A 55939-nucleotide genomic window follows, 5' to 3' on the forward strand; every position below is an offset into this window, starting at 1 on the left:
GCAAAGAAAGTAGGTGCCGCCCCGCACAGGGGCAACCCTGGCACACCACCACGAACACAAGGAAAGGCCAAAGCAACAAGAACCGCAAATCAACCGCCTGCCTACAGGCAACTCCGTATTTTCCCGAGGTCGGCGATACATTGCCGATCTGTGCTGACGATCACGCCTCGGGGCACTTAGAGTGAGCAGGAACACGGACTTCAGCGCCGAAACGCGCTTGCAGAAAACACGATGCACATCGACGAAACAGCGACTTACTACACGGCTACCAAAAAGTACGACCTGAGCTTCCCGTCGCTGGAAGCGGATCTCGAAGCCGACGTGGTGATTATCGGCGGCGGATTTTCCGGCATCCACACGGCGCTCGAACTGGCCGAAAACGGCGTGACCAACACGGTGGTGCTGGAGGCGCGCTATCTGGGCTTTGGCGGTACCGGGCGCAATGGCGGGCAGGTGATGGCGGGGATCGGCCACGACCTCGACGCGATCAAGCACGACGTGGGCGAAGAAGGGCTGCGCACGATCTTCGCGCTGAGCGATCTCGGTCCGCAGATCATGCGCGAGCGCATCGAGCGATACAACATCGACGCGGATTTCTGCAGCGGCTACGGCTACCTCGCCTATAACGCGCGCCAGGCAAAGACGCTGCGGAACTGGGAAAAGGAATTCAAGTCGCTCGGCAGTCCGCATGAAATCCGCTACGTCGAAGGCTCCGACGTCAAGCAGATCATCGGTTCGGACGTCTATCACGCCGGCCTGCTGCATATGGGCGGCGGTCACGTGCATTCGCTGAATCTGCTGCTTGGCGAGGCCAAAGCGGTTTCGGAAATCTACGGCGTGCGCATCTTCGAATACAGCCCGGCGCTTCAGATCCATTACGGTAATACGGTGCAGGTGCGCACCGCGAAGGGCAGCGTCAAGGCAAAGAAGATCGTCTGGGCCTGCGACGGCTTCATCAACGGCCTCGAACCGGAACTGCACAGAAGCACGATCAACGTCTATGCGTTCAACTCCATGACCGAGCCGTTGAGCGACGAGCTCATCGAGCGCATCAGTCCGATTCGCGGCGCGTATAGCGACATCCGGCCCGTTATCAACTACTACCGCGTGACGAACGAGAACCGGTTGCTGTTCGGCTCGTCCACGTCGCTCGTCGAGCATATTCCGTGCGACCTGAAGGAATGGAACCGGCGCCTGATGCTGGAGGTGTTCCCCTACCTCAAGGACGTCCAGATCGATCTGGCGTGGGGCGGTCCGATGGCCACGACGCTGAACCTGTTTCCGCAGATCGGCACGCTGCCGGACCGGCCGAATGCGTTTTTCGTGCAGGGCTATTCGGGCTTCGGCGTCACACCCAGCCAGATCATCTGCAAGATTCTCTCCGAGGGCATTCTGGGCGGCTCGGAACGTTACCGCCTCGTGAGCGCGATTCCGCGAGCGACGATCCGCGGCAAGGACCAATATCGCGCGTTGCTGGTCACGCTCGGCAAGGTCATGCACCAGACTTCGGGCTACTGGCACGGCCGGCGCTGAGCGCGGCCAGATCTTTTCATTGAAGAGGAATACTAAAACATGAGTCTTACCACGATCCAGCGCGGCATCAAGATGGCGGAACTCGAACCGTGGGGCAAGCTGAGCGACCTCGGGGCGCAGATCCTCGAAGGCGACGAGGTGGCCGTGTTCGGCAAGATGACCTACGGCGCGCCGACCGACCCCGTTTCGGCGGGCTACTTCGGGACGACGCGGGGCAAGTTCCGGCTCGTGTACCCGTTCTCCGAACAGGCGACCGTGGTCGAGGGCGAACTGCGCATTACCGACGAATCGACGGGTGAAACCCGCACCTTCAAGGCCGGCGATTCGTGGTTTGTGACGAAGGGCACGTCGACCGTCTGGGAAGTGATCTCGGACGGCTTCGTGAAGCACTACCTGGCCGTCGCCTGAACCGAAACCCGGGCCCAGACCCACATGATGCGAGCACTGACATGACGAGCAACGCCACGGAAGCGGCCCGTGCGGCCATCGAGCGATTCCTTGACCGGGACTTCGGTCTTTTCATCAACGGCAGTTCGCAGCCGGCACAGTCGGGCCGCTGGATCGACGTATTCAATCCGGCGACCGGCGAGGCGATCGCGCGCGTGCCCGACGCGGACGGCGCAGACGTCGACCGCGCGGTCGCCAGCGCCCACGAGGCCTTTGTCGAACGCCGCTGGAGCGGTCTGCGCCCGGCCGACCGGGAACGCATTCTTCTGCGCCTCGCCGACGTGATCGAGGCGCACGGCGAGGAACTCGCGCAGCTCGAGACCCTGAATCAGGGCAAATCGATCAACATCGCGAGAGCGATCGAAGTCGGGGCGACGGTCGAATACGTGCGCTACATGGCGGGCTGGGCCACCAAGATTCACGGCGAGACGCTGGACGTGTCGATTCCGTTTCCGCCGGGCGCGCAATACACGGCATTCACGCGCAAGGAGCCGGTGGGCGTGGTGGCGGGCATCGTGCCGTGGAATTTTCCGCTGATGATCGCGGTATGGAAGCTCGTGCCGGCGCTCGCCGCGGGTTGCACGGTCGTCATCAAGCCGTCGCCCGAAACCCCGCTTACGGCCTTGCGCCTCGCCGAGCTGGCCATCGAGGCCGGCATTCCCGCCGGCGTGTTCAACGTGGTCACGGGCGGGCGCGAGAGCGGCGCGGCGCTGGCGTCGCATCCCGGCGTCGCGAAGATCTCGTTCACGGGCTCGACGCCCACCGGCAAGCTCGTTGGCGCGGCCGCGCTGCAGAACCTCACGCGCTTCTCGCTCGAACTGGGCGGCAAGAATCCGGCCATCATGCTGGCCGACGTCGACGTCGATACGGCTGTGCAGGGTATGCTGGCCGGCGGCTTTCTGAACCAGGGGCAGGTTTGCGCGGCGGCCTCGCGCATTTACGTGCACCGCAGCCAGTACCGCACGATTGCCGAAGCGCTCGCCGACGTGGCCCGGTCGATGAAGATCGGCCCGGGGATCGATCCCGAGGCGCAGATCAATCCGCTCGTTTCGGCGGGGCATCGCGAACGTGTCGAGCGTCATATCGCCGTCGCCAAAGAGGCCGGGCTCAAGTTCATGGCCGGCGGCGCGACCGTGGAGGGTCCGGGCTACTACGTGCGGCCGGCCGTGATCGCCGATGTCCCGCCGGATGCGGCAATCATTCGCGACGAGGTGTTCGGACCCGTACTCGCGCTCGTGCCGTTCGACGAGCCCGAGGAAGCGCTGCGGCTCGCCAACGACTCCCAGTACGGTCTCGCGGCAAGCCTGTGGACGAACGATCTGCGGGCCGCCATGAAACTGGTGCGCGAGATCGATGCGGGTACGGTGTGGGTGAACTCCCATGTGCCGCTCGACCCGAGCATGCCGTTCGGCGGCATGAAGCAGTCGGGCATCGGACGCGAATTCGGCAAGGGCGCGGTGGAAAGCTTCACCGAGACGAAATCCGTCTGCATTGCGCACTGAGCCGTGCACCAGCTTGCGTGCGGAACCGCACGCGGCTGATCAGGACAGCGAATAACGCGACCAGGTTTCAATGGGAAGCAGCGCCTGGCTCGCCGCGGCGCTGCCCTGCGCCGCGCCGCGTAGATGCTCCACCGCGGTGCCGATCAGAAGGCGCAAGTCCTGCGAGAGCAGATAGTCGATCACGTCCGCGCGCAGCAGGGGCTCGGTCACGCGATTGACCTCGTGCGTCACGTAGAGCGTCTTGCCCGCGAGCGAGCGCTCCCGCAACGCCTGAGCGAGCCCTTCGTTGCCCCCCGCGACGTTGTAGATGCCGTCCAGCGCGCCATGCATTTCCATGCAGCGGCGCGTGGCTTCATAGGTCGCCGCGCCCGAATCCGCGCCCTTGATGACCTCGACCACGTTAACGCCCGGAAAGCGCTGGCGCAACAGCGAACGAAAGCCGATCTCGCGGTCTTCGTGACAGGTATACGAGAACGTTGCCACCACCACGGCCACCGAAGGCGAGGGCCGTGTTTCCAGATGCCGGCCGATCAGAAAGGCCGCCGCCTGTCCCGCCGCGCGATTGTTGACACCCACGTAGATGTGGCGCGCATCGGCATCCACATCCGTGATCATCGTCACCACTCCTTTACCCGCCGCCATGCACTCGCGCAGCGCCGCCGTGATCGTCGGCGTGTTCGTGCAGATGACGCCGATGCCGTCGGCCTCGCTTGCCGCCTCGCGCACGCGTTGCGCGACGGTTTCGTCGGACGCGCCCACGCAGTCGACGATATCGAGCATCACGCCGCTTTGCGCGAGTACGGGGGCGAGGTCATCGGCGGTGCGCATGAGTTCCGCCGTGAAGGCATCGCCTGCCTGGAGCACGAAGCGCGCGCGATAGGGCGTTTGCGCACCGGCCAGGGGCGCCTTGCCTGGCGCGGCCAACGCCGTGCCCGTTTCCAGCCCCCGCAGAGCGGCCTCCACGGCGCTGCGCGTGCGCGGATGCACGCCGGGACGCTCGTTGAGCACGCGGTCGATGGTCGCCCGGCTGAGCTGGGTGACTTCCATGAGCTGCTTGAGGGTGGGGCGGCCTTTCATTGCGATTCCTGATCGAGCGCGTTTCCCGCCATTTTGCCTCAATTTGAGACTAATGCGCCGATTTCGGCATGCGTTTCGTGATTTCACTGGGCTTAGAGCCAGGTATTTACCCTTTATAGCTCTAAATGAGGCATTTAGTCTTTTGACGATTGCTCATTTAGAGACTTTAATATGCCTCAAAGGCGAGGCCGAACGCCGCAGGCCGGCCCTCCCGAACATGCACTCAAGCCCTTGCACCGGAGACGCTCCCATGTCTGTCACTTCCGCCCAGCCGGGTCGCTCGCAACCGATCACGATGGACGACTGGTACAAATGCCGGCTCGAGCGCAAGACGCTCAAGGAGCTCACGCGCCGCAACGACCACGTTGCGCTCGCGTACTTCGGCGGGTTTATGGCGCTCGTCGCCATCACGGGGGGGCTCGGCTGGTTCGCGCTCGGCACGCTCTGGTGCCTCCCGGCGCTCCTGCTCTACGGCACGATCTTCGCGTTCGCCGAAGCGATGGAGCACGAGTTGCGCCATCGCACGCCGTTTCGCAGCGAGTGGCTCAACGAGTCGGTGCACTGGATCATCTGCTTCATGACGTGGCGCGAGCAGATCTACAGCCGCTGGTCGCACGCGCAGCATCACACCTATACCCACCTCACGGCCACCGTGCCGGCCGACGCGGAAATCGCGGTCAAGCGTCCGCCGAACTATCTGAAGCTCGCTACCGACTTTCTGCGCCTCTCTCACGGCATCCATCATGTGGGCAACATCGTGCTGCACAGCCTCGGCATCGTTTCGAAGAGCGCCAAGGCCGTCGTGCCGCCAGTCGAATACCGCGCAATGTGCCGTAATTCACGCGTGATGCTGGTGCTTTACGTGGGCGTGGGGGCTTCGGCCATCGCCGCGCAAAGCTGGCTGCCGGTCGTGTTTCTTCTGCTGCCGCGCTCGTACGGTGCATGGCTGCACGAACTGCTGGCCATCACGCAGCACACGGGGCTGCGCGAGAACGAACTCGATCACCGCGTTTCCACGCGCACGATCCGTCTCAATCCGGTGCTGCAGTTCCTGTACTGGAACATGAACTATCACGTGGAGCACCACATGTTCCCCAACGTGCCGTTCCACGCGTTGCCGAAGCTGCGCCGCGCAATCGAGAACGACCTGCCGCCGGCTTATGACGGGCTCGCCAGCGCCTGGAGCGAAATCCTGCACGTGTTCCGCATGCAACGCCGCGACCCCGACTACATGGTCACGCCGCAGGTGCCGGGCAAGACGGCGCCCGTTGCACAAAGCCCGTCCGAGGCTGCCGGATTTGCGGCCGAAGTGCGCTGATACCCCGAAGGAGACACCCACCATGAACATCCTGCAATGGCACGAGGTCTGCGCGAGCGACGACCTCGAAGAAGAAGACGTGATCGAGTTCGACCGCGACGGCGAACTCTATGCGGTCTATCACACGCCCACGGGCTTCTACGCGACGGCCGGCGTGTGCACGCACGAAACGGCGCGCCTCGCCGAAGGCCTTGTTTTCGGCGAAATCATCGAGTGTCCCATGCATATGGGACGTTTTCATATCCCTACCGGCGCCGCGAAGGGTGCGCCCGTCTGCGTCAATCTCGCGACGCATCCGGTGAAGGTGGAGGACGGCAGGATCTTCATCGGCCTGGCAACCGATTAATTCCACCCGAAGACGATAACGACATACCCAAGGAGACAATCATGAGTTTCACGTTCAGCAGAATGTTGCGCGTGGTGCCGTTCGCGGCGGCCGTCCTCGCGTTGGGCCTGAGCCCGGGCGCGCGCGCAGAGCCCGTCGCGCACTTCGATTTCATCTCGCACGCGCCCGATTCGGACGCGTGGTGGAATACGGTGAAGAACGGCATCAAGCAGGCCGACGAGGACTTCAACGTGCAGACCGACTATCGCAATCCGCCTAATGGCGACATTGCGGACATGGTGCAGCTCGTGAACCAGGCGGCTGCGAGAAACTATGACGGCGTGGTCACGACCATCGCCGACTACGATCTTCTCAAGGGTTCGCTCGGGCGCCTGAAGGCGAAGAACATCCCGTTCATCACCGCCAATACGGGCACGGAGCAACAAAGCGAAGAGCTGGGCGCGCTGATGCACGTGGGACAGCCCGAATATCTCGCGGGCAAGGCGGCGGGCCTGCGCGCGAAGGCCGACGGCGTGAAGACCTTCCTGTGCGTGAACCACTACGCGACGAATCCGCTCTCGTTCGAGCGCTGCCGCGGTTTCGCCGACGCCATCGGCGCCGACATGAAGACCTCCGTGCTCGATTCCGGTACCGACCCCACGGGCATCGAGTCGAAGGTGAGCGCGTATCTGCGCAATCATCCGGACACGCAGGCCGTGCTCACGCTCGGCCCCACCTCGGCCGACCCCACCATTCGCGCGGTGAAGAGCCTCGGGCTCGCCGGCAAGATCTGGTTTGCCACCTTCGATATCGACCCCGACGTGGCCGCAGCCATCAAGGATGGCACGATCAAGTTCTGTACCGATCAGCAGCCCTATCTGCAGGGCTACATTCCGATAGCGATACTCGCGATCATGCATCGGAACAAGAACACCAATGTGGAAGCGGCGCGCGCGGAGCTAGAAAAGGATCCGAAGTTCCAGCAACGGCTCAAGGACTATGGCCTCAAGCCCGTTTATGAGGCGCGCAATATCGCTTCGGGTCCGGGTTTCATCACGCCGCAGAACATCCAGCAGGTGTCGGCGCTTGCCGGGCAATACCGCTGAGCGCAAGCGGCAGAGCATGAAGTACGCGCCGGCGACTCCACCCGCCGGTGTTTGCCACCGCGGCTTTGGTGGGCGATATGGGCCGGCGGCCCATATCGTATTTTTGCGGTTTTTCGCGTTATGCGAAGGCGGCGGCCGCCAGTCCATGCCTGCGCGACTGCCGGCTACGGAAGTCGACGCTCACTGGCCGGAAGGTGCTTCGCACTGCGAACGGGGCCAGCACATCTTGCCCGTGCGAAGGCGGGCGCCGGACTGACCGCTCGTATCGGGCACGCCGCCATACGACATGTCGGTGCCGGACTGGGCCGAAGCGTCCGCGTCGTTGAGCATGCTTTGATGCGCCTGCTGCTGCGCGGGGGTGGGGGGCCTGGCATGCACGGTGCCGGGCATGCCGCCGGTCGCGGCCGCGACGCAGGCGGCCATCAACGCCAATCGGGTCTTCATTTCAACACTCCTTCTTTCACGCACCCGCTCAAAGGGGCGCGTCGCGCGCTTGCGGCGATGCCGGACGGCGCACGCGGGACACACGCCACGGTGCCTCGCGCATTCGAAAGAAAAGTCGGGATGCCGGCCGGCCGGCGCGGCTGCCGAACGTGTTAGCCAACAGCTTCAAGGGCCTGCGCGCCCGCGCAAAGGGGGCGCCACGATGCGGCGCGTCGCAAGGAGAGGGGAAAGCGGGGCGCGCAGAGAACATCCGCATCGTCCTTCCGTTATAGCTCGCGCGCGCCGGAGTGCAACAGGGGAAGGCCCCATTTATTACAGAATGGAAATAAAAAGAAAGGAAAAGGAAATTAAACGGTCGCCGTGTAGTCACGTTGCAGTGGTGTAATGCGCTCGCTCTGATGTCTGGCGCACTCACAAATACTGGCTGGCGCGATGGATGGGACTTACGCGTTTTCGTCGCGTAGTACAGGACTCTAAGAAAGCAATTCGAACAATCGATGGAGCCCGTTAATATGAAACACCGTGCTTTACTGGCTGTGCCGTGCGTTGGCCTTCTGGCCACGCTCTTCGCTTGCGGCAGCAGCTCGAACTCCAGCAGCCCCTCAACGGCCGTGTCGGCGCAGGACGCCTTGGCGACCGCTACCCCGATCAAGCATCTCGTCGTGATCTACAACGAGAACGTCTCGTTCGATCACTACTTCGCCACGTACCCGACCGCCACGAATCCGTCAGGCGAGCCGGCATTCACGTCCGCAGCGGGCACGCCGACCCCCAACGGTCTTTCGGGCTCGCTGCTCACGTCGAACCCGAACTTCACGAACGCCGCCAACGCGCCGGGCCAGGCCAATCCGTTCCGCCTCGACCGCACGCAGGCGGCCACGTCGGACCAGAACCACGCCTATACGCCCGAGCAGCAGGCCTATAACAACGGCGCCATGGACCTGTTCCCGAAGTACACGGGTAGCGGCACGGCAGGCGGCGCGGGCGCGTTCGGCACGACGGGCCAGGTGATGGGCTACTTCGACGGCAACACCGTCACGGCGCTCTGGAACTACGCGCAGCACTTCGCGATGAGCGACAACGCATGGACGGCCGCCTACGGTCCGTCGACGCCGGGCGCCCTCGAAGTGGTCTCGGGCCAGACCAACGGCATGCAGATCGTCAAGACGACGGCGCAGCCTTCGACGCTCGCGAAGTCCTCGTACTACATCGAGGACGGCGCAGGCGGCCTGACCGAGATTGGCGACGCGGATCCGGGCTACGACATGTGCTCGAGCACGACCGACCAGATCATGATCAACGCCAAGAACGTCGGCGACCTGCTCAACGCGAAGAGCGTCACGTGGGGCGGCTTCATGGGCGGGTTCAACCTGCAGACCGTGAACAGCAATGGCACGACGGGCTGCAAGCGCAGCACGATCGCCACGGCGGTCAACGCCGCGACGGCCGACTACGTGCCGCACCACAACTGGTTCCAGTACTTCCAGTCGACCTCGAATCCGCAGCATACGCGCCCGAGTTCGATGGCCGCGATCGGCTCCAGCCTCGAGAGCGACGGCAAGACGCCGGAGCCGGCGAACCACCAGTACGACACGGACGACTTCTTCGCGGCCGTGCAGGCGGGCAACTACCCGTCGGTCAGCTTCCTGAAGGCGCCGGCAGCCCAGGACGCGCACGCGGGCTACTCGGACCCGCTCGACGAGCAGCTCTTCGTGACGAAGGTCGTGAACTTCCTGATGCAGCAGCCCGACTGGAAAAACACGGCGGTCGTCGTGACCTATGACGATTCGGACGGCTGGTACGACCACCAGTTCGTGACGCCCGTCACGTCGTCGATGAACGCAGTCGACCAGCTCAACGGCAACGGCGTGTGCGGTACCGGCACGCCGCCGACGGGCGTCTCCGGTTCGCCGGTCAACGGCCGCTGCGGCCCGGGCACGCGCATCCCGTTCCTCGTGATCTCGCCGTGGGCAAAGCCTAATTACGTGGATCACACGCTCATCAACCAGGCTTCGGTAACGCGCTTCATCGAAGACAACTGGCTGGGCAGCGCGCGTCTTGGCGGCGGTTCGTTCGACGCCACGGCAGGCGACATGCGCGCGCTGTTCAATTTCAACAGCACCGGCCTCAACCCGGTGTTGTACATCGACCCGAATCAGGGCACCCAGGTCGCCACGCCGCCGTCGTCCACCTGACCGGCACCGCCGTCCGCGCGCGTCGACGCCGCGCCGCGGACGGCGGGTACGGACCGGCTCAGTGCCGGAACCCATGCCGTGCGCCAGCCGCACGGCTTTTTGCATCTATCACCTGGCACCCGAAGATTGCACCATGACTGAGCTTTCCGCGTCGTCTTCTCCCGCTTCCTCAGCCGCGCCGTCGGGCGCGCGCATCGCCTTGCGGCTGGCCATTGCCGTCGTCGTCGCCGCGCTCGGCTTCGGCGCGTTCGCGCTGGCCCGTCCGGCCGACGTGCCCGACTCCGTCGGCCAGATCGTCGAAAATCTCACCGGCGCGAATGCGCATCCGGTCGTGCTGCAGCGTCCGCCCGTGGCGCCGCTTTCGGCCATGGCGCTGCTGGGCAAGCAGCTCTTCTACGACAAGTCGCTCTCGGCCTCGGGCCAGCAGTCGTGTGCTTCGTGCCACAGCCCCGAGCACTCGTACGGGCCGCCGAACGGCCTCGACGTGCAGGAGGGCGGTCTCGCGATGAAGCAGGAGGGCTATCGCCCGCCGCCGTCGCTCATGTATCTGTATCGTCAGCCCAATTTCAGCATCGGCCCGGATGCCGGCGAAAACGACGACGCCCCCACGGTCGCGCAGGTCGCCGCCTCGTCGGCCGACGTGGTCAAGTCGCAGAAGACGGCAGGCGGTCCTTCGACCTCCGTCGAGATGGTGCCCCAGGGCGGCCTGTTCTGGGACGGCCGCGTCGACACGCTGCAGCAGCAGGCGTATGGCCCGCTGCTCAATCCCGTGGAGATGGCGAACCCGAACGTGGACACCGTGGCCGCCAAGCTCGAGCAGTTGCCGTACGCGAAGCGCTTCACCGAGCTCTTCGGTCCGCGCATCTTCAGCGACAAGCGGCTGGCCGTGTCCGAGGCGATGTTCGCGATTTCGCGCTACCAGGTGGAAGACCCGTCGTTCCACCCGTACAACAGCAAGTACGATCGCTGGCTCGAAGGCCACGCGCGCCTGACCCAGGCCGAACTGCGCGGGCTGCGCCTCTTCAACGATCCGAACAAGGCCAACTGCGCGGGCTGCCACCTCTCCAAACCGGGCAAGGACGGCCTGCCGCCGATGTTCACGGACTACCAGTACGAAGCGCTCGGCGTGCCGCGCAACCGCAAGCTTGCGCAGAACCAGGACCCGAAGTTCTTCGATCTCGGCGTGTGCGGGCCGTTCCGCCAGGATCTGAAGGACCAGACCCAGTACTGCGGAATGTTCCTCACGCCGACGCTGCGCAATTCGGCCACGCGAACGGTGTTCTTCCATAACGGCGTCTATCACGACCTCGATCACGTGATGGCGTTCTACAACGAGCGCAACACGGACCCGGGCAAGTTCTATCCGCGCGGCGCCGACGGCAAGGTCGAGCAGTACGACGATATCCCGCTGGCGCTGCAGAAGAACGTGGACGTGACCGACGCGCCGTTCGACCGCAAGTTCGGCGACACGCCGGCCATGACGAGCGACGATATCCGCGACATCATCGCGTTCCTCAAGACGCTCAACGACGATCCGGTAACGACGAAGTAAGCCGGCAGGGTGGCGCGCACCGCGCCACCCGCGCGTCACGGGCGCCTGCGCGCCCGCCGCTGCCCGCGTCGCAGCGGCTCTCCCGCGCCATACGGTAGACTGCAGCAGCCCCGTTTTTGCTCTGCCCGACTGCCACCACGCGCCATGGATCGAATCGACGCGATGAAGGTTTTCATCGCCGCCCTCGACGAAAACAGCCTCGCGGGCGCGGGACGCCGGCTCGGCCGTTCGCCCGCCGCGGTGAGCCGCGCCATTGCGTTCCTCGAAGCCCATACCGGCACGCCCTTGCTGTACCGCACCACGCGCACGCTCAAGCTGAGCGAGGCAGGGGAGCGCTACGCGCTGGCCTGCCGGCGCATTCTCGCGGACCTCGAAGAAGCCGACATGCTGGTTGCCGACGAACGCTCGGCGCCGCGCGGACTGCTCACGCTGACGGGGCCGGTCGCCGCCGGCGAGGACGTGCTGCGCCCGCTGCTGGACGAGTTCATCGACCGTCACCCCGAGGTATCGGCGCGTCTGCAACTGCTCGACCGTCCGGTCAGCCTGATCGACGAGGGCGTCGACGTGGCGCTGCGTTTCGCGCATCTCGCCGACTCGACGCTCGTGGCGGTCCCCATCGGCGAGGTGCGGCGCGTGGTGGTGGCTTCGCCGGACTATCTGGCGGCGCATCCCGCCATCCGGGATCCCGCCGATCTCGCCGGGCACCCCATCATCTCCATGACGCACTTCGGGCTCGACTCGTGGAGTTTTCCCACCGCCGGCAAAGCCGCCATCCCGCAGGTGGTCCAGTTCGCGCCGCGCCTGACCGTCAATACGATTCGTGGCGCGGTAGCGTCGGCGCTGGCCGGTCACGGCCTCACGCGGGTCTTTTCCTACCACGTGGCCGAGCATGTCAGGTCCGGCGCGCTGAAGATCGTGTTGCGCGACGCCGAGCACGCGCCGCTGCCGATCCATCTGCTGACCCCGCAGGGGCGGCTCTCGGTGCCGAAGGTGCGCGCGTTCGTCGATTTCGCGACGCCGCGCCTGCGCGCGCACTTCGCCCGGCTGCAACGCATCACGGACCGCGATTGAATCGAGCTACGGAAGAATGACTTCCGTACGTCGGTGATTCTCTCTATTGGCGCATCAATCTAGACTCGCTTTCATCGACGACGAGCGCCCTCGCGGTGCTTTTTGCATGGAAAGGCGAGATGCAGTCCACAGCACCGAATTCCCCCGCATCCCCCGCTCAAGACCGGCACGGCACGGGGAGCGCGCGATGAATCAGCTTGCTTCCTCCACGCCGGGCGCGGCTTCGGCTTCCACTGCCGTTTCCGCTGCCGTCTCCAGTTATGTCGAGCGCAACGCGAATTACTGGCGCCGCAATCTGGCCGTTTGCGTATTCGGCTCGTTTACCACATTGGTCAGCCTCAGCATGCTGCTGCCGTTCCTGCCGCTGTACGTGAGGCAGCTTGGCGTGAGCTCGCAGTCGGCGGTGATCCAGTGGTCGGGCGTCGCGTTCAGCGCGACCTTTCTCGGCACGGCCGTCACGGCGCCGGTCTGGGGGCGCCTCGCGGACCGCTTCGGCCGCAAGCCCATGCTCGTGCGCGCGGCCATCGGCATGGCGATCGTGATGTCGCTAATCGGACTCGCGCACAACGTGTACGAACTCGTCGGCCTGCGGCTCGTCGCCGGGCTCGTGGGCGGCTACGCCTCCGCCTCGACCGTCATGATCGGCACCCAGGCGCCGCGCGAGCGCGCCGGCTGGGCGCTCGGCATCCTCTCGACAGGAGCGCTCGCGGGCAATCTCGTCGGGCCGCTCATCGGCGGTTTGTTGCCGGGGTGGATCGGCATACGTGGAACGTTCTTTGCGGGCGGCGCCGTGATCGCCCTGGCCGCGCTGCTGACGATGGCCGTGGTGCGCGAGGACTTTCATCCGGGCCGCGACGGACGGGCCCGCGCGGGCGGGGCGAGCGCCGGGTCGCAGCACGCCGCGCATCGCGCCACGCGCCGCGCCGCCGTGGCCGCGATCCTCGTGACCGCCATGATGGTACTGCTCGCCAATATGTCGATCGAGCCGATCATCACGGTCTATATCGGCGGCCTTGGCGTGAACGCCGGGCATCTGGCGCGCACCGCCGGGCTCGTCATGGCGTGCTCGGCGCTCGGGAGCATGCTGACGGCGTCGCGGCTCGGGGCGCTGGCCGACCGCATCGGTAGCTGGAATGTCATCATCGGGTGCCTGCTGGCGACCGCGCTCGCCATGGTGCCTCAGGCCTGGGTCACGCACTGGTGGCAACTGGCCGCGCTGCGCGTGGCGATGGGCATGTCGCTCGCCGGTCTGCTGCCTTCCATCGGCAAGCTCGCGCGGCAGTCGGTGGACGAACGCGCGACCGGGCAGATGCTCGGCTATCTGCAGTCCGCGCAATTCAGCGGCCAGGTGTTCGGGCCGCTGGTGGGCGGCGTGATAGGCGTGCACCTCGGGCTGCACTCGGTGTTTTACGTAACGGCGGCGCTGCTGGCCACCTGCGCCGCACTCGCGCACTGGGCGCGCGGACGTTGAATGAATCGGGCCTTTTGTTTTGCGGAGAGAGGAAATGAGTCATGTATCCGGCAACGGCACGTTGCTGAACATACTGGGCATCGCGAAACCGATCATCCAGGCGCCGATGGCGGGCGTGACCACGCCCGAACTGGCTGCCGCCGTCTCCAACGCGGGCGGTCTCGGCTCGCTCGGTGTCGGCGCGATGAACGCCGAAAGCGCGCGCAAGACCATTCGCGCCACGCGCGCGCTCACGGACAAGCCGTTCAACATCAATGTGTTCTGCCATGAGCCGGCGCACGCCGACGCGGCGGTCGAGCAGGCATGGCGCGAGTGGCTCGCGCCCGCGTTCGCGCAGTTCGGCGCAACCCCGCCGGCTGCGCTCGGCGAAATCTACACGAGCTTCCTCGTGGACCGCGACATGCAGGCCATGCTCGTGGAAGAGCGGCCGGCTGTCGTCAGTTTCCACTTCGGGCTCCCGGCGGCGGAGACGATCGCGGAACTCCGGCGCGCCGGCATCAAACTGTTCGCCGCCGCGACGAATCTGGACGAAGCGCGCCAGGCCGAGGCTGCCGGCGTGGATGCGGTCGTGGCGCAAGGCATCGAAGCGGGCGGCCACCGCGGCGTATTCGATCCGGACGCCGCGGACGACCGCCTCGGCACCTTCGCGCTCACGCGCCTGCTGGTTCGCGCTCTGCGCGTGCCCGTGATCGCGGCCGGCGGCATCATGGACGGCGCGGGCATCGTCGCGGCGCTCGCACTGGGCGCGCAAGCCGCGCAACTCGGGACCGCGTTCGTCGCGTCGACCGAAACCTCGATCGACGAAGGCTACCGCCGCACGCTGCTCAGCGCGGCCGCGCAACGCACGACGTTCACGAAGGCCATCTCGGGACGCGTCGCGCGCAGCATGGTGAACCGCTTCACGGAACTCGGCGACGATCCGCGCGCGCCGAACTCGCCCGCCTATCCCATCGCCTACGACGCCGGCAAGGCGCTCCATGCGGCCGCGAAGGCCAGGGGAGAGTACGGCTATGGCGCACAATGGGCGGGACAGGCAGCCGCGCTGGCGCGTGCGCTGCCGGCGGCGGAACTCTTTGCGCAACTGGAGCACGAGATGCGCGCGTGTTTGAAGCAGATGCGGGATGTTCACGTCTGACGCGTCGCAACGGCAACCGCTTCCGCGCTCACCATTCATTCGATACACACGCTGGCGGCCACCGCGGCGAGCGTCACGCCCGCCGCGGTGAGCCGGTCGGTGGCGCGGCCCGAAGAGCGTCTTGGCGTGCGGCTCTTCGTGCGAATGCCGGTTCGCCTCCCCGCCGGATACACCGGGTGCTTACTGCTGAACCAGCGCGAGCACCCGCAGCGGGCTGCCCGAGCCCGCCTGAATCTTCAACGGCGCCGAAACGATAACGGTCCCCGTCGGCGGCAGTTGATCGAGATTCTTCAAGCACTGCAAACCATAACGGTTCGAACCGTGCATCAGCGTGTGGCACGGATACGGCGTCGGCCATGCATACGACTGTCCCGCATCGGTATTGATGGTCTCCACGCCGAAACCATGCACCTTGCGCTCGTGGATCAGCCATTCCACGGCTTCCTGCGTGGGGCCGGGCGTGTGTGCGCCATCTTCGTGCAGGTTGAGGAATTCGGCGGGGTCGGTGCGCTTCGACCAGTCCGAACGCAGGAGCACCCACGCGCCGGCCGGGATACGGCCGTGCTTCGCTTCCCATGCCTCGAGAAACGCGACGGTCAGCAGCCAGTCGGGATTCGCGGCGACTTCGGCGCTCGCGTCGAGCACGATCGCGGGCGCGATGAAGTTCTTCGCGTCGATCGTATCGACCGAGTTCTGCGCGTGGTCTTTGCCGGTGACCCAGTGCACGGGTGCGTCGAAGTGCGTACCGGTGTGCTCGCCGCACGAGAAGTTATTCCAGTACCAGCCAGGTCCCTGTTCGTCGTACTGGCTGATTGTTTCCATCCTGAACGCCCAGACCTGGCCGAATTGCGGCGGCAGTTGCAGCGCGGGAAATTCGGGCGAAAGCGTTTGCGTCAGGTCGACGACGCGCACACGGCCGCTCGCCAGATCGAAGGTTAGCTGTTCCAGACTGCTCGTCATGTTGCACTCCTTTTCACCGTCATGTCGACGCGATCGAACGCGCCACGTGGCCACAAAACGCGCCCCGCTTCCGGGGCATCGCTGAATTATCTTTAGGGTTAAAATAATCCATAATCATGGTTAACCCGTCTCGCTTGCCGCCCTGCTTACCTATGAGTCAGTCTCTTCAAGCCAGCTTTGTCGACGATTACACCCCGGCGCTCCTCGCGCAGGTCAGCCAGCTCATTTCCGGCGAATTCCACGTCATCGTGCAGGCCAGCGGATTCGAAGTCTCCGACTGGCGCGTGCTTTGCACCCTGGCCGATGGCGAGGCGATCAGCATCGGTCGCCTCGCGCAGATTTCGGTGACGAAGCAACCGACCGTGACGCGGCTGCTCGACCGCATGGAGGGGCAGGGCTACGTCAAACGCATCCCGCACGACACCGATCGGCGTGTGACGCTCGTACGCATCACGCCGCGCGGCCAACAGCTCGTTGCCTCGCTGATGGAGCAGGCCAAGGCGCACGAGGAACAGGTGCTGGCGCCGCTCGGCAAGAAGAAGGCCGAGGAACTGAAGGCGACGCTGCGGCTGCTCATCGAACTGCATCGGCCGCCGGCCTGAGCGGCAACGCAGCGGCAACCGCCTTGCACTGAACGTTCACACCGCGCGCGCGGCCACGACGGCACGCTCGATCGCCTCGCGCAGATCGTCCGGCACTGGAATCGCCTGATGGGTATCGAGCGAGGTCGTCACGATGGTCTGCCTTGCCGACATGCGCACCACGCCATCCACGCCCCGGCATTCCCACGCAAGCACAAGCGATTTGTTGCCGATGCGCTCGACTTCGAGCGAGAGCCACATTTCATCCCCCATCCTGCTGACGGCCTTGAAATCGACGTCCAGGTGTACGGTCGGCATGCCGACACTGCGCACGCCGATCACACCGTGATAACCCTCCGGCATCAACTCGTCGATCCACGATTCGATCAGGTCGTTGAAGAGTACGAAGTACTGTGGATAGAACACAATCCCGGCCGGGTCGCATTCGGAAAAATGGATCTTGTGCTTGCGGCGAAACGTTGGGGTTTCCATGCTCATGCTGTCCTTGCCCGCCGCTCAGGCCAGCGCGTGGCGGGTAAGCGCCGCGCGCAGCTTGTGGCCGTGCTCGTCGGCGAGGGCGGCGTCGCGCAACTCGCGCAAGGTCGCGGGCGCGAGCCGTGCGCCGGCCTTCGTGACGGCAGTCATGACGGTCTGATAGTTCTTCAGGCCGCGCGCGTGCGTATCGCTGTAGCCCTTCACGAGCCGCTGGCATTGTGCGACTTCGGTGGCAAGCGCCGGATTGTGCTGCGCGGATTCGACGATCTGCGCGAGCCACGCTTCGATACGCCTGTTTTCCAGTTCGTAGCGCAGCGTGCGGCGACGCATGCCTCGCAGGCTCGCGACGAAGGACAGCAGCAAATAGCCACGCAGCGAACTCGTCTGCACCACGCGCCCCGAATGCGTAAAGCGGCGCACGAGGCGATGCATCCAGTGCGGCTTTTCGAGCCAGCGGCCGAGACCCGCGGGCAGCGTCTCGCAGATCTCCTCGATGCGCGGATGCATGAAGTCGTTGATGGCCAGCAGTTGATCCGCCTGCGTATGCACCTCGCTACGCACGCGCTCGAAGCGCGAGCCGCGCGTCTTCAGGTCGGCCACGCGGATCGTGTCCTCGTACGACATCCACAGCGCGAGATGGCGCGCCGTTTCGCGCAGCAACGCGACGCCCGCCTCAGGCAGCGCGCGCCGCAGACCCGCCAGGCGGTCCAGATAGAACGCCGCATAGGCGGGGTCCTGATAATCGATCAGGCGGCGTACGCCTTCGATCGCAATCGGCTGGACTTCGGCGGGCAGTTCCTGCCGCACGCGTTCGAGAAGGCGCGCGACCGCGGGATCGCGCGGCGCTGGTGCGGCTTGTTCCGGCGCAGGTGCGTCGTGCCCCGCGTTCGCGTCGTCCCCGTTCACGCGGCCGTGGCCCAGATCGAAGGCGCGCAGGCTCGGCTTCACGCCCACGCCACCCCGTTCGATGGTCTCTTCGAACTGGCGGCGGCTGAACGGCAGGACGCCCGTGCCCGCCAGCGCGCCGAACAGCACCGCACTGATCACGCTGCCCGAAGCCTGCGCGGCTTCTGCCATGTCGAAGCGCACGAACCGCTTCGCGGCCTGTTCCGCATGGGCGATCAACGCTTCGCTGTCGACACGGCCGTCGCCCATCGCGGCCTTTTCCGCAATCGAATAGACACGGTGCGTGGAAGCGACGAGCGTGGTGCGCCCGGATGTCACGAGCCCGCGCTGCACGGCGCGGCCCGCTTCCATCAGCTCCGAGGCCATGACGACATCGACGTCACCCGGCGTGGGCATCAATGCAAGTATCGGCGTGCGGCTTTCCCCCGCCTCGCGCGCAAAGAGCTCGACGTAGTAGATCGTGGCGCCCGTACGTTGCGCCACGCCCGGTACGGACGTGGTCTGCGCGTAATAGCCGTTATGCTCGCCGAGATCGACGATCCAGTCGGCCAGCACGCCGCCGCCTTCGCCGCCCATGGCGAGGATCGCGATCTTGATGGGTTGAGCCTTCATTTCGGTTTCCTTCCGGTTCAGAACGCGTAGCGCGCGCGGCGCTGCGCGGCACGGCGTTGCAGCCAGCCGATCACGGCGTGGCGCATGCGCTGGCGAAGCTTGTCCATTCGTGTCGGATTGGACACGATTTGCGCGCGATAGAACGACGGGCACAACACCGCCGCATGCGAAACCTCGCCGCACAGCCCGCAGCCGACACAACTGTCGAGCACGCTCGCGACCGGGTCGGTGCGCAGCGGGTCGGGGTTCGGCTTGATCGAGAGGGAAGGGCAGCCGGATAGCCGGATACACGAGTGATCGCCCGTGCAGGTATCGGGGTCGACGCCGAAGCGCTCGCGCACCACGCGCTCGCCTGATTCGATGGCCTTGCGCTGCCTGGGCTTTTCGCGCCGCTGTTTATTCAGCATGCACTCGCTTTGCGCGATCAGCACTTTCGGGCCTTGCGTCGCCGTGGTCAACGCCTCCTTGAGCGTGGCCATCATCGTCTTCAGGTCGTAAGTTCTCCGCACTGTCCTGACCCAGTCCACGCCGACGCCGCGCACGGCCTGCTCGATCGCATGACCCGTGCTGCGCGCAGGATTGAGCGCCGTGGACGAGAGGATGTCCTGGCCGCCCGTGGCCGACGTATAGCTGTTGTCGACGACGATGGTCAGGTTGTCGCTCTTGTTGAACACGGCGTTTGCGATGCCGCTCGTGAGGCCGTTGTGCCAGAAGCCGCCGTCGCCCATCACCGAGATGGCGCGTTTTTCCGCCCTGGCATTGAGCGCCGCCGCGCTCGCGCTGCCGAGCCCATAGCCCATCGTCGTCGCACCGAGGTTGAACGGCGGCAGGATCGAGAAAAGATGGCAGCCGATGTCGGCACTCACGTGGTGAGGCCCGAGTTCGCGCTCGACGAGCTTCATGGCCGTGAAGATCGGCCGCTCGGGACAGCCCGTACAGAAGCCGGGCGGACGGGCGTGGACGGTCTCGTCGAGCGAAGCGGGAGGCGCCGCCGTATCGGCATCGGCCGGAACGGCCTTCACCGGAATGATCTTGCGTGGCGCGGGTTGCGGTTCGAGCACGCCATAGCGTTCGAAGAACGCGCGCAGGCCCTTCATGACCGTTGCGGCGTTGTACTCGCCGGCAAGCGGCAGCACGTCCTTGCCGTGCAGCGCCGCCTCCACGCCGCGCTGGCGCAGAATCGCGCTTGCGTTCTGCTCGACGAAGTTCGGCTGTCCTTCCTCGATCACCAGCACCGCGCGCTTGCCCGCGCAGAAGCGCTCCCATTCGGAATCGACGAGCGGGTAGGCCACGTTCATCACGTAGAGCGGAATCTGCGATTCGCCATAGACGTCGGCAAGCCCGAGCCGTTCGAGCGCGCGCAGCACGGTGTTGTAGCTGCCGCCCTGCACGGCGATGCCGATATCGCTCGCATCCGCAGAGAAGAATTCGTTGAGCCCACGCGCTTCGATGAATTGCACGGCCGCCGGCCAGCGCTCCTCGATCTTTTCGCGCTCGTGCAGAAAGCTGGCCGGCGGCAGCACGATGCGGTTGACGTCGCGGCTCGGATTTTCGAGCGCGTCCTGGATCGTGAACGTCGAGCGCCGGTTGTCCGACGCCACGAACTGGCCGTGCACGTGGCAGGCACGAATGCGCAGTTGCAACATCACGGGCGTGTGGCTCGCTTCGGAAAGCTCGAAGCCGTCCTTCACAGCCTGCACGATGGCGGGCAGGTTCGGACGCGGATCGAGCAGCCAGATCTGCGACTTCATCGCAAACGCATGGCTGCGCTCCTGCATGATCGAGGAGCCTTCGCCGTAGTCCTCGCCGACGATGATGAGCGCGCCGCCGGTCACGCCGCCCGAGGCGAGATTCGCCAGCGCGTCCGAGGCGACGTTCGTGCCGACCGTCGCCTTGAACGTCACGGCGCCGCGCAGCGGATAGTTGACGGACGCGGCCAGCGAGGCAGCCGCCGTCGCTTCGCTCGCGCTGTTCTCGAAGCGGATGCCGTGGTCGCCAAGGATGTCGCGGGCGTCGGCGAGCACGTCCATCAGATGCGAGATCGGCGCGCCCTGGTAGCCGGCCACATAGGCCACGCCCGATTCGAGCAACGCCTTCGTGACAGCGAGGATGCCCTCGCCGCTGAATACCTCGCCAGCGCCGAGGCGCAGCTTCTTCACTTCCTCGACAAACGACCGCTCAGCCATGTTCGTCCTTTCTCGTGAGACACGCGGGGCGCACGACGGCGCCTCGTCAGGGGTGAGGCCAGTATAGTTTAAATATAAACATTTCCAAAATCATAGTTATCCCTGAAGTTGTCCCTGAAGTTGTCCCGGAAACCGGCTTGCTGGCGTGGGTCGACCGGTCACTCTGCCGCCGCGAGCGCCGTGTACTGACCCCGCCAGTACACGAGCGGATGCGGCACGGCGTCGTCGCGCACCACGCCGCATACGCGGCCGATGACGAGAAGGTGGCCATGACGCGCGATCAGCTCCTCGACCTCGCAGTCCAGCGCCGCGGCGCTGCTCGACAGCAGCGGTGCGCCGCCGTGCGTCATCTGGATCCACTCGTCGTCGCCGTAGCGCGCTGCGCCCTGTTCGCCGCGAAAGCCCGTAAAGCGCTCGGCGATCGCACGTTGTTCCGCACGCAGCAGATTCACGCCGAAGCGACGGGTGCGTTCGAGCAGTTGCGCCGAAGAGCTCGTCGCTTTCATCGACGCCACCACCATCGGCGGCTCGGCCGAGAACGACGAGACGGACGTGGCCGTGAAGCCGCTGCGCTCGTTTCCGTCGGCAACGGTCACGACACAGACCGCGCCGGCGAAACCGCGCATTGCCTGCACGAAGCGGTTGCTGAGCGTTGCACTGCGATCAGGCTGCACGGCGTGCTTCACGCGGGCTGCGCAGCCCGTGTGCCTCCAGGATAGGCAACACCGTGTCGCGGAAGTACGGGAACTCCTTCACATAGTCGACGAACGAGAGCGTCGTGCCCTTGAAACCGGCCTCGGCCAGCGAAATCAGGCCGGCCGCGACCTGCTGCGGCGTACCGACGAGAGGGAAGCCGCCGTGCCCGGCCGCCATGCGGTCGCGGATCAACGCGAGCAGGTCGTGCGGGAACGACTGGGCGTTCGCGAACTGCAGCGCGACCAGATTGTCGACCGCCCCCCAGTCCGCGTGGTCTTGCGCGAAATACTGGAGGTACTGGCGCGCTTCTTCTTCGGTCGGCCGGCAGACCACGTGCGAGAACGTCAGCACGTTCACGGGCTTGCCCGCGTCGACCGCCTTCTGTTTGAGCGCCGCGACTTCGGCACGCGAGCGTTCGAGATCGATGGCGGGCGTAAACAGAAAGTTCGCATTGCCGATGGCGAAGTCGCGTCCCTCGCCCGAGCCCGCCGCGTTCAGAATAGGCGGGCGTTCGCCATTCCATGGACGCGGCAGGCCGTAGACGTTCTTCAACTGGAAATGCTCGCCTTCCCAGTTGAACGGGCCTTCGTGCGTCCAGATCTTCTGCACGACGTCGAACCATTCCTGGGCATACGCATAGCGCTTGTCGTGACCGGCGGCGAGCGGCAGCCCGAGTGCCTCGTATTCGGGGCGGTTCCAGCCCGCGACGATATTCAGGCCCGCACGGCCGGCGCCGATCTGGTCGAGCGTCGCGATCTGCTTGGCCACCACGACAGGGTGGTTCGCCGCCGTGTGGATCGTCGCGAACACCGTGAGACGGCGCGTTTTCGCCAGCAGTCCTGCCGCCCACGTCATGGTCTCCAGCACCGAGCCGTGGAAGTCCGTCTCGCCGCCGTAGCCGATCCAGCGGGCGATGGGCAGCATGAAGTCGATCCCCGCTTCGTCGAGCATGAGCGCGAGCTTCTCGTTGTTCTCCCACGAGTTGTCCCAGCGCTCGCCGATCTTCGTCACCGACATGCCGCCCGAGCAGTTCGTCGCAAACGTCCCCAGAATGAAATCCCTGGTGTCCAGAATTCGTCTCATCTCAGTCCTCGCGCAGTAAAATTTGCTTCCATGACGGACCGCCTTGCGGCAGCCTGTTTCCTTTACGCCATCAACGGCGTGACCCTCGACAGCCCGATTCCGCAATGACCGAACAATCACGCAGAACCCAGAAAAAGAGCGCTACGGCAGAGCACCGCTGGCACCTCGCAAAGGACGAATTCGGCGTCGAGATCACCGACCTCGAATACGCCGTCATGCGGCTCGACCAGTCGTTCTCGCGCTGGCAGTCCGAGTGCATGGCCGCCGTGACGGGCACGACGCTGAGCGGTCAGGAGAACGCACTGCTGCACGTCATCCACATGCACGAGCGGCCCAAGACCATTCGCGACCTGCTGCACCTGACCAACCGGCAGGACGTCGCTAATATGCAGTACGAACTACGCAAGCTGATCAAGACCGGCTTCGTCGAGAAATACGGCTCGGCGCGTACCGGCGTGTACTACATCGCAACCGCGGAAGGCGCGCGCGTGTGCGAAGCGTATGCGCGCCTGCGCGAAACGGTGCTGCTCAAGCTGGCCGAGGCCACGGCGGGCATCCGGTCCGCGGCGAAAGAAGCCACGGCATGTCTCGAACGGATGGAGCGCGTCTACGAATCCTCTACGCGCGAGGTCGCGACGTTCCACCGGCGGCGACCGACCAGCGTTGAATAGAATTTCACATAGAATTTCTATTTGATTGAATGCTAGCGTGGTCATTTTCCGGCGGCAACCGAAGTTTCCCTGGGTTCCATGAGCACGAGGCGCCGCGGATGCGGCGAGATTTAGGGCAGGCTAGACAGCTTTCCGCGGCCAAAAATCGCGATCTATCCATTTAGCGCAGACGCGGCGGGTTGCCTGTCCCGTTCCCGCAAGCGCGTGAGACGGGGTTTTCCGCGCTTTTGACGCGAATTTCGAACGTATACAGTGGCGTCATCGCCGGAATACGATGCGCGAGTCATTGCCTCCCGCGCCCTCCGGCCTCTTCGCAAACCCGATGAGGAAGGATCCGCCATGCCGCCTGCCTCTTTGCTGATCGAGCCGGTCTCGCTGCGTCGATACCGGTACTTCGAGTCCAACGACGTGGACGACACGCGCCAGCGCATCGCCACGGTGCTGCAGCCGCACCGCCTGATGCCGGGCGTCGCGCGCTCCGGCCAGTCGGCGCACATGAACTACGTGCGCATCGACGGCCTCGCGTTCGGCACGATCGGCTACGCGGGCGCCATGGGCGTCGACGCCGGCGAGATCGAGGATTACTACCTCGCGATCCTGAGCCTGAGCGGCTATGCGGACGTAAGCGTCGGCGGCCGGCGCATGATCGTCGGCCCGACCCAGGGCGTGCTCGTGGGGCCGTCCACCCGCTTTTGCGGCACGTTTTCCGGCGACTGCGAGCAGTTCTTCGTGCGCATCGACAAGCGCACGGTGCAGGCGCACACGGGCTATGACCAGTTGCAGATGGAGCCAGCGCTGGACCTCACGCGCCCCGAGCTCGCGCCGTGGCTTGCGCAGTTGCGCATGCTGGCCGCTTCGCCGGAGACCATCGCGCTCGCGCAGCGCGACGCGCGCGTCGCCGCCGGACTGGAGGGGCTCGTCGTCACGCTGCTGCTGGCCGGGCAGCCTCATCGCCTCGTGTCGAGCCCGGTGGCAGCGGCTGTCCCGCGCACGGTCAAGCGCGCCCAGGCCTTCATCGCCGAACATGCGTGCGAGCCGATCACGCTCGCCGAGATTGCCGCAGCGGCGGGCGTGCCCGTCCGCACGCTGCTCGACGGCTTCCAGCGGTTTTCGCACGCAAGCCCGATGCAGTTCGTGCGCGAGTCGCGGCTGGAGCGCGCCCGCGAGCGCCTGCTGGCCGCGCGCGAGGCCGAACGCGTCGCCGATATCGCGCTTGGCTGCGGCTTTGCGAACCTTGGCCGCTTCGCGCTCGCGTACCGCGAGAAGTTCGGCGAATCGCCTTCGGATACGCTGCGCCGGGTTCGCCGGCGGTCTGCCTGAGGTTCCCCCGAGACTGGCCCGATTTCCTGCGCGTGCCGGCCACGCGCTGCGATTCGCGGATATTCACGGCCATTGCGCGGCCATACAGTCTATCCGTACGCGCATCTCGCGCGCGAAGGGCGGGTGCCTCGTCCTCGGTCTGCAATTTCACCCTGTAAGGAATCGGCATGACTCTTACTGCTGCAACGCTATCCGGCCTCGTTCGGCCGGACAGCGTCAACAAGCGTGTCTACACCGACCCCGAGATCTTCGATCTGGAAATGGAGCGGATTTATGGTCGAGCCTGGATCTACGTCGGTCATGAAAGCCAGGTCAAGGCGCCTGGCGACTATCACGCCACGCGCATTGGCGATCAGGATGTCGTGATGGTCCGTGCCGCAGACGGGCAGGTTCATGTTCTCTACAACCGGTGCGCGCACAAGGGCGCGAAGATCGTCCCCGACGGGGGCGGTTGCGCCGGCAAGTTCTTCCGCTGTCCTTATCACGCGTGGACGTTCAGGCTCGACGGCACGCACCTCTCGGCGCCGCTGCGCAACGGCCTGCAGGATACCGGCTTCGATCCGGCGCATCCGGATTTTTCGATGCGCCGGGTCGCCCGTGTCGAGAACTATCGCGGCTTCGTGTTCGCAAGCCAGGCCGCGGAGGGGCCGGACCTGAAAACGTTTCTCAATGGCGTGGCCTCGTCGATCGACAATCTGTGCGATCGCTCGCCGGTTGGCGAAGTCGAAGTCGCGGGCGGGGTGTTCCGCGTCTTGCAGCGCTCGAACTGGAAGATCTTCTACGAGAATCTGCACGACACGATGCACGCGCGCGTCACGCACGAATCGTCGGTCGTTTCCGCGCGCTCGCAGGCGCAGGAACTGGGCGCGAAGCCGTTCGAACTGCTAATCATGGACGGCAACGGCGAGCCCTACGAGTTCTGGGAAAAACTCGAACTGCGCGCCTACGAGTACGGGCACGGCTACATGGAAGGCATCTTCGACCCAGCGGCGGCCAATCGCGACCCGGTTTCGAATGCGCATTTCACGACGTTGGCCGCGGCCCGCGGCGACGAACTCGCGCGGCAGATTCTCGGCATGAACCGTCACAACACGGTGATCTACGGCAGCGGTTCGCCGCACACCGTATTCCAGCAGTTTCGCGTGATCCGTCCGCTTGCAGTGGACAAAACGCTCGTCGAAATCCAGGTATTCCGCCTGAAGGGCGCGCCCGAAGCCGTGTTCGACCGCGCGCTCACGTACGCAAACGTGATCAACTCGCCTTCGTCGAACGTCATGCCCGACGACGTCGAAGTCTACGCACGCTGCCAGGAAGGCAACCAGACGCGCGGCGGCGACTGGGTCAGCCTGCATCGCTACGCGGGCACGGATCGCGCCGTGGAGGACGGCTTCGTGTCGCTCAACGGCACGAGCGAATTGCCCATGCGCAACCAGTTCGCCGCATGGAAGCGCTTCATGATCGACGAAACCGGACAGAACCGCGGAGACGCCTGATGCTGCACGACCCGACCTTCGACGTTTCGACCGCGGCGGCCGGCTCCGTCGCGCCGGGCCCGCTGGACACAACCCTGCGGGCCGAAGCCGAGCAGTTCCTCTATCGCGAGGCGCGCCTGCTCGATACGCGCGCCTTCGACGCCTGGCTCGACCTCTTCACGCCGGACGGCATGTACTGGGTCCCGCACGAACCGGGGCAGGCGAGCCCGCACGATCACATCTCGCTCTTCTGGGAGGACGCGACGCTGCGCCAGGTCCGCGCGCGCCGCGTGACCCATGCTCGCAACTGGTCGCAGCAGCCGGCCACGCGCACGGCGCGGCTGATCGGCAACGTGATGATCGAGGGGCGCGATACGGCCGGGCGGCTGATCGTGCACTCCACGCTGCTCGTCAACGAGTGGCGGCTCGGTCAGCGCACGCTCGCGGGCCTCGTCACGCACAAGATCGACACCGGCGACGACTGGAAGATCTATCTGAAGCGCATCGACCTCGTCAATTCCACCGACGCGCTCGCGAACCTGGAGGTGTTCCTGTGACGGCGGTCTCGCTCGCGCGCACCGCGGTGATCGCGCTGCACTATCAGAACGATGTGGTCGATCCGGGCGGCCAGATCCGGGTGGGTTTCGACGGGGCGCAATCGGAGCGCGCAGCCGTGCTGGGTGCTGCGCGCTCGCTGCTCGAACGCGCGCGCCGACGCGAACTGCCGCTGATCCACATCCGCATTGCGTTTCGCGCGGACTACGCGGACCTGCTGCGCAACGCGCCGATCTTCGCGCGAACCGCCGAACTGGGCGCGCTGCGCGAGGGGACGTGGGGCGCCCAGTTCTACCCGGGGCTCGAACCCGATCCCGCGCGCGCCCTCGACTACGTGCTCCATCATCGGCGCACGAGCGGCTTTATCGGCACGCCGCTCGAACAACTGCTCGCGGCGCACGACGTGCGTCATCTGGTGGTCGCCGGCGTCGCCACGCATTCGACGGTCGAGATGACCGTGCGTCACGCGGTCGATCTCGGCTATACCGCGGCCGTCGCCGCCGATGCCTGCGCGTGCGCGGACCCGCGCCAGCACGATGCGTCGCTCGAATCGATGCGGCTTGTTGCGACGATCTCGACTGTCGCCGATATCTTTGGCAATGGCGATGCCAGGGAGACCTCATGAACTCAGGCTCGCGTTCCGAAGCGCCACGCAGGGGCATGGGCTGTCTCGACGGCAAGGTCGCCATCGTCACGGGCGCGGCGCAGGGCATAGGCGCCGATATCGCGCGCGGCCTGGCGAATGAGGGCGCCGCGGTGCTGATCGCTGGGCTCGGCGCCGAGGCGGGCCGTGCGGTCGCGGCGTCGATCGGCGGCGCGGCGCGCTTCGTCGAAACCGACGTCACCGACGACGCCGCGCTCGACCGCGCGATCGAAGCCGCGATCGGCACGTTCGGCGGGCTCGATATCGTCGTCAACAATGCGTGCAGCTATGACGACGCCGGCCTTGCCTCGACACGCGAGCAATGGCTCCGCCTGCTCGACGTGAACCTCGTTTCAGCCGCCATCCTCGCCTGGAAAGCCGTGCCGCATCTGCGGCGCGACGGCGTGATCGTCAATCTCGGCAGCACCGGCGGAAAGTTCGGCGCGGCGGGCAGGGCGCTTTATCCGGCCTCGAAAGCCGCGCTGCTCCAGCTCACGCGCAACCTGGCCATGGAGTTGGGCCCGCGCGGCCTGCGCGCCGTGAGCGTTTCGCCAGGCTGGACGTGGTCGCCCTCGCTCGAACGCCTGGCCAGCGGCTCGATCGCGCTCGCCGATCGTGTCGGCCAGCCGCTCCATCCGCTTGGGCGCGTGGGGCGCGGCGAGGAGATTGCGCGCGTGGTCGCGTTTCTCTGCTCGGCGAACGCCTCGTGGATCTCGGGCGTCGATGTGCCCGTGGACGGCGGTTTTTCGAGCCTCGGCCCCGATCAGGGCGTCTCGCCGCGCGACTGGTTCGCGCGGCAGCCGTGACGTGAGGCCGGTGAACGTGCTAACCGTGCTGCGCGCGTGCCTTGCGCAGCGTATCGGAAGGCGATTCGCCGAAGCGTTCGCGATAGGCCTTCGCAAAGCGCCCCAGATTGACGAAGCCGCAGGCGAGCGCGACATCGGCCACCCGCTCGCACTCGCCCGCGTGCCTCAATCGCTCGTGCGAGTGCTCCATGCGCACGTCGCGCACGCGCTGCATCGGGCTTGTCTCGCGAAATACCTTGAAATTGTGCAGCAGCGTGCGCACCGGCACGCCGGCCGCGTCCGCAATGTCCCTCACGCGCAGCGGCTCGAGCGCATGCTCGGCGATATAGGCCTCCGCGCGACGCAAGGCTCTCGGCACGCTAACCCATTCGCGGCCTGGCGGCAGCGCGTCGTTCGGCTGGCCCGCGAGCAGCAGCGTCACGATGAGCCGTTCCAGCTCGACGGCGACGCGGCTGTCGCGCTGCGCGAGCTGCACGGTCTCCGGCGAGGCGGCGAGCGCCGCGAGCTGAACCACGAGCGGCGCGAGCGCACGGCTCGAAAGATCGATCGCGCTGGCAAAACGCAGTTGCGCGTGGCCCGAGTGGGCGAGCAGGGCATCGCGATTGATGCGCAGGAAGTATTGCTCGCTATGGTCTGAAAAGGTGCCGGAGAAGTGCGTGCGCGGCCCGACCAGGATCCCCTGCGACTGGCCGACGATCATGCGCTGCGTGCCCACCGTCACGTCGCCATAGCCCTTCGGGGCCAGAATCAGCAGGTAATAGTCGTCGACCTCGCCCGCATCGACGTTCATCGTGCTCGCATAGCCGATCGAGCCGAACGACAGGTTGCCGAACGACGCGCAGTTGACGTAGGCGTGCAGGCCGTGGCGCAACCGGCCGGGCAGTAGCCGGTGCGGCTGCAGCACGCGCGAGACGCGCTCGCGGGTGTCCTCCAGATCGGACGACTCGAACAGACGGTAGCGGTTCAGCCACGACGATTCGAGCGTGGACGTAATCGGCAGCATGGGGCGCTCGCGGACGGGAATATTCGCGTCATTCCTTTAAGCCTAAAGCATATCCGCGCGGAAAGCGAGTCGAAATTCGCGTTTGCCCGGGGTGGGCGGGCAACCGTCCCGGCGCGCGGCCGCTGCGCAATTCGGCCTCCTTGCTGCGCAAACCGGCTAGCCCGCCGGATATTGCCCTTCAACAATGGCCCCGTCCCGGTGGGCCCAGTGGGGCGCTGAGCTCGGCGCGGGCGGAGACCAATAATTTTTCGCACGGAGATCTGAATGAGTGAAACCGATCTGAGTTCCGCGATCGAGGACCATGCGCTCGAACGCGTACCCGACCACGCGCGCCAGGGCTGGCTCGCCCTTTCATGGAACACCGCCGGCATCGTAACGACACTCGTGCAGCTCTTTCTCGGCGCGCTCGTCACGTTCGTCGCCGGCTTCAAGATCGCGCTCGCGGCCGGCGCCTGCGTGACCATCGTGGGCGCGCTGCTCGGCTGGGCTTGCGGCCATGTCGCCTACCGCTCGGGCCTGTCGAGCACGGTCCTGTCCCGTCATTTCGGCTTTGGCAGGAAAGGCTCGGTAATCTCGTCGCTGATCTTCGCGTTCATGATCATCGGCTTTCTCGCGCTCGAAAACGCGCTGCTCTATCGCGGCTTCGTGTTCTACTTCCACCTCGCCGATACGGTGACGACGCGTGTCGTAATCTACGGACTCCTCTCGGCTGTCTGGGTGCTGCTCACGGCCTATGGCTTCACGCTCGTCGCCCGCGTTTCGTCGATCACGCTCGTGGCGTTCCTGGCCGTGCTGGCGTACATCACCTATGTCGTCGTTGCGGGCGCGCCGCATAGCGGGGCGGACCTGCTCGCGTTCGGCTCGCAGTTTCCGCCCCAGGTGCTGGCGGGCATGGGCGCGAGCACCGACATCGGCAAGTTCGTCTTCTGCGTGAACGTGCTGATCGGATCGGCCGGCGCACTTGCGCTCGTCGACGCCGACCTTGGCCGCTACGCGCGCAGCTCGCGCGACATCGGCGTGGCCGCGCTGATCGGCAACCTGATGATGGACATCGCCATGCTGAGCCTTGGCGGCATCATCATGTACGCAGGCATTCCGGCGCTGATCGACTTCTACGTCCACACCGAGGGGATGACGCGCGAAGCGGCTGCGCAGGCCGCGCTGCAAAGCCCCGACAGCATCACGGCGGCATTCGTCGTGTTCGGCGGTGCGTTCGGCGCGCTCCTGATGGTGCTCGCGCAAAGCAAGGCGCAAGTCATCAACACGTATAGCGCCTCGCTTTCGCTCTCGAATCTCTTCGACGCCTTCAACTGGCGCCCGGGCCGCCTGATGTTCGTGATCCTCGCGAACGTGATCGGCCTCCTGATGCTCTACGGCCAGATCCTTGCGCTCGTCAACTCGTGGATCACGATTCTCGGCGTGTTGACCACCGCTTTTGCGGGCGTGATCGTGGCGGACTTCTTTATCGTGCGGCGGGTCACGGGTGCGGGCGTGGCCGATGCCGGCAACTTCGGCGATAGCGAGACCGTCAACTGGGCGGGCGTCATCACGGCAATCGTCGCAGTGCTGCTCTCGCATTACGTGCTGAACCGCTTCGTGCCGGTCGAATTCTTTTCTACGCTGATTCTGTGCGTCGTGCTTTATCCCGCACTGCGACTGACCGTGTTCAGGCCGGTCGCCGCGCTCGGCGGCGCGCGCAGCCTGCCGTGAGCCTCGTCGCCTCGACACGAACCTGGAGACAACCATGCAGAACACCTTGCCTGGACTGATGCACGTCGATCACGTCGCGCTCACCGTACCCGATCTCGACGAAGGCGTGCGCTTCTATCGCGACGTGCTGGGCGCCATCGAGCTGTACCGTCTCGGACCGTTCGATGCGCGCGAATTGCCGCGCACTGCCGACGGGCGCGACTGGACGCTCGCCCATCTGAACGTGGAGGGCGCGCGCCTTACGCTCGCCATGCTCGCGCTCGGCAAGAACCTGATGCTCGAGTTGTTCCGCTACGAGCTGCCCGCCGACGCGCGCACCGATCCGCGCCGCAATTGCGATCTCGGCGCGAGCCATATTGCGCTGAAGGTCGCAGACCTCGACGCCGCGCTGGCCTTCCTGCGCGCACGTGGCGTCGCCGTGATGGACGGCCCGATCGTGATCGACGAGGGCCCCTGCGCGGGCCTGCGCGTGAACTATTTCCTCGATCCGTTCGGCAACCAGTGGGAGCTGGTCGAGTACGGACACCTGCCGTTCATGGACGGCACCGACGCGCCGCTCTACGCGCGCGCCGTGCAACACGGCTAAACAGGAGGGTAGATGGGGGACGAAGCAGACGTCATCGTGGTCGGCAGCGGCATGAATTCGCTCGTGTGCGCGGGTTTGCTCGCGCGCCGCGGCAAGCGCGTGCTCGTGATCGAGCGCAACGCACAACCGGGCGGCTGTATCCGCACGGAGGAACTGTTCGACGGCTACCTCCACGACGTGATGTCGTCCTGGTATCCGCTATTCGTTGGCAGTCCCGGCTATGCCGAGCTCAAGGACGAACTGCATGCGGCGGGGCTCGAGTTCGCGCAGGGCGACTACTCGACAGGCATCGTGACGCCGGACGGCCGCTCGCTAGCATTCCGCCAGGACGTGGCCGACACGGCTGCGCGCCTCGACGCGCACTGCACCGGCGACGGCGCGGCGTTCGCGGCCGCCGCCGAACGCCTGTTCGGCGCCGATGCGGCGCTCACGTTCGGACTGCTTGGCAATAATCCGTATAGCTGGCCGATGCTTAAGCTCCTGTGGAGCGAGTGGCGTCGGCGCGGAGTCGACGGACTCGCGGCATTTGGCGCGCAGTCGCTCGAAAGCTTTCGACGCTGGGGCATGCGCGAGCTGCGTTCCGGTCTCGCCCGCGCCGCCATCGCGCCGTGGACGCTGCACACGGGCCTCGGCCCCGACGACGCGAGCTCGGCGCTCATCGGCAAGCTCACGTTCGCGGCCGTCGTGGCGGGCGGCATGCCGGTGGTGAAAGGCGGCAGCGCGAATATCGTCAAGGCGTTCCGCGCGGTGATCGAGCGTCACGGCGGGCGCTTTCTGCTCGGCACGCATGTCGAGCGTGTGCTGATCGAAAAAAACCGGGCTGTCGGCGTGATCGCCAACGGCGCCGCACTGCGCGCGCGAGAGGCGGTAGTGTGCAACGTGACGCCCGCGCAGCTCTACAACGGCCTGTTGCCCGACGCGCCGGGCGCATGGCGCGAGCGGGCAAGCGCCTATCGCTTCGGGCGAGGCGACATGCAGATTCACTTCGCGCTCTCGTCGCCACCCGACTGGTGCGACCCGGAGCTGGCGAAGGTACCGCTCGTGCATCTCACGGAAAGCATGGAGACCGTCTGCATGTCGGTCACCGAAGCCAACAACGGCCTCATCCCGGCACGGCCGACCATCGCGATCGGCCAGCCGACGGCGGTCGATCCGGGGCGCGCACCCGAAGGCGGGGCGATCCTGTGGCTGCAGATGCAGGAGATGCCGTCGCGCCTGGCAGGCGACGCGGCCGGCGAGATCGACGTACCCGCTGACGGCCGCTGGACCGAGGCGGTACGCGAACGTGTAGCGGATCGTATTCAGAGCCGGCTCGAACGCGTCATGCCGGGGCTTGCCGCGAAGATCGTCGGGCGGCGCGCCTGTTCGCCCGCCGATCTGGAGGGGATGAACTGCAATCTCGTGGGCGGTGATCCGTACTCGGGCGTGTGCTCGCCGGATCAGTTTTTCTGGCTGCGCCCGTTCGCGGGTGCGAAGGGCGCTCGCGGGCATGACACGCCTTATGCGGGGCTTTACCAGATCGGGGCGTCGACGCATCCGGGGCCGGGGCTGGGGGGCGGGTCGGGGTGGCTTGCGGCGAACCGGTTGAGTCGGGCGGGTTGAGGGGAGGGGGACGCACGGTGTTTGTGGGGGCTTGGGGGAAGTGACTGTGCGGGAGGAAAGGCAACACGGTCAACGGATGCAACGCAACCCGCGTAGTACAGCGCGTTGTGCTTAAAGAAGTGAAATCCCAGGGCATCAGCCTGCCGAAACACGCGCACCGCGAGCAGGGCGACTTGACTCGTAAACGCGCGCTCAGCGGACTCGATCATCTGTATCAGTCGATCGGACAAATCCTGTCGACGCCGCTCGCCTCACGCATCAAGCGCCGTGCATTCGGCTCAGACATTCCCGACCTGATCGACGCCCCAAACAATGGCGCGATGCGCATCCGCGTCTATGCCGCGATAGCGACTGTCCCTATGCAATAGGAACCGCGCCTGACGCTTACGCTCGCACGCGGGCAGGCCGAGATATTCCCCGAGCTGCCCGTGACGGTTTCCGGCTTCAAACCCAAGATCTACATTATCGCGGCCGCGCTCTCTACTCTCGGCATGCAGCTGGAAATCACTGCTACCCCCATCTAGAAAAACTTGGGTTTCGAGACGGGGTGCCCTCAATAAACAGACTTTTACGTATGTTAAGCCTCAGCGTGCGGATAGCACTGCGGCTGCTTTGTAGTTGTTAGCCCGTGACGGTGGCGCGGTGATCGCCACCGAGCCACGAGGATCGTTTGCCGCCGAAACACCTATTCGCGACATCTTTACGATGTCTCGACGCCAATATGAATCTGAACTTCCTCTGGGCCGCACCAAGATTCAAAATCCGTCAGAAAGCTGCGCCGAACTGGGGATGCTGTTCGAAATATGCCCAGATGGCAGCCCAGGTTTGAATAACGGCAGTGGGCATTGGACCGCTGGCTTCGAAGACGAGGTACTTGCCGTCCTGAATCCCAATATTTCTAAAGTCGGGATTTCGCTGGCTAACGGACACACCGGCCGTCAGATCGTAAGCGCCCGTGGCATCAGATTCATAAGCGGAATACACGCCAAAAATTGGCGCATCCGGCAGCCGATTCGGGATGTTATCTGCCAGTCCCCTTGAGAAAAATTGCTCCCACAAGTCTGGAATTTTTGCGGTGTCCTGACTGAACTCGGCACGGTTAGTCGTGCGAACGGTTAAGCCAGATACGCTGAAGCGCGAAATATTTTCAACCCCTGGTTCCATCCCGAATTTCCCATTTTGAGCCTGTCAACTTGAAGCATACCGTATCCTGATGTCAGGGAGACGCTGTCAGGCACGTCAGGAAAGGGCCGCGTTCGCAATTGTTTGGCACTTGTATACCCGCAATCATTAATTTTGCATAAATGGCAAACGGAAGAAGGTGAGCGACGAGCATGTCAGGTAAAGTACCGGATTCGCGTGAAAATATCGGGATATTAAGAGAGTAGGGTTCTCCGAAATAATGGTGACTTGAATGAGCGAAAATCATTACGCATACGGCATCCATCAAAATCTAAGGCCTGTTGATCTGTTCGTTTATGTGGCAATTGACGAGACGCAAAAGCAGCTTGGGTTCGGTGATTTGAGTGCGGCGGCAGCCATGCTACTAGGCCAGGCTGACGTGCCAGCGCCAGGTAAGTTCGCCGGCGCGACAGCAGGCACGTCCGTCGCCTCGTTGGTCGCGCGCAGGTTGCTGCCGGTCAAGGTCGCCGTTCGGCTGCCGATGATTACCGGCGCAGGGCTTTCCGGCGTTCGCATTGCGTTTACGCGAAACCTCGGTGCCTGGGTCGGACGTACGATTCCGATAGTCGGGGAAATTTTTTTGGCGGTAGACGCGACGCTGATTATGCGCAAGACGGTGATGGTATATAACCGCATTGTGAAGCCGGAAGATCGGGTGCTTTGATGAATAGCGATGTCTGGAAGCAGCTCGAACTATTCGCGCGGGAAGAACTTGGGCGACCGCTATTCGGCGGGAAGCTCAATTTGCTACCGGCATCCCGTCTTGAGGACGATTTAGGTCTAACCGGGCTGGATGCTGTCGAATTTATCGACAAGTGGGCGGAAACGTTCAAGGTGCAGGTGCAAGATTTCCCGTACCGCCGCTATTTCCGGCCAGAAGGTCAGGAACTGGTGTCCGGCTTCCTCGGACTGTTCTCGAAGCGCTACCGACGCGAAACTACCGTCCCGTTGACGCTGGGAATGTTGGCTGAGGCGATGAAGCGCGGGCGATGGGATACCGCAGAAATCGAAGCGATATTCCCACATAGCACAGAACGATAGCGCACGCTGAATCGCCAATTGGGCGCGTGCCAACAGCTTTCCCGACCGCCATGCCCGAGGGAGCTCGAAGGCGAGCGTCCGCCATCGGATAAGGACCGCCGCAAACTCTCCCTCGGATCTCGCACGCCAAATGTTAAATGCTCGGACTAGTCCTTGAAATTTTACATAAGATAAATTATCACATTTTCCGCCATGCCCCGATACCCGTTTCAAACTCACCTAACGCACCTTCATGCACCGCAAGCAAGCGGCGCACTTCGGGCAACGCTCGGCGCACGAGCGCACGAGCCGACGCCGGCAGTTCCTCGCAGGCCGCTTCGATATCGCCCGTTCTGTGCTCACCGAGCATCGCGAGCAATACGCAAGCTTGCTGAACGTCCTTGTGCGATTTCACGAGCATGTTGGTGCGCAGGCGCGATACCAGGAGCTTGTGGATCGCGAAGCGCGCCGGATCGGGCACGCGCACGGGCACCGCGCCGTGTCTCGACAGCAGCGTGCTCAACTGCGACCGGCCTAGCAGGTACGCAAGATACGGAAGCCCCGTCGCGTGCGCGCCCAGTTCGGGTACGGCGATCGTCGGAAACGAATCGTCGTCCGACGGCACCAGCAGATCGACATGAAAGCGGGTTGCGCCGGCCTGCTTGTAAGACGTCGAGGGCTCCCCGCGGGTCATCGGCGGCACTTCCACGAACGCAATGCCCGTCTCTTTCAGGATGGCAAGCAGGCCGCCCGTGGGCACGTGCTGCAGCGCGAGTTGCCGCCCGCGTGCGATATCGATGTCCTCCGTCTCGTAAGCGACGGCCTTGATACCGAGGCTGTTGAGCAACACCGCATACGCGTGGGAGCCGATGAGCACGGCTCCGGCCTGGAACAGACCATGGTTGTACAGGACGCCCATCGTGGCGTAAGTCTTGTTGTCGGCAACCTGGAAGCCCAGCTTCGCGAGTTCGCGGATGCGGTTCACGAGGTCCTTGCTTTGCAGGATCCGGTCGCGTATTTCCTCGACGCGCGCCTCCACATCCGGGTCGCCGCGAGGACCGCCAAGGCTCTCCTCCTGTTTCCTGCCTTCGGCGTTCATGAACTGCCGGGCGTAGTAGACGAGGTCTCCGCGCCTGTGCTCGAGGATCGTTCCCGGCGCCCCGATGAGTACCCTGTCCTGCGTCGCAGCCGCCTGCTCGATATTGGCAAACTGGGCGCAGTAAGCCTGGTCGTGGCGCTGGTAAAGGGGAAAACCGTGCATGTCGAGCCCGTTTTCAGTAATTTCCAATATTTTACTGAAAAACGGCCTGCCTGAGTATTTCAGTAATTTTTAGAGAACTACTGAAATACTTGCCGGACCATGCGAGCACTTCGGTATAGCCTGGACCACCAGGCAGCCCGGATCTCCATGCAGTCCTCTCCCCCACCTGCCCCAGCCGGTCTCAGACCTTCATTCCCGGCAAATTCAGCGAAGCGGTATTGCCGCCATCCACCGGCAGCGCCTGGCCGGTCACATAGCTCGCGTCGTCGCTCGCGAGAAACGCGATGGCGGCGGCCACTTCCTCGGGGCGTCCCGGGCGTCGCAGTTCGCACCGGTAGCCAAGCCGGTCTTCCTTGTTCTGCGCGCGCGCCCGCTCGAACACCGGAGCCGTCATGCCCGTTTCGATCAGTCCGGGGCATACGGCGTTGACGCGGATATGCCAGGGCGAGAGATCGCACGCGCTCGTCATCGTGAGATTGATGACCGCTGCCTTCGAGGCGCTGTAGGCATTCCCGCCCGCGCCCGAACGCACGCCGGCCACGGACGCGGTATTGACGATCGCGCCGCGGCTGCGCTCGATCATCGAACGCGAGGCCCACTTGGTGAAATGCACGACGCCCATCAGGTTGACGGCGAGGATCTGCTGCCAGACGTCCGTGTTGGTCTCGCTGACCGGCGAGTAATCGCCACCCGCGATACCCGCGTTGTTGCACAGCACGTCGATCGCGCCGAACTGGCGCAGCACCTGGTCTACGCAGTTCGCCACGTCGTCTTCGCGCGCGACGTCGAGGCCGGTGTACCAGACGCGTGCGCGCTCCATGCCGTCGGCCACGGTTGCGAGTGCGTCGGCATTGCGGTCGATCAGCGCGAGCGTCGCCCCTTCGTCATAGAGCCGTCGGGCGGTCGCTCGCCCGATACCGCTGGCCGCGCCGGTTACGATGGCTACCTTGTCCTTGAAACGCATAGCGCCTTCTCCCTTCGGAATCCAGATCGTCCACTTCGTGTTGCTCGCTCAGCCGTAGCGTCGCGACACCATCTCCGCGACGCAGACGGGTTTGGTTGAGCCTTCGCACTCCACGGTGGCTTCGACCGTGAGTTGCGCCCCGTTCTCGAGCGGCGTGTACTCCAGCAGCCGACAAGCCGCACGGATGCGGCTGCCAGCGGCAACGGGCGCAGGAAAGCGCACGCGGTTGAGCCCGTAGTTGACGCCCATGCGTATATTGGACACGCCGAAAGCGCTCGCGCACAGGGCCGGCAGCAGGCTCAGGGTCAGAAAGCCGTGGGCGACGGTCGTGCCATACGGGCCCGCCGCCGCGCGTTCCGGATCGACGTGGATCCACTGATGATCGTGTGTGACCTCGGCGAACAGGTCGATGCGCTGCTGGTCGATCGTCATCCACTCGCCCACGCCGAGCGCTTCGCCCACGCAGGTCTGAAGTTCGCTGAGTTGCTCGAAGACTTTCAAGAATCATCCCTCCAATAACAATAAGGATTCCTGTCGATTTGGCAAAATATGCGCCGAAGCGAAGCGATACCTCAGGCTGGCCTGTTTGGCCTGTTCTCGCGCCCTACACCTCCAGCCATTCCTGCCGGACGCGGGCATCGGCCTTGAGCTGCTGAGGTGTCCCTTCGAACACCATCTGCCCGTGGCCCATGACGTAAACGCGCTGCGAAATATCCAGCGCGATAGCCAGTTTCTGCTCGACGAGCAGCACCGAAATCCCGCGCGCCTTGAGTGTCTTGAGATACTCGCCCACCTGCGCGACGACGAGAGGCGCCAGTCCTTCCGTCGGCTCGTCGATGATGATGAAATCCGGATCGCCCATCAACGTTCGGCACAGCGTCAGCATCTGCTGCTCACCGCCGGACAGCACCCCGGCGGCCGTGTCCGCCCGCTCCTTCAGGCGCGGGAACATCTGGTACATGTCATCGAGCTGCCAGCGCGGCTTCTTTTGGCTCGGATTACGCTTTTCGCCGAGCAACAGGTTCTGCCGAACCGTCAGCGTAGGGAAAATATCTCGGTTTTCCGGCACGTAGCCTATTCCACGGTGCGCGACCTCGAAGGTCCGCAGCCCCCGCACGTCGTTGCCGCGCAGCAGAATATGTCCCTCGCACCGGACGAGACCCATGATGGACTTGGCCAGCGTCGAGCGACCTACACCGTTGCGTCCAAGCAGCGCGACGATCTCGCCCTCGCCCACCTGCATCTCGACACCGTGCAGGATATGGCTCTTGCCGTAGTACGCATGCAGGTCGCGCACCTCGATCATCGGAGTAGAGGATCCCATCAATGCGCACCTGCGGGTTCGTCCAGCGTGGTGCCCAGATAGGCTTCCTTCACGCTGCGGTTGTTGCGGATGGCTTCCGGCGTGTCGGTGGCAATCACCTCGCCATAGACCAGCACCGAAATGCGGTCTGCGAGGCCGAAGACGACGCTCATGTCGTGCTCGACCATCACCAGCGTCTTGCCGACCGTGACCTTGTGTATCAGTTCGACCGCATGGTCCGACTCCGAACGGCTCATCCCCGCCGTGGGCTCGTCGAGCAGGATGACCTCGGCGCCGCCGGCAATCGTGATGCCGATTTCGAGCGCGCGTTGTTCGGCATAGGTCAACAGTCCGGCATGGGTGTCGCGCCGGTCCTGCAACCCGATCAGTTCGAGCACTTCATCGGCGCGCTCGCGGGCGTCGCGTAACTGTCCTAACCGATGCCAGAACGAATACCGGTAACCGAGCGCCCACAGCACCGAACAGCGCAAATTCTCGAACACCGAAAGACGGTGAAAAATGTTCGTCACCTGGAAGCTGCGCGACAACCCCATGCGGTTGATCTTGTACGGCGGCAACCCGCTGATATCCACGCCGTTGAGCTTGACCGTACCGGAACTCGGCGAAAAGCGCCCCGAAATCAGGTTGAACGTCGTCGACTTGCCGGCGCCGTTGGGACCGATCAGCGCATGACGCTCGCCCTTCACGACATCCAGGTTGACGCCGCGAATGATCTCCGTGCGCCCGAATTTCTTGCGCACTTCACGTAACTCCAACGCGGCCGTCATGCGCTGCTCCCTGCGATTTCCCGTTGCACCTGATCCCACGCGCTGCGCACCCGTGCGGCCGCCACACGCGCGGCCAGTACGCCCACCACCCACAGCACCGCCGCAGCGGCCCAGGGTACCCACGAAGCGGCATCGAAATTCAGGCCCGCGAGCGCCATGACCGTACCGTTGTCGCTATCGATCTGGATCTTGTAGACGAGTTCCACGGTCAGCACCAGAGCGCTGAGAACAATCAGCGCCGCGCCCAGCATCACTGCATAGGACGGCAGCATGCGGTGCAGCTTGCGCGCGGCGATGAGGGGGACTTGCTTCATGAGCAGGCTCGATACGCCACCCGGCACGTACATCACGATCAGCACGAAGAACAGCCCCAGATAGAGCAACCAGGCATGCGTGAGATTGGACAGCGCGACCGCGAACAGCACGAAAAGGATGGAGCCGATGATCGGGCCAAAGAAGAACGCCCCGCCGCCGATGAACGTGGCGAGCAGCACGCCGCCGGACTGTGCGGCGCCGACGTTCTCCGCCGTCACGATCTCGAAGTTGATCACCGAGAGGCCGCCCGCGATCCCGGCAAAGAACGCCGAAAGGATCATCACGAGGTAGCGCACGCGCTGCGTGCTGTAGCCGACGAACTCGGCACGCTCGGGGTTGTCCCGTACCGCGTTGGCCATGCGGCCAAGCGGCGTCTGCGTCCACGCGTACATCGCAATCATCGAAACGAGGCACCAGGCGGCGATCAGGTAATAGACCTGAATCGCCGGGCCGTAAGTAATGCCAAGCACCGCATGGCCAACCGTGCGATTGGTCGGCACCCCGCCCTCCCCGCCGAAGAACCCGGGAAACATGAGCGAGCTGGCCGCCACCATTTCGCCGATACCGAGCGTAATCATGGCGAACGTGGTGCCTGACTTGCGGGTGGTCACATAGCCGAACAGCACACCGAACAGCATCCCGCCCAGGCCGCCGACAATCGGCAGCAGCGAAACCGGCAGTGGGAACTCGCCCGCACCGATCATGTTGAGCACGTGGGCGGCCACGAACGCACCTAGCCCGGAATACACCGCGTGCCCGAACGACAGCATGCCGGTCTGACCGAGCAGCATGTTGTACGACAGCGCGAAGATGATCATGATGCCCATCTGCGAGAGCAGCGCCATCGCAAAGCCACTGGAAAACAGGAGCGGCATCACCAGCATCACGAGGATCGTGGCGCCCCAGATAACCCAGCGCAGCGAATGGGCGGGATGAAACAGCCGGCGGTGCTGCATCGTCGAACCGGCACTGGCCTGAATGAGCGGTTTCATCGTTCAGCCCTCCCGCTTGCCGAGCAGCCCGCGCGGTCGCAGGATCATCATGAGCACCATCAGCAAATAAGGCAGAATCGGCGCAACCTGCGATACCGGGATGCGCCACAGCGACGACAGAACCGTGCTGTCCGTCACTTTCATGCCAACCAGTGCAAACAGGTCGGAGAGCGAAGTGTCCATCGTGACCGCGAATGTCTGCATGATGCCGATCAGGAGCGACGCGATGAACGCGCCCGGCAGCGAACCCATTCCGCCGACCACCGCGATAACGAACACGATGGTCCCCACCGACTCGGCCATCGACGGCGAAGTGACGAACGCATTGCCGCCGATCACGCCGGCCAGCCCGGCCAGCGCGCAGCCGCCGCTGAACACCATCATGAAAACGCGCTGCACGTTGTGGCCCAGCGACTCGACCATTTCGGGGTGGGTCAGCGACGCCTGAATAACGAGGCCAATGCGCGTGCGCGTTAGCAGCAGATACAACCCCACGAGCATCGCGATCGATACCAGCATCATGAAGGCCCGATACTTCGGAAAGTCCGAGCTGAACACCTTGAACAGCGTGCCGTCGAGTTCGGGCGGTATCGCGTACGGCACCGCCTCCAGTCCCCAGACCAGCTTGACGCCTTCCACGATCAGATACGACAGCCCGAAGGTAAACAGCAGCTCCGCCACGTGTCCGTACTTGTGTACCGTACGCAGGCCGAAACGTTCGACGAGCGCGCCGACGCAGGCGACGAGCACCGGCGCCACCACCAGCGCCGGCCAGAAGCCGAGCTTGCTGGCGATGGTGAAGGCAAAGTACGCTCCGAGCATGTAGAAGCTGGCGTGCGCAAAGTTGAGCACGCCCATCATGCTGAAGATCAGAGTCAGGCCCGACGAAAGCATGAACAGCAGCAGCCCGTAGCTGATGCCGTTCAAGAGAGAGATGGTCAGAAATTCCACTGCCCGATCATCCTTGTGAAGTTGCCCCGGCGGGAGAGCGTTTAGTTCGGCCGCTTCATCTGACACGTGGTCGGCTGCGTTGCCGCCGTCGGTCCGAGCTGGACGTCGGTGCGCCAGCCGTAGCCCGTATTCTCCTGGTCATACTTCACGGTCTTGCCGTCAGCCTTCGTCCACGTGGCGATCACCAGCGATTGCTGTGCCTGGTGATCGGCGGCGCGCATCGTCACCGGACCGTTCATGCCGTCTACCGTCATTCCCTCGAGGACCTTGGCGACCTTGACCGGATCGCTCGACTTCGTTTCCTTGATCGCCTTGCTCAACATCGTAATGGCGGTATAGGCCGTAGCGAGGTAGTAGTCGTCGTTGTACTTCTTCTTGTAGCCTTCGATGATCTGCCCCACCACAGCCGGGTTGTCCGTGCTGTTCGGACCGAACACCCCCACGTACTTGACGTGATCGGCACCGGACGAGCCCATGGCGGTCGGCACGCCGGTCGTGCCGCCGTAATAGGTGTAGAAGTTGGCCGTCACGCCGGCGTCCTTGCTGGCCTTGACGAGCAACGCGAGATCGCTGCCCCAGTTACCCGTGATCACCGTATCGGCGCCCGATGCCTTGATCTTGGTGGCGTAAGGCGAGAAGTCCTTGACGCGTGCGAGCGGATGGAAGTCGTCGCCGACGATCACGATATCCGGACGCTTGGCCTTCAGATCCTCACGTGCCACGCGCGAGACATCGTGGCCGAACGAGTAGTCCTGATTGATCAGATAGACCTTCTTGACGTCCTTGTCGCGCGCGAGGAAAGTCGTCAGCGCATCCATCTTCATGTCCGCATTCGCGTCGAAGCGGAAGTGCCAGTAGTCGCACCGGGCGTTGGTCATCGACGGATCCACCGCGGCGTAATTCAGGTAGATGATTTCCTTGCCCGGATTGCGTTCGTTGTACTTCGCCACCGCATCTTCCAGCGCGAGGCCCACCGACGAGCCGTTACCCTGCACGATGTAGCGAATGCCCTGGTCGGCCGCCTGGTTCAGCAGGGTCAGGCTTTCCTGCGGCGAAAGCTTGTTGTCAAACCCGACCACTTCGAACTTCGTGCCGTCTGCCCAGTTATGTTCGTTGGCCCATTCGGCCGTGTATTGCCAGCTGTGCAGCTGATTCGTTCCCAGCGACGCCATCAGGCCGGACAGCGGATCGATAAAGGCGATCTTGACGGTCTCCGCGTTTGCGGCGCCAGACATCAACGCTGAACATACGGCCGTGCTAACCAACAACGAACGCAACATTCTCATCAATTGTCTCCTTGGTGTGGGCACCCTTTTATTACTGGGGGAATTTCCGTCCGACCGTATTATTTTCGCTATATCAACACATTTCTATTGGTAACAACAGCGGTGTAGGGAAAGCACTGACGCAGCGGCTGCCACGTCACAATATCGAAACGCACCCTATGCGAGCGCAGCCCCGAAACGGTCGCGCAAATCGCGCTTGAGCACCTTGCCGATCGCACTGCGCGGCAGCGCCTCGACCACCACCACCTGCGCGAGACGCTGCATCCTGCCGAGCCGCTCGTTGGTCCAGGCCATGAGCGAGGACGCATCGATCGCCGCGCCCTCGCGCAACGTGACGAAGGCCACCGGCGTCTCGCCCCAGCGCTCCGAAGCGACACCCACCACCGCCGCCTCGCTCACGTCGGGATGCGCTGCGATCACCTGTTCGAGATCGCTTGGATAGATGTTGAAGCCGCCCGAGATGATCATGTCCTTCTTGCGGTCCATCAGAACGAGGAAGCCGTCTTCGTCGAAGCGGCCGATGTCGCCGGTGCGGATGAAGCGCTGGCCTTCGCGGTCGTACCACTCGGCCTCGGCCGTTTTGTCCGGCTGCCGGTAGTAGCCCGTCATCATCGTCGGCGAGCGCCCCACCACCTCGCCGATGCTGCCGCGAGGCAGCTCGTTGCCTTCGGCGTCGATCAGGCGCATTTCATGGCCGGGCATCGGCTGGCCGACCGTATGCAGCTTGCCGGGGCACTCGTCGGCCCGCAGCTCGCACGACGCACCGCCTTCCGTCATGCCGTAAAACTCCGTGAGCGTGCCGGGCCAGCGCCGCACCACCTCGGCCTTCAGATCCGCGGCAAACGGTGCGCTCGTGCACGACTTCGACTGGAAGCTCGTGAGATCGTAGCGGTCGAAATCCGGGTCCGCGAGCAGCCGGCGGTACTGCACCGGCACGAGCATCGTGTGCGTCGCACGGTGACGCTGCGCGAGTTCCAGATAGTGGCGGGTATCGAACTTCGGCATCAGCACCACGGTGCCGCCCAGTCCTAACGTCGGAAAGAAGCTCACGAGCGTGGTGTTCGAATAAAGCGGCGTGGCGGTCAGCGTCACGGCCTCGGGCCCGTAGCCGCGCGAAGTGCTGCGATGGGCGTAGGCGAAGCGCATGGCGTGCGACTGCACGATGCCTTTCGGCGTGCCCGTCGTGCCCGACGAATAGATGATGTTGAACGCCCACTCCGGCTGTATCGCCACAGGCTGCGGCGCCGTGCCCGCCGGCGCGAGCCACGTGTCGAATGCGTTGCCGCCTTCCTTCACGTCGAGGCGAATGGTGCGAACGGCGGGCAGCGCCGTCGCTGTCGCAAGCGCCGTTTCGACCGCTTCGTCGAGGAACAGGAGCCGCGCACCGGCGTTCTCGATCATGCCCGCGAGGCTGTCCGCATGCGCCGTGGGCGAAAGCGGCGCAACGGCAGCCCCGGCGCGCAGCGCGCCGATGAAGGCCACCACATAGCGGATCGAGCCCGTCGCGCAGATGGCGACTACGTCGCGCGGCGCCACGCCGTCGCGCTGGAGCGCGGCCGCGCAGCGGTCGGCGAGCGCGTCGAGGGCCGCATAGCTCACGGTCTCGCCTTCGCAGACGAGCGCCGCGCGTTCACCCTGGGTGCCGGCCCACTGGCGGATCTGGTCGGGCAGGCTGACGAATGGCGGAAGAGCCGGATCGAAAGTTCCGCTCATGGCGTTCGGACTCCTTTCAAGTTCAAAGATAGGCACCGAGTTCCATCTTGGCGATGGCGTTGCGATGGACTTCGTCGGGACCGTCGGCAAGGCGCAGCGTACGCGCGCTCGCATACGCACGCGCGAGCCCGAAATCGTCGCTGACACCGCCGCCGCCGTGCGCCTGAATGGCCCAGTCGATCACCTGGCAGGCCATCTGGGGCGCCGCCACCTTGATCATCGCAATCTCCTTGCGCGCAAGCTTGTTGCCGAGCGTGTCCATTTTCCACGCCGCATGCAGGACGAGAAAGCGCGCCTGGTCGATAAGGATACGCGCATTGGCAATGCGCTCGCGCGTAACGCCGTGATCGGCGATCTTGCGGCCGAACGCGGTGCGCTGCATCGTGCGCCGGCACATCGCTTCGAGCGCGCGCTCGGCGCGGCCGATCAGCCGCATGCAGTGGTGGATACGTCCCGGTCCGAGCCGCCCCTGCGCGATCTCGAAGCCGCGCCCCTCGCCCAGCAGCACGTTCGAGAGCGGCACCCGCACGTTCTCGAACAGCACCTCGGCGTGGCCGTGCGGCGCATCGTCGTAGCCGAACACGGGCAGATGCCGCAGGATCGTCACGCCCGGCGTGTCCATGGGTACGAGGATCATCGACTGACGGCGATGCGGATCGGCATTGCAAGGGTCGGTCTTGCCCATGAAGATCAGGATCTTGCAGCGCGGATCGTTGGCGCCCGAGGTCCACCACTTGCGCGCATTGATGACATAGTGTTCGCCGTCGCGCTCGATGCGCGCCTCGATGTTGGTCGCATCCGACGACGCCACCGCGGGCTCGGTCATCGCGAAGCCCGAGCGGATCGTGCCGTCGAGCAGCGGCCGCAGCCATTCGTCCTGCTGCGCGGGCGTGCCGTAGCGCACCAGCGTTTCCATATTGCCGGTATCGGGCGCGGAGCAGTTGAACGGCTCGGTGCCGATGCCCGAGCGGCCCATGATTTCGCACAACGGCGCGTATTCGAGGTTGGTGAGCCCCGCGCCATACTGCGACTCCGGCAGGAACAGATTCCACAGGCCCGCGGCGCGCGCCTGCTCCTTCAGCGCCTCCATCACGGGGGCCAGCTGCCAGGCGTTGCCGGACTGGCGGGCCGCGTCCATTTCGCCCGAGAACGTCGCTTCGGCCGGATAAACGTGCTGATCCATGAACGCGGTCAGACGCTTCTGCAGTTCCTTGACCTTGTCTGAATGCTCGAAATTCACCGTTTGATCTCCTCACTGAATATGCGCGCCCGTCTGCCGGGCAATGATGGCGCCGGCAGTGGGTGCTGCGTGCGCCAAGCCGGGTAGTCGCCGGAACGGGGTCAACGCATTGCGTCGACCTGTTGCGCAAGCGCCCACGCCTGTTCGGCGAGCGGCCGCGTGCGCCGCCCCGTTTCGAGCGCAAGCGTGCTCGACGCGTTACCCTGCAGCGCGCGCGCCGCGACGCCCTGCAGGATGCCCACCAAGCGGAACATGTTGAAGACGAGGTAATAGCCCCACTCCGCTGGCGACACCTCCGCTTGAACGCCCGCTTCAGATCCCGCTTTGCGTGCCGTGCGTTCCAGATAGCGCCGCAGATACTCGCGTTCGGAAGGAATGCCAAGCATGGGCAGATCGAGTCCGACGAGTCCGCGCCGCTCGCCGGCCGTCATGTGCCAGATCATGCAGTGATAGGCAAAATCGACGAGCGGGTGGCCGAGCGTGGAGAGCTCCCAGTCGAGCACGGCGAGAATGCGAGCCTCGTCCGGGTGGAAGATGACGTTGTCGAGCCGGTAGTCGCCGTGCACGATGCGGCTCTCGTCGCCGGCGGGAATGTGCAGCGGCAGCCAGTCGATCAGGCGGTCGGCCGCCTCGATACGTTCCGTTTCGGCGGCGCGGTACTGCTTCGTCCAGCGCGCCACCTGGCGCGCAATGTAGTTCCCCGGCTTGCCGTAGTCGCCAAGGCCGATCGCGGCGGGATCGAGTGCGTGCAGCTCGGCCTGCACGCGGTTCATTTCGTCGAAGATCGCCGCGCGTTCTGGGCTCGTCATGCCGGGCAAGGCAGGGTCCCAGAAGATGCGGCCCTCGACATACTCCATGATGTAGAACGGCGTGCCGAGCACATCGGCGTACTCGCACAGCGCATGGGCCTTCGCGACAGGCACCGCCGTTTGGCCCAGCGCGCGGATCACGCGGTATTCGCGCTCCACGGCATGCGCCGAGGGCAGCAACGTGCCCGGCGGCTTGCGGCGCAGCACGTAGCGGCGGCCGTCCGCTTCGAGCAGGAAGGTGGGATTGGACTGGCCGCCCTTGAACTGCTCGGCGCGCAAGCGCCCCGAGAACCCCGCCACATGCGCGCGCATCCACGCGCCCAGCCGTACGAGGTCGAACGCATGCGCCTCCGCTACGGGACGCGTGCCGCTGAAGCTGCTCTGGAAGTCGATCTTCATATCGCGGACCGCCCCCCGTCGACAGCGAGATACTGGCCCGTGACATGCCGCGAGGCATCGGAGGCGAAGTACACGAGCGCGCCCTTGAGGTCGTCGTCGCCACCGAAGCGTTGCAGCGGCGTGCGGCGTATCACTTCGTCGCCGATCGAATCGAGCAGGCCCGCCGACATCTTCGACGGAAAGAACCCCGGGCAAATCGCGTTGACATTGATGCCGTGCCGGCCCCACTCCGAAGCGAGCGCGCGCGTGAAGTTGATCATGGCCGCCTTGGAGGTGTTGTAGGCGATCGTGTGCACACCGCGCCCCATGCCGCGCAGCCCCGCTATCGAGGCGATGTTGACGATCTTGCCGCTGCGCCGCGGAATCATGCTGCGCCGCCCCACCTCGCGCGTGAGGAAAAACGGCGCATTCACGTTCAGGTTGATGACCTTGTGCCATGCGGCGTCGGGATAGTCCTCGGTGGGTGCGCCCCAGGTCGCGCCCGCATTGTTGACGAGGATGTCGATGCGCCCATGCGCGGCCAGCACCCCATCGACCAGCACCGGAATGCGATCGAGCTGCTGCAGGTCGCTCACGAACGTCTTTGCCTCGATGCCGCGCCCGCGCAAATGCGCTTCGGCGTCATCCAGTTCGTCGGCCTTGCGCGCCGAGATCGCCACCCTGCACCCCATCTCGCCCAGTGCCTCGGCCATCTGCAGGCCGAGCCCCCGCGAGCCGCCCGTCACGAGCGCGACGCGCCCGTGCAGACTGAACAGATCCCTTGTGCCCATCGACGCGTCCTCGTCTTGCAGGCGGCTTGCCAACCGCCGGGATAATTCTGCAAAGCAGAACTTGAATTCTGCATTGCAGAAATCCTAGCGTCTCAGCGGCCGCGATGCAAACGGCAGATTCGTCCTTTTCCCCAGGAATAACCCTCGGCGCAGGCAGGGCAGGCGGGGTTAGCCTTCCTCGCGCGGCGAAACGGCGCCCTCTTCGAGCTGAGCCACGAGGCGTAGCAGCCGTGGCTTCACCTCTTCGAGAAGAAACGCCCTGGAAAGCGACGAGGATGGACCGCCCACGTTGATCGCCATGACCGGCAGGCCGCCGCCCGGCTCGAACGCGCGCGCGATGCCGTTGACGTCTTTTTGCCAGTCGCCGAACGAGCAGGTCACGCCGAGCGACCGATGGTCTTCGAAGCCCTGCTCGATGCCCCGCCGGATCTGCGGCCAGGCGACGTCGTCGAGCTCGTGAACCTGCCCCATGACGTCGGCCCGCTCGCGCGCCGGCGCCATGGCCAGCCAGGCGCGGCCGATCGCCGAGGTGGCGAGCGGAATACGCGAACCCACGTCCAGCGTGAGCGCAAGCGCCCCCGGGCCGCGGCAGCTTTCGATGTAGAGCATGGAGAGGCGGTCGCGCATGCCGAGCGACACCGTGCCGCCCGCAAACTCGGCCAGTTCCTGCATCAGCGGGCGCGCCATCTTGCGCACGTCGAGGCGGGCGAGGACCGAACTGCCGAGCGCGAGACAGGCGGTGCCGAGGCGATAGCGTCCACTGTCTTCCAGGTGGATCAGATAGCCGAGTTTCGTGAGCGTCATGGTCAGACGCGAAACCGTGGAGCGCGGCAACCGGCAGCGCTGCGCGATTTCCTGATTGGTCAACGTCGTGACCCCGCCGCGAAAGGACGCCAGCACCTCGAGTCCCCGGGCCAGCGCCGTCACGAAATGCCGGTCCTCTTTATGGGCCGCAGGCCGATCTGTCTTGTGCTCGATGTCAGCCATCATGAAATAGAAATAAGCATTCGAATCGCGCCACGGCTTTCCGGACTGTCCCGCACCCCTCGCGATCCGGACGCCTGGCGTCGACGAAATTATATTCCGTAATGCAGAATCCGGTTTCCGCTGGCCGGGATCGCCGCGCAAGATTCTTGCGCAGCAAAAAATACGGCGCGGCATAGACACAAGTACACTCGTCAACGTCGGGCCGCCCGATCGCGCCGGATCGGCGCCCATTTACGGAGAAACGGCCATGCCGAACGAAACGATGCTGGCGCAGATGCGCTCGAAGCCCGGATTCATCGCCGCACTCGACCAGAGCGGCGGTTCGACGCCCGGCGCGCTGCGCCAGTACGGGATTCCCGAGAGCGCCTACAGCGGCGACGCCGACATGTTCCGCCTCATGCACGGGATGCGCGTGCGCATCGTCACCGCACCGGCCTTTACGGGCGAAAAGATCATCGGTGCGATCCTGTTCGAAGCGACGATGGACGGCAAGGCGCAGGACAAGCCGGTGCCGGCGTTTCTGTGGCACGACCGGGGCGTGGTGCCCTTCCTGAAGGTCGACAAGGGCCTCGCCACGGAAGCCGACGGCGTGCGCCTCATGAAGCCGATCCCGGAGCTCGATGCCCTGCTTGCGCGCGCGGTGCAGGCGGGCATCTTCGGCACGAAGATGCGGTCGGTGATCGAGCGCGCGTCGCCCACGGGCATCGCCGCCATCGCCGCGCAGCAGTTCGAGTTGGGCGAGCAGATTGGCGCCCATGGCCTCGTCCCGATTCTCGAACCCGAGGTTTCCATCAAGATTCCCGACAAGGCCGAAGCCGAAGCGCTGCTGCGCGACGAACTGCTGAAGGGACTCGATGCGCTGCCGGCCTCGCGCGACGTCATGATCAAGTTGACGATCCCGAGCACGCCCGACTTCTATCTACCGCTCATCGAACATCCGCGCGTCGTGCGCGTGGTGGCGCTTTCGGGGGGCTATTCGCGCAGCGACGCATGCCGGCGCCTTGCGGCCAACCACGGCATGATCGCCAGCTTCTCGCGGGCGCTCATCAACGATCTGACGAAGTCGATGAGCGACGCCGAGTTCGACGCCACCCTCGCCGCGAGTATCGACGAGATCTGGAAGGCGTCGGTCGAGAAAGACTGACGCGGCCTTTTCCGCAGGGAAAACCGGCAGCCGTGGGAGCGGGCGAGGCGTCCGCTCCCACGCTGTTCTTTTGCGCCGCACCAGGGTGCCTGCGCACGCAACCGGCAACCCGGCCGCCGACGCGGTTATACTTGCTGCTTCCCCGTTTCTCGACACGCACTGGCCATGAGGCGATTACTTTGCCTGATCGTCCTGCTGCCGGGTCTGCTTGCGCAAGCGTGGGCTCAGCAAAGCCCCGTCACCAGTAGCAGTCCCGGCACCGGCTCGGACACGATCTCCGCATACCTGATGCAACGGTTCGGCGTGGCGAAGGAAAAAGCGGCGCAGATCTCCGCGGCCGTCACCACGGCTGCCGAAAAATACTCTCTCCCCCCTGCCATTCTGCTGGCGATCATTTCGACCGAATCGCGCTTTCGCGAAAAGGCGCACGGCGCCAACGGCGCGACCGGCCTGATGCAGGTCGTACCGTCGGCACACCGGAATCTCCTGCGCCATGTAAAGGATCTCACTAATCCGGACGTGAATATCGATATCGGCTCGTCGATCCTCTACGGTTACCGCCAGTCAGCCGGCGGCGACCTGAACGCAGCCATGAAGAGCTATGGCGGGTCGATGGCCTACGCGCAAAAAATCCAGTCGCGCGCGGCGGAATTCAACCGCCTGTTCGAGACGCCGGCGGCGGCGCAGCCCGCATCCGACGGCGCCGAGGCTTCGGCCGTGCCGGCCGTGTTCGTCGTTCCGCCCGCCTTCAACGCTTCGGCGGCGGCGGCTTCGTCCGCTGCGGATGCAACGACTGCCACCGCCGCACAGTCCGTACACTGAGCACGCCTGCGCCGCACGCAATGATCACGCGGGACTGAGAGAACGACTGAGGCGTACCGTCTCGCCAACATGCCGGGCACGCAATGGCCCGGCATGGCGCATCCAGACGACGCTCAAGCTTCGGCGGCCGGGGGTTCCTGCGGAGTGTCCGGCGCGTCCGGCGCGGCCAAGTCGTGCACCGCCGCGGCCTGAGCCGGCGCTTTCGCATCGGCCTGCTCCGGTTCTGCCTGGCCGGCCGGTTGCGGTTGTGCCGCAGCCTTGGGCGGCTGTTCCGCCCCCGCTTCCCTGGCTTTGGCCTGTGCCTCGGCCTTCGCCTTCTGGCGGGCCAGCGCCGCGTTGGCGCGGCCGACGTGCGACGGATCGATGCCCGGGCCCGCCGAAGCGCTGCCGTCCAGCTCGTAACGGGAGCCGCCGGCCGCGACGCGCTCGTGATAGCGCGGGTGGTTGACGTGGCGCTTGAGCACCGCGACGATCAGCGTGCGCTCGTACTCCGGGTGACGTGCGACAAGGTCTTCCGCCACGCCGATCTTCAACGGCAGACGATCGCGAAACGCCGGGTACAGTTTCGCAAGCACGTTCCAGACCGTATTGAGCTGGCGGTTGCGCTCGATGCGCGCCTTTTCTTCCTCGGTCAGGTTGGCTGCCGGCTGCGCCGCGCGCACGGGGCGCTGGCGCTGCTGGGCGGGCCGCTGGCCCGGCTGCTGTGCGCGCCCTTCCCGCGCCTCCTTCGGCGGACGGGGTTTGGCCCCTTGCGGCCGGCCGCCCGGCTGCTGCGGCCGGGCGCGGGGGCGAGCGTCCTTCGCGTGCGCGGCAGGCCCCTTGCGCGCGGGCTTGCTTCCCGGCGTTTCCGGCGCTGGCGGCGTTTCTTCGGGACTTTGCCCCGAGCCCTTCCCCATGCTCTTCTTGATTTCCTGCAGACCTTCCTTGAAGCTCAGGGTGCGGCGTTGTTGCGATGCGGCTTTCACGTCCAGATCTCTTCCTTATTGGATCGGACGCTATGATACCGAATCGCGAGCGGCATTTCTGGCACGCCGTATTGTGCTGCGCATATTGATACCCTGGTGAGGTTCGGAAAGCGGAAAACAAGGCATGCCAGGCCGGTTGCCCGGTATCGATGGAAGCGGCACAGTCACGCCTCGCTTTTCCGCGGCATCGGCCCCGCTTCCTTTCCGTACCGATCCCCTTCGATCGCCCCAATCCATGACCACTTCCCCCGCTTCGATCCGCGCCATCGTCACCGGACACACCCGCGGTCTGGGCGCCGCGCTAGCCGAACTCCTGCTGGCGCGGGGCATCCGCGTGCTGGGGCTCGGGCGCGGCACGAATACGGCGCTTGCCGCTCGCCACCATGCCGCGCTCGTCCAGACGCCACTCGATCTTTCCGATACCCCCGCCATCGAGCGCTGGCTCGCCACCGACGCGCTACGTCGCTTCACCGCCGAAGCCCATTGCGTGCTGCTCTTCAACAACGCCGGCATGGTGGAGCCGATCGCGCCGTGCGGCGCGCAGGCAGCGGATGCGATCGCACGAGCAGTCGCACTCAATGTCACGGCCCCGCTCATGCTCGCGAACGCCGTCGCTTCCCAGGCGGCGGCGAGCCCCGAAGCCGAACGCCGCATCGTGCACGTGTCGAGCGGTGCAGCGCGCAATGCGTACGCGGGCTGGAGCATCTATTGCGCGACCAAGGCGGCGCTCGATCATCATGCGCGTGCCGTGGCGCTCGATGCGCCGCAAGGTGTGCGCATCTGCAGCGTGGCGCCTGGCGTCGTCGATACGGCCATGCAGGCAACGATCCGCGCCACGGCCGCCGACCAGTTCCCCTCGCGTGAACGCTTCGAACAACTGAAGCAGAACGGCCAGCTTGCAACGCCCGAAGCGGCTGCCCGGCAACTCGTCGATTACGCGTTGAGCGACGCCTTCGGTTCGACGCCCACGGCCGACGTCCGCGAACTCGCGAAAGCGTAACGAGGCCGCGCCAGCCCTCGCCTTCAACGCGGGCCGCTCACGCCTGCTTCAGGTGAGCGCCATGCGCGGACGCGCGGCCTTCAGCCAGCGCGCGCCGCCGGCCAGCGTGACGAGCGCGCCGATGGCGAGCAGATCACCCGCGAGACGGGCAGGCAAGTAGGTGTCCAGATGCGAGGCGCGCAACAGCGTGTCGACTACGTTCGATGCCACGGCACCGCCCACGAAGCACACGAGCCCCTGCTGCCCGACGCGGACGATGGCCGGCAGATATTCGGCCAGACGCCGAACCCACCCCAGCCGCACCGCCTGCGCGGCGAGCCATGCAACGGCGCCGAAGCTCACGATGCGAAGGCTGGCGAGATTCTGCTTCATGTAGCCCGGCTGCGGGTCGATCTCCACGAACAGCCGGATGAACGCGAAACTCGCGGCAATCGCAATCGCGACGGCCGTGATCGCGCATCCGGCACGCGATATCTGGAAGGCGTGCGACACGGGATAGAGGCGGCACAGTATTCCGAGCACGAACATGGCCTGCCACGCGAACGGATTGAACGGCCAGATCACGCCAGGTGCGGCAGGCAACCCGTTCGCGAGCCAGCACGACGCGAACCAGATGCCGAAACTGCCGAGGAGCGCGAGATCCGGCGAGCGGCGCGCAACCGACATGATGAACGGCAATGCCGTCACGAGCACCACATACATCGGCAGCACACCGGCTAGATACGGCTGATCGCGGAACAACGCGATATTGGCAAGCATCGTGAAAGGATGCGCGGCAAAGCGCAAAAAGCCCGAACCCGCCACGAGGGGCGAATTCACGTGCAGAAGCACCGCCGCCGCCCCCGAGAGCAACATGAGCACGGCCGTGCAGAGATAAGCCGCATAGATTTCCCGGCTGCGCCGCCAGAAGCGCTGGTTGGCCGCCTCGACGCCCTTGCGCGCGGCGAGCGCGAGCCAGCTTGCCGCACAGACATAGCCGCTCACGAACACGAAGACTTCCGCCGAATCGCAAAAGGCGAAGGTATGCAGCATTCCGTGCGAGAGCACGCTCGCCGGAATGTGATCGAGTGCTATGGCGATCAACGCGAATCCACGTAAAAAGTCGATTTCGATCGATCGCTTCGCCGTCTGACTCATCAATGAAAGCTCCCGTTCGGGTCGGTAAAGACAATGGAAAGATGGTGGCGGCATGCGAACGGTCATGCGGCGCGCAACCGAAAATTTATAAGGATGCCTGATAAATGACGATTGACCTGGCTATGCGAACGCTCTTTCCTCGCACCCGCCGTAAAAGGGCCGTGTAATGACCCGCGAGCGCGAGCGATCCACAATGCGACTTTAATGCCAGAAAATTGGCAGGTGTGGCCTGGTAACGACCCGTAGCAATTCTCTGCCGCGCGACACTGTGCCGAATGGGCCACGCCGTTCGCTACCCCGTCGCTCGCGAAGCCAGCCGCCATGCCGCTCTTCGCAATTCGGGCAATCGTCGCGCAAGACGTTTGCTCGGTCTGCCGGCCGGTATTCGTTCCTGTCAGGTTCCCGAGGATCGCCCGCGCGTGCGCGCCGGTTCGGTGCGTACGCCGCCCAGCGAAGAATCGCTCGCACGTTCGCGGTGCCAGATCACGCACGTTCGAGTCCGTTACGCGGAAAGGCTTCCGTAAGCAGAAAGAGTGCTGCATCCTGCATTGACGGCGCCCCATCGACGAGGTTCCCCAACCTCTGCAAGCTTGCGCTTAGGCGCGCGCGATCCGCAACAATAGAGTCCGTCAAAGGCACCGGCTATAAGTCGCCGGCCATGAAAACTCGTGCCCGATTTCCATCGTCATAAGAATTAGGAATGCAAATCAGTTACATCACCGGCTGTCTCTGAAGATTTGCCATACCCTCCCCGGTCATAATTCGGCTTCCCTCCTCCAAAGTTTGCCGTGTTTCAGTCGTTCACATGCCTCCGATATGCAGGCCTTTGCCTACAGCTACCTTGTCGCTGTCGCCGACGGGCGCCTGCACGTCCTCCAGCGTGCGCTTGCGTGTCTCGACACCGAGCGCGGCAAGCACGAGCGCGAGCAGCACGAACAGCGCGCCGATGAACGATACGACACCCATCAGCCCCGCAAGCGCGTAGACGTTCGCGACGACGTACGGTACGCCGACGTTGACGAAGCGGCCGGCCGCGTTGCAGAGCCCGACTCCACGCAGCCGCAAGCGTGTCGGGAACAGTTCGGTGACGTAGCACGCCACGCCGAGCGCCGACGTCACATAAATGCACGTGGTAACGCCGAAGCCGACCAGCGCGATCGAAACGGGCGCCTTCACGAACGGGTAGGCAAAACCGGTCAGTGCGCCCGCGAGCGAGAAGATCACGAGCCCCCACTTCCGCCCCAGGCGATCCGCGATCGCCATCGCGATGAGCGAGCCCGCAGGGCCGCCCGCAAACATCGCCGAACTGATGAGCAGCGAGCTGGAAATGCCGAAGCCCTGCTTGACGAGGAAGGTCGGCACCCATGCGACGAATGCGTACATCGCCGTAAACGAGATGCAGATCACGGCGATGCCGACAACGGTGCGCGAGAGCTGCTGCGCGCTGAACAGGTCGCGCAGACGGCCAGGCACCTCGTCGTCCTGCCGCGCGGCGACGGCCGGCTCCGCGCGGACCCGGCTTTGCGACTCGATGCGCTCGACGACGACCCGCGCCTCGTCGTGGCGGCCGACCGCCGCGAGCCAGCGCGGCGATTCGGGCATCGACTTGCGCAGATACCAGATTACCAATGCGCCGAGGCCCGGAATCGCGAACATCCAGCGCCAGCCGAAGTGCGGAATGATCAAGTAGCTCGCGGCGGCGGAAACGAGCACCGACGAGTTCGTGATCAGGTTCAGCAACGACGCGAAGCGGCCGCGCGCGTGCGCGGGCACGAACTCGTTGAGCGTGCTGTAGCCGACGACGATCTCCGCACCGAGCCCGATGCCC

At 64.9% G+C, this 55939-nt stretch carries 53 protein-coding genes and 2 pseudogenes (1 of these 55 cut by a window edge); 29 read left to right on the plus strand and 26 right to left on the minus strand.

Annotated elements, in window-relative coordinates:
* From V8683_RS12970 to V8683_RS12985, 4 genes are all read left to right on the plus strand, one after another.
* A partial coding sequence (locus tag V8683_RS12970) for a hypothetical protein (RefSeq protein ID WP_462880644.1) occupies positions 1-185 on the plus strand: 185 nt, incomplete at its 5' end.
* A 46-nt stretch (positions 186-231) separates the two neighbouring features.
* The gene (locus tag V8683_RS12975) at positions 232-1533 is read left to right on the plus strand and encodes an NAD(P)/FAD-dependent oxidoreductase (protein ID WP_411190933.1); all 1302 of its coding nucleotides are present in this window, start codon (positions 232-234) and stop codon (positions 1531-1533) included.
* 39 nt (positions 1534-1572) lie between these two features.
* Complete coding sequence (locus V8683_RS12980) at positions 1573-1941, plus strand: cupin domain-containing protein (protein ID WP_411190932.1); 369 nt, start codon at positions 1573-1575, stop codon at positions 1939-1941.
* A 41-nt stretch (positions 1942-1982) separates the two neighbouring features.
* Positions 1983-3482: an aldehyde dehydrogenase family protein gene (locus V8683_RS12985; protein ID WP_411190931.1), complete on the plus strand. Its 1500-nt coding sequence runs from the start codon at positions 1983-1985 to the stop codon at positions 3480-3482.
* A gap of 39 nt (positions 3483-3521) precedes the next feature.
* Here V8683_RS12985 and V8683_RS12990 read toward each other — a convergent pair whose 3' ends face one another.
* A complete protein-coding gene (locus tag V8683_RS12990; RefSeq protein ID WP_411190930.1) occupies positions 3522-4559 on the minus strand; it encodes a LacI family DNA-binding transcriptional regulator in 1038 nt (345 codons plus the stop codon).
* Between the two features lie 250 nt (positions 4560-4809).
* Between V8683_RS12990 and V8683_RS12995 the strand changes: the two genes are divergently transcribed.
* From V8683_RS12995 to V8683_RS13005, 3 genes are read left to right on the plus strand one after another with little or no spacing between them, the layout of a single operon-like run.
* The gene (locus V8683_RS12995) at positions 4810-5877 is read left to right on the plus strand and encodes a fatty acid desaturase (protein WP_411190929.1); all 1068 of its coding nucleotides are present in this window, start codon (positions 4810-4812) and stop codon (positions 5875-5877) included.
* Between the two features lie 22 nt (positions 5878-5899).
* The gene (locus V8683_RS13000; protein WP_411190928.1) at positions 5900-6223 is read left to right on the plus strand and encodes a non-heme iron oxygenase ferredoxin subunit; all 324 of its coding nucleotides are present in this window, start codon (positions 5900-5902) and stop codon (positions 6221-6223) included.
* Between the two features lie 41 nt (positions 6224-6264).
* A complete protein-coding gene (locus tag V8683_RS13005) occupies positions 6265-7308 on the plus strand; it encodes a sugar ABC transporter substrate-binding protein (RefSeq protein ID WP_411190927.1) in 1044 nt (347 codons plus the stop codon).
* 180 nt (positions 7309-7488) lie between these two features.
* Here the strand turns inward: V8683_RS13005 and V8683_RS13010 are convergent, their stop codons facing one another.
* A complete protein-coding gene (locus V8683_RS13010) occupies positions 7489-7752 on the minus strand; it encodes a hypothetical protein (protein ID WP_411190926.1) in 264 nt (87 codons plus the stop codon).
* A 512-nt stretch (positions 7753-8264) separates the two neighbouring features.
* Here V8683_RS13010 and V8683_RS13015 point away from each other — a divergent pair.
* The 6 genes and pseudogenes from V8683_RS13015 to V8683_RS13040 all read left to right on the plus strand — a co-directional run.
* Positions 8265-9947 (plus strand): phospholipase C, encoded by a 1683-nt coding sequence (locus tag V8683_RS13015; RefSeq protein WP_411190925.1) that lies wholly within the window; start codon positions 8265-8267, stop codon positions 9945-9947.
* 133 nt (positions 9948-10080) lie between these two features.
* A complete protein-coding gene (locus V8683_RS13020; protein WP_411190924.1) occupies positions 10081-11499 on the plus strand; it encodes a cytochrome-c peroxidase in 1419 nt (472 codons plus the stop codon).
* 144 nt (positions 11500-11643) lie between these two features.
* Positions 11644-12570, plus strand: a complete 927-nt coding sequence (locus tag V8683_RS13025; protein ID WP_411190922.1) for a LysR family transcriptional regulator — start codon at positions 11644-11646, stop codon at positions 12568-12570.
* A gap of 187 nt (positions 12571-12757) precedes the next feature.
* Positions 12758-14041, plus strand: a complete 1284-nt coding sequence (locus V8683_RS13030; protein ID WP_411190921.1) for an MFS transporter — start codon at positions 12758-12760, stop codon at positions 14039-14041.
* Between the two features lie 34 nt (positions 14042-14075).
* Positions 14076-15176, plus strand: coding sequence for an NAD(P)H-dependent flavin oxidoreductase (locus tag V8683_RS13035; RefSeq protein WP_411190919.1), 1101 nt, complete (start codon positions 14076-14078; stop codon positions 15174-15176).
* A gap of 48 nt (positions 15177-15224) precedes the next feature.
* A pseudogene (locus V8683_RS13040) lies at positions 15225-15320 on the plus strand (LysR family transcriptional regulator); the annotation flags it as partial.
* A 36-nt stretch (positions 15321-15356) separates the two neighbouring features.
* On the opposite strand, the gene V8683_RS13045 reads toward V8683_RS13040, so the two are convergent.
* A complete protein-coding gene (locus V8683_RS13045; RefSeq protein WP_411190917.1) occupies positions 15357-16136 on the minus strand; it encodes a cyclase family protein in 780 nt (259 codons plus the stop codon).
* Positions 16137-16288: 152 nt separating this feature from the next.
* Here V8683_RS13045 and V8683_RS13050 point away from each other — a divergent pair, with 152 nt between their 5' ends.
* On the plus strand, positions 16289-16738 hold the full coding sequence (locus V8683_RS13050; protein ID WP_411190915.1) for a MarR family winged helix-turn-helix transcriptional regulator: 450 nt from the start codon (positions 16289-16291) through the stop codon (positions 16736-16738).
* Between the two features lie 36 nt (positions 16739-16774).
* Here V8683_RS13050 and V8683_RS13055 read toward each other — a convergent pair whose 3' ends face one another.
* The 5 genes from V8683_RS13055 to V8683_RS13075 form a co-directional block, all read right to left on the minus strand.
* Positions 16775-17209, minus strand: a complete 435-nt coding sequence (locus V8683_RS13055; RefSeq protein ID WP_411190914.1) for an acyl-CoA thioesterase — start codon at positions 17207-17209, stop codon at positions 16775-16777.
* 24 nt (positions 17210-17233) lie between these two features.
* On the minus strand, positions 17234-18730 hold the full coding sequence (locus tag V8683_RS13060) for an indolepyruvate oxidoreductase subunit beta family protein (RefSeq protein WP_411190912.1): 1497 nt from the start codon (positions 18728-18730) through the stop codon (positions 17234-17236).
* Positions 18731-18747: 17 nt separating this feature from the next.
* Positions 18748-20916 (minus strand): thiamine pyrophosphate-dependent enzyme, encoded by a 2169-nt coding sequence (locus V8683_RS13065; RefSeq protein WP_411190911.1) that lies wholly within the window; start codon positions 20914-20916, stop codon positions 18748-18750.
* Between the two features lie 158 nt (positions 20917-21074).
* Entirely contained in the window at positions 21075-21602 is a 528-nt protein-coding gene (locus V8683_RS13070) for a flavin reductase family protein (RefSeq protein WP_411190910.1), read from the minus strand.
* Entirely contained in the window at positions 21580-22695 is a 1116-nt protein-coding gene (locus tag V8683_RS13075; RefSeq protein WP_411190908.1) for an LLM class flavin-dependent oxidoreductase, read from the minus strand. Before V8683_RS13075 ends, V8683_RS13070 begins: the two co-directional genes overlap by 23 nt.
* 104 nt (positions 22696-22799) lie before the next feature.
* Here V8683_RS13075 and V8683_RS13080 point away from each other — a divergent pair, with 104 nt between their 5' ends.
* From V8683_RS13080 to V8683_RS13105, 6 genes are all read left to right on the plus strand, one after another.
* Complete coding sequence (locus V8683_RS13080; protein ID WP_411190907.1) at positions 22800-23366, plus strand: winged helix DNA-binding protein; 567 nt, start codon at positions 22800-22802, stop codon at positions 23364-23366.
* Between the two features lie 339 nt (positions 23367-23705).
* Positions 23706-24686 carry an anthranilate 1,2-dioxygenase regulatory protein AndR gene (gene andR / locus V8683_RS13085; RefSeq protein ID WP_411190906.1) on the plus strand — a complete coding sequence of 327 codons (981 nt, stop codon included), beginning with the start codon at positions 23706-23708 and terminating at the stop codon, positions 24684-24686.
* A 167-nt stretch (positions 24687-24853) separates the two neighbouring features.
* Positions 24854-26179, plus strand: a complete 1326-nt coding sequence (locus V8683_RS13090; RefSeq protein WP_411190904.1) for an aromatic ring-hydroxylating dioxygenase subunit alpha — start codon at positions 24854-24856, stop codon at positions 26177-26179.
* Complete coding sequence (locus V8683_RS13095) at positions 26179-26715, plus strand: aromatic-ring-hydroxylating dioxygenase subunit beta (RefSeq protein ID WP_411190902.1); 537 nt, start codon at positions 26179-26181, stop codon at positions 26713-26715. Before V8683_RS13090 ends, V8683_RS13095 begins: the two co-directional genes overlap by 1 nt.
* Positions 26712-27338: a cysteine hydrolase family protein gene (locus tag V8683_RS13100; protein WP_411190901.1), complete on the plus strand. Its 627-nt coding sequence runs from the start codon at positions 26712-26714 to the stop codon at positions 27336-27338. Before V8683_RS13095 ends, V8683_RS13100 begins: the two co-directional genes overlap by 4 nt.
* Positions 27335-28162: an SDR family oxidoreductase gene (locus V8683_RS13105; protein WP_411190899.1), complete on the plus strand. Its 828-nt coding sequence runs from the start codon at positions 27335-27337 to the stop codon at positions 28160-28162. Before V8683_RS13100 ends, V8683_RS13105 begins: the two co-directional genes overlap by 4 nt.
* Before the next feature lie 19 nt (positions 28163-28181).
* Here V8683_RS13105 and V8683_RS13110 read toward each other — a convergent pair whose 3' ends face one another.
* On the minus strand, positions 28182-29165 hold the full coding sequence (locus V8683_RS13110) for an AraC family transcriptional regulator (RefSeq protein ID WP_411190897.1): 984 nt from the start codon (positions 29163-29165) through the stop codon (positions 28182-28184).
* A gap of 264 nt (positions 29166-29429) precedes the next feature.
* Between V8683_RS13110 and V8683_RS13115 the strand changes: the two genes are divergently transcribed.
* The 4 genes and pseudogenes from V8683_RS13115 to V8683_RS13130 all read left to right on the plus strand — a co-directional run.
* Positions 29430-30875, plus strand: coding sequence for a purine-cytosine permease family protein (locus V8683_RS13115; RefSeq protein ID WP_411190895.1), 1446 nt, complete (start codon positions 29430-29432; stop codon positions 30873-30875).
* Positions 30876-30909: 34 nt separating this feature from the next.
* Complete coding sequence (locus V8683_RS13120) at positions 30910-31461, plus strand: VOC family protein (RefSeq protein ID WP_411190894.1); 552 nt, start codon at positions 30910-30912, stop codon at positions 31459-31461.
* 12 nt (positions 31462-31473) lie between these two features.
* Positions 31474-33063 (plus strand): phytoene desaturase family protein, encoded by a 1590-nt coding sequence (locus V8683_RS13125; RefSeq protein WP_411190893.1) that lies wholly within the window; start codon positions 31474-31476, stop codon positions 33061-33063.
* Positions 33064-33236: 173 nt separating this feature from the next.
* Positions 33237-33428: pseudogene (locus V8683_RS13130) on the plus strand (GPW/gp25 family protein); the annotation flags it as partial.
* Positions 33429-33828: 400 nt separating this feature from the next.
* Here V8683_RS13130 and V8683_RS13135 read toward each other — a convergent pair.
* On the minus strand, positions 33829-34227 hold the full coding sequence (locus tag V8683_RS13135; protein ID WP_411190891.1) for a GyrI-like domain-containing protein: 399 nt from the start codon (positions 34225-34227) through the stop codon (positions 33829-33831).
* Positions 34228-34477: 250 nt separating this feature from the next.
* On the opposite strand from V8683_RS13135, the gene V8683_RS13140 reads away from it, so the two are divergent.
* Positions 34478-34909: an STM2901 family protein gene (locus tag V8683_RS13140; RefSeq protein WP_411190890.1), complete on the plus strand. Its 432-nt coding sequence runs from the start codon at positions 34478-34480 to the stop codon at positions 34907-34909.
* Entirely contained in the window at positions 34909-35286 is a 378-nt protein-coding gene (locus tag V8683_RS13145; RefSeq protein ID WP_411190889.1) for a DUF1493 family protein, read from the plus strand. The genes V8683_RS13140 and V8683_RS13145 overlap by 1 nt, the downstream gene beginning before the upstream one ends.
* Positions 35287-35464: 178 nt before the next feature.
* Here V8683_RS13145 and V8683_RS13150 read toward each other — a convergent pair whose 3' ends face one another.
* The 13 genes from V8683_RS13150 to V8683_RS13210 form a co-directional block, all read right to left on the minus strand.
* On the minus strand, positions 35465-36526 hold the full coding sequence (locus V8683_RS13150; RefSeq protein WP_411190888.1) for a GSU2403 family nucleotidyltransferase fold protein: 1062 nt from the start codon (positions 36524-36526) through the stop codon (positions 35465-35467).
* 181 nt (positions 36527-36707) lie between these two features.
* Positions 36708-37490, minus strand: a complete 783-nt coding sequence (locus V8683_RS13155) for an SDR family NAD(P)-dependent oxidoreductase (RefSeq protein ID WP_411190886.1) — start codon at positions 37488-37490, stop codon at positions 36708-36710.
* A 48-nt stretch (positions 37491-37538) separates the two neighbouring features.
* Positions 37539-37991, minus strand: a complete 453-nt coding sequence (locus tag V8683_RS13160; RefSeq protein WP_411190885.1) for a MaoC family dehydratase — start codon at positions 37989-37991, stop codon at positions 37539-37541.
* A gap of 103 nt (positions 37992-38094) precedes the next feature.
* On the minus strand, positions 38095-38814 hold the full coding sequence (locus tag V8683_RS13165; RefSeq protein WP_411190883.1) for an ABC transporter ATP-binding protein: 720 nt from the start codon (positions 38812-38814) through the stop codon (positions 38095-38097).
* Positions 38814-39581, minus strand: a complete 768-nt coding sequence (locus V8683_RS13170; RefSeq protein WP_411190882.1) for an ABC transporter ATP-binding protein — start codon at positions 39579-39581, stop codon at positions 38814-38816. Before V8683_RS13170 ends, V8683_RS13165 begins: the two co-directional genes overlap by 1 nt.
* On the minus strand, positions 39578-40852 hold the full coding sequence (locus V8683_RS13175) for a branched-chain amino acid ABC transporter permease (RefSeq protein ID WP_411192489.1): 1275 nt from the start codon (positions 40850-40852) through the stop codon (positions 39578-39580). The genes V8683_RS13170 and V8683_RS13175 overlap by 4 nt, the downstream gene beginning before the upstream one ends.
* A gap of 39 nt (positions 40853-40891) precedes the next feature.
* The gene (locus V8683_RS13180; protein WP_411190881.1) at positions 40892-41839 is read right to left on the minus strand and encodes a branched-chain amino acid ABC transporter permease; all 948 of its coding nucleotides are present in this window, start codon (positions 41837-41839) and stop codon (positions 40892-40894) included.
* 41 nt (positions 41840-41880) lie between these two features.
* Positions 41881-43125, minus strand: a complete 1245-nt coding sequence (locus V8683_RS13185) for a branched-chain amino acid ABC transporter substrate-binding protein (RefSeq protein ID WP_411190879.1) — start codon at positions 43123-43125, stop codon at positions 41881-41883.
* 156 nt (positions 43126-43281) lie between these two features.
* Complete coding sequence (locus tag V8683_RS13190) at positions 43282-44838, minus strand: class I adenylate-forming enzyme family protein (RefSeq protein ID WP_411190878.1); 1557 nt, start codon at positions 44836-44838, stop codon at positions 43282-43284.
* A gap of 22 nt (positions 44839-44860) precedes the next feature.
* Positions 44861-46078, minus strand: coding sequence for an acyl-CoA dehydrogenase family protein (locus V8683_RS13195; protein WP_411190877.1), 1218 nt, complete (start codon positions 46076-46078; stop codon positions 44861-44863).
* 101 nt (positions 46079-46179) lie between these two features.
* Positions 46180-47286, minus strand: coding sequence for a phosphotransferase (locus tag V8683_RS13200; protein ID WP_411190875.1), 1107 nt, complete (start codon positions 47284-47286; stop codon positions 46180-46182).
* A complete protein-coding gene (locus V8683_RS13205) occupies positions 47283-48056 on the minus strand; it encodes an SDR family oxidoreductase (RefSeq protein WP_411190874.1) in 774 nt (257 codons plus the stop codon). The genes V8683_RS13200 and V8683_RS13205 overlap by 4 nt, the downstream gene beginning before the upstream one ends.
* A 168-nt stretch (positions 48057-48224) precedes the next feature.
* Positions 48225-49046 (minus strand): IclR family transcriptional regulator, encoded by an 822-nt coding sequence (locus V8683_RS13210; RefSeq protein WP_462848775.1) that lies wholly within the window; start codon positions 49044-49046, stop codon positions 48225-48227.
* A gap of 244 nt (positions 49047-49290) precedes the next feature.
* On the opposite strand from V8683_RS13210, the gene V8683_RS13215 reads away from it, so the two are divergent.
* A complete protein-coding gene (locus V8683_RS13215) occupies positions 49291-50187 on the plus strand; it encodes a fructose bisphosphate aldolase (RefSeq protein WP_411190873.1) in 897 nt (298 codons plus the stop codon).
* Between the two features lie 165 nt (positions 50188-50352).
* Complete coding sequence (locus V8683_RS13220) at positions 50353-51009, plus strand: transglycosylase SLT domain-containing protein (protein WP_411190872.1); 657 nt, start codon at positions 50353-50355, stop codon at positions 51007-51009.
* A 113-nt stretch (positions 51010-51122) separates the two neighbouring features.
* Here V8683_RS13220 and V8683_RS13225 read toward each other — a convergent pair whose 3' ends face one another.
* Complete coding sequence (locus V8683_RS13225) at positions 51123-51974, minus strand: ProQ/FINO family protein (RefSeq protein ID WP_411190871.1); 852 nt, start codon at positions 51972-51974, stop codon at positions 51123-51125.
* Positions 51975-52209: 235 nt separating this feature from the next.
* Here V8683_RS13225 and V8683_RS13230 point away from each other — a divergent pair, with 235 nt between their 5' ends.
* Positions 52210-52974: an SDR family oxidoreductase gene (locus V8683_RS13230; RefSeq protein WP_411190870.1), complete on the plus strand. Its 765-nt coding sequence runs from the start codon at positions 52210-52212 to the stop codon at positions 52972-52974.
* A 48-nt stretch (positions 52975-53022) separates the two neighbouring features.
* On the opposite strand, the gene V8683_RS13235 is transcribed toward V8683_RS13230, so the two are convergent.
* Positions 53023-54111 carry an OpgC domain-containing protein gene (locus V8683_RS13235; protein ID WP_411190869.1) on the minus strand — a complete coding sequence of 363 codons (1089 nt, stop codon included), beginning with the start codon at positions 54109-54111 and terminating at the stop codon, positions 53023-53025.
* An 801-nt stretch (positions 54112-54912) separates the two neighbouring features.
* A protein-coding gene (locus V8683_RS13240) for an MFS transporter (protein ID WP_411190867.1) crosses the window boundary here: on the minus strand, positions 54913-55939 show its 3' portion. It continues 362 nt past the right edge of the window; the window shows 1027 of its 1389 coding nt (coding positions 363-1389); the start codon falls outside the window, past its right edge — the gene reads right to left on this strand; its stop codon occupies positions 54913-54915.

Source organism: Paraburkholderia sp. AV2 (assembly GCF_054968425.1).

What these genes read in the sequence shown, in the direction of transcription:
- V8683_RS12975 (WP_411190933.1), top strand. Translation starts at nt 232, where the DNA reads ATGCACATCGACGAAACAGCGACTTACTACACGGCTACCAAAAAGTAC.
- V8683_RS12980 (WP_411190932.1), top strand. Translation starts at nt 1,573, where the DNA reads ATGAGTCTTACCACGATCCAGCGCGGCATCAAGATGGCGGAACTCGAA.
- V8683_RS12985 (WP_411190931.1), top strand. Translation starts at nt 1,983, where the DNA reads ATGACGAGCAACGCCACGGAAGCGGCCCGTGCGGCCATCGAGCGATTC.
- V8683_RS12990 (WP_411190930.1), bottom strand. Translation starts at nt 4,559, where the DNA reads ATGAAAGGCCGCCCCACCCTCAAGCAGCTCATGGAAGTCACCCAGCTC.
- V8683_RS12995 (WP_411190929.1), top strand. Translation starts at nt 4,810, where the DNA reads ATGTCTGTCACTTCCGCCCAGCCGGGTCGCTCGCAACCGATCACGATG.
- V8683_RS13000 (WP_411190928.1), top strand. Translation starts at nt 5,900, where the DNA reads ATGAACATCCTGCAATGGCACGAGGTCTGCGCGAGCGACGACCTCGAA.
- V8683_RS13005 (WP_411190927.1), top strand. Translation starts at nt 6,265, where the DNA reads ATGAGTTTCACGTTCAGCAGAATGTTGCGCGTGGTGCCGTTCGCGGCG.
- V8683_RS13010 (WP_411190926.1), bottom strand. Translation starts at nt 7,752, where the DNA reads ATGAAGACCCGATTGGCGTTGATGGCCGCCTGCGTCGCGGCCGCGACC.
- V8683_RS13015 (WP_411190925.1), top strand. Translation starts at nt 8,265, where the DNA reads ATGAAACACCGTGCTTTACTGGCTGTGCCGTGCGTTGGCCTTCTGGCC.
- V8683_RS13020 (WP_411190924.1), top strand. Translation starts at nt 10,081, where the DNA reads ATGACTGAGCTTTCCGCGTCGTCTTCTCCCGCTTCCTCAGCCGCGCCG.
- V8683_RS13025 (WP_411190922.1), top strand. Translation starts at nt 11,644, where the DNA reads ATGGATCGAATCGACGCGATGAAGGTTTTCATCGCCGCCCTCGACGAA.
- V8683_RS13030 (WP_411190921.1), top strand. Translation starts at nt 12,758, where the DNA reads ATGAATCAGCTTGCTTCCTCCACGCCGGGCGCGGCTTCGGCTTCCACT.
- V8683_RS13035 (WP_411190919.1), top strand. Translation starts at nt 14,076, where the DNA reads ATGAGTCATGTATCCGGCAACGGCACGTTGCTGAACATACTGGGCATC.
- V8683_RS13045 (WP_411190917.1), bottom strand. Translation starts at nt 16,136, where the DNA reads ATGACGAGCAGTCTGGAACAGCTAACCTTCGATCTGGCGAGCGGCCGT.
- V8683_RS13050 (WP_411190915.1), top strand. Translation starts at nt 16,289, where the DNA reads ATGAGTCAGTCTCTTCAAGCCAGCTTTGTCGACGATTACACCCCGGCG.
- V8683_RS13055 (WP_411190914.1), bottom strand. Translation starts at nt 17,209, where the DNA reads ATGGAAACCCCAACGTTTCGCCGCAAGCACAAGATCCATTTTTCCGAA.
- V8683_RS13060 (WP_411190912.1), bottom strand. Translation starts at nt 18,730, where the DNA reads ATGAAGGCTCAACCCATCAAGATCGCGATCCTCGCCATGGGCGGCGAA.
- V8683_RS13065 (WP_411190911.1), bottom strand. Translation starts at nt 20,916, where the DNA reads ATGGCTGAGCGGTCGTTTGTCGAGGAAGTGAAGAAGCTGCGCCTCGGC.
- V8683_RS13075 (WP_411190908.1), bottom strand. Translation starts at nt 22,695, where the DNA reads ATGAGACGAATTCTGGACACCAGGGATTTCATTCTGGGGACGTTTGCG.
- V8683_RS13080 (WP_411190907.1), top strand. Translation starts at nt 22,800, where the DNA reads ATGACCGAACAATCACGCAGAACCCAGAAAAAGAGCGCTACGGCAGAG.
- andR (WP_411190906.1), top strand. Translation starts at nt 23,706, where the DNA reads ATGCCGCCTGCCTCTTTGCTGATCGAGCCGGTCTCGCTGCGTCGATAC.
- V8683_RS13090 (WP_411190904.1), top strand. Translation starts at nt 24,854, where the DNA reads ATGACTCTTACTGCTGCAACGCTATCCGGCCTCGTTCGGCCGGACAGC.
- V8683_RS13095 (WP_411190902.1), top strand. Translation starts at nt 26,179, where the DNA reads ATGCTGCACGACCCGACCTTCGACGTTTCGACCGCGGCGGCCGGCTCC.
- V8683_RS13105 (WP_411190899.1), top strand. Translation starts at nt 27,335, where the DNA reads ATGAACTCAGGCTCGCGTTCCGAAGCGCCACGCAGGGGCATGGGCTGT.
- V8683_RS13110 (WP_411190897.1), bottom strand. Translation starts at nt 29,165, where the DNA reads ATGCTGCCGATTACGTCCACGCTCGAATCGTCGTGGCTGAACCGCTAC.
- V8683_RS13115 (WP_411190895.1), top strand. Translation starts at nt 29,430, where the DNA reads ATGAGTGAAACCGATCTGAGTTCCGCGATCGAGGACCATGCGCTCGAA.
- V8683_RS13120 (WP_411190894.1), top strand. Translation starts at nt 30,910, where the DNA reads ATGCAGAACACCTTGCCTGGACTGATGCACGTCGATCACGTCGCGCTC.
- V8683_RS13125 (WP_411190893.1), top strand. Translation starts at nt 31,474, where the DNA reads ATGGGGGACGAAGCAGACGTCATCGTGGTCGGCAGCGGCATGAATTCG.
- V8683_RS13135 (WP_411190891.1), bottom strand. Translation starts at nt 34,227, where the DNA reads ATGGAACCAGGGGTTGAAAATATTTCGCGCTTCAGCGTATCTGGCTTA.
- V8683_RS13140 (WP_411190890.1), top strand. Translation starts at nt 34,478, where the DNA reads ATGAGCGAAAATCATTACGCATACGGCATCCATCAAAATCTAAGGCCT.
- V8683_RS13145 (WP_411190889.1), top strand. Translation starts at nt 34,909, where the DNA reads ATGAATAGCGATGTCTGGAAGCAGCTCGAACTATTCGCGCGGGAAGAA.
- V8683_RS13150 (WP_411190888.1), bottom strand. Translation starts at nt 36,526, where the DNA reads ATGCACGGTTTTCCCCTTTACCAGCGCCACGACCAGGCTTACTGCGCC.
- V8683_RS13155 (WP_411190886.1), bottom strand. Translation starts at nt 37,490, where the DNA reads ATGCGTTTCAAGGACAAGGTAGCCATCGTAACCGGCGCGGCCAGCGGT.
- V8683_RS13165 (WP_411190883.1), bottom strand. Translation starts at nt 38,814, where the DNA reads ATGGGATCCTCTACTCCGATGATCGAGGTGCGCGACCTGCATGCGTAC.
- V8683_RS13170 (WP_411190882.1), bottom strand. Translation starts at nt 39,581, where the DNA reads ATGACGGCCGCGTTGGAGTTACGTGAAGTGCGCAAGAAATTCGGGCGC.
- V8683_RS13175 (WP_411192489.1), bottom strand. Translation starts at nt 40,852, where the DNA reads ATGCAGCACCGCCGGCTGTTTCATCCCGCCCATTCGCTGCGCTGGGTT.
- V8683_RS13185 (WP_411190879.1), bottom strand. Translation starts at nt 43,125, where the DNA reads ATGAGAATGTTGCGTTCGTTGTTGGTTAGCACGGCCGTATGTTCAGCG.
- V8683_RS13190 (WP_411190878.1), bottom strand. Translation starts at nt 44,838, where the DNA reads ATGAGCGGAACTTTCGATCCGGCTCTTCCGCCATTCGTCAGCCTGCCC.
- V8683_RS13200 (WP_411190875.1), bottom strand. Translation starts at nt 47,286, where the DNA reads ATGAAGATCGACTTCCAGAGCAGCTTCAGCGGCACGCGTCCCGTAGCG.
- V8683_RS13205 (WP_411190874.1), bottom strand. Translation starts at nt 48,056, where the DNA reads ATGGGCACAAGGGATCTGTTCAGTCTGCACGGGCGCGTCGCGCTCGTG.
- V8683_RS13210 (WP_462848775.1), bottom strand. Translation starts at nt 49,046, where the DNA reads ATGATGGCTGACATCGAGCACAAGACAGATCGGCCTGCGGCCCATAAA.
- V8683_RS13215 (WP_411190873.1), top strand. Translation starts at nt 49,291, where the DNA reads ATGCCGAACGAAACGATGCTGGCGCAGATGCGCTCGAAGCCCGGATTC.
- V8683_RS13220 (WP_411190872.1), top strand. Translation starts at nt 50,353, where the DNA reads ATGAGGCGATTACTTTGCCTGATCGTCCTGCTGCCGGGTCTGCTTGCG.
- V8683_RS13230 (WP_411190870.1), top strand. Translation starts at nt 52,210, where the DNA reads ATGACCACTTCCCCCGCTTCGATCCGCGCCATCGTCACCGGACACACC.
- V8683_RS13235 (WP_411190869.1), bottom strand. Translation starts at nt 54,111, where the DNA reads ATGAGTCAGACGGCGAAGCGATCGATCGAAATCGACTTTTTACGTGGA.